Genomic DNA, 57,671 nt, shown 5'->3' on the forward strand with positions numbered 1-57,671 from the left:
ATCAAGAGGAGTTTCAAAAATTCTAGCAGTTGATGCTGACCCCGGTTGTGTGGAATTTATTGTAAAAACCTCGGAAGCCCTAGGATTTTCAATAGCGGTAACAAAAAGTGATGTATTTCAGTTTCTTGAAAACACAGAGCAGTCCTTCCACCTCATATTTACCGATCCGCCCTACGATATGGCTTTAGAGGATTTTGAAAAAATAGCTACTCATGTTTTTAACCACAAACTCCTTTTAGAAGACGGATTGTTAGTAATAGAACACTCCAAACACATGAACCTTGCTCATCTACCGCATTTTACACAAAGTAGAAAATACAGTAACAGTGTTTTTAGCTTCTTTGCACACGCCTAAAACTCATTTAGATTCTAAGGGTTATATTTGCAATAGAGTATTCCCTTTTTTAAAAACCTTAAGCTAGTTGCATGAGTTTACCTAAAATATTAATCCCATTGACCGCTTAAATTTTCGTTAATCCAATTAAATTTATTCTGAATTATTTCTTCTTTATTACCAGATAAATAATCTAAGAATGCCGTTGCGACCGGTGAAAGAATTTTGGATTTTAACCAAATTAAATTCCACGTAGTTACAATAGGAAGTCCTTGAATAGGAATAATTCTAAGCTCTTTACTTTTCAAAGCGTTTTTAATGCCAATCAGTGGCATAATAGAACACCCCAAACCAGATATCACTGCTTGCTTTACTGCTTCGTTAGACGTTAGTTCCATTTTCTTATTTACGCTAAAATTATTCTCCTCTATAAATAGTTCCATGGCGTTCCTTGTGGCCGAACCAGGTTCTCGATAAATTAAAGGAAGCTTCTCAAACAAATATCTTTTTGAAACTCTATTGGGTATTTCAAGATCATAACTGCTTACGTAAAATAACTTATTAGGCATTAACTCAACCCCATTTACCTGTAACTTATGTGGAAGTACGGAAACCAAGGCAAAATCTACTTCATTTTGCTCCAAACTACTTACAACTCTGGTTTTGTTGGTAACATCCATATTAAGTTCTATACCATCATGTTGCCTCATAAAATCGGACAAAAAATAGGGCATGACATATTTTCCCGTAGAAACTACTGAAATTTTGAGTCGACCAGAAAGTTTACCTTGATAAGCTATAGTTTGAAAATTAATTTCATGAACCTGATTTATTATTTTCTCGGCAGAAAGTGCTATTTCTTTACCAAAATCTGTAACATAAAGCCTTCTTCCTACTACTTCGGTGAGTGGGATCGGAAACTGATCTTGAAAATTTTTTAACTGAATAGACACTGCCGGTTGGGTTAGATGCAACTCCTCTGAGGCCTTAGTAATACTTTGAAAATCACATATTTTAAGAAATATTTGAAGCTGATGTAAAGTGTAATTCATAAATTTTAATAATGATTATCATTATAAATATAAATAAAAATTAATAATTATTATATATAATCTTTGCATAGTAAAATTTAAAAAAATCGATTAATTATGGAAACGCAAGATGTGATTAAAAAAAACAAAAAAACGATTCAACTGGTGGATGGCACCTTTACTCCTAGTGAGGCCAATGATGTAATTATGGCTTTAATTGATGAAAAAATAAACTTCCATAAAATACAGCGATTGCAAATTTGGGAGGGTAACCATCAAAGCGAAACAAATGGCTTAGACAACAGAATCCAAGAATTGGAGAAAGAAAAACGAACAGCTCGCAGCATTTTTAATGAGGCTAGAGGCCAAGGAGCTAAAATTTTGATAAATGGCACTTTAGAGATAAACTTTTTAGACTAAATAGACTCCTTTAAAATTATGAAAGTGCTTAAAAATTCTAAATCATTCATAGTACACTCATCCTAAATTTAATAAAAAATGCAAAATATAAAAGACATTTTCCCTTCTCTACTCGGTATTGCCTTGATGATCGTGCTAATTGGGCTATTCTATTTTAATAATTCTATATTCTTAGAACAAATTATAGTCAGTTGTTGCATTATTTCCATGCTAGTTACGATTAACTTATTAGGAAAAGTAAATAAACAACGATCTGTATACACCGATAATCAAGAACAATTCAAAAATTAAAACAATGACCACATCGCCAGAAAAACTTGTTAAAAGAATGTTTAGCGATTCAATAGCAACATATGTATCCGGGTTGATCTCGGTTTTACTTTGGCTAGTATTTCTCAGCAACCTCTGTATAATTATTACGTATTTCCCTCAAAATCTAGATTGGCAGTGGAATAATTTTATCAGAATTAATGGATTTACCCTTCTTTTAAGTACAACTATTTCATTTCTTGGTGCCATTATATGTACATACGCCAAATCCTACTTTAAAGATCCGGAACAAAAATCCCGATTTATGATACATTGCCTTGGATTTATTATGGCAGTTCTTTTTTTCATAATTTCCAACCATGTAATTCTATTAGTAATAGGCTGGTTTCTTATGGGACTCCTAATTTCGAAGTTAATTGGTATGGATACGAATTGGGGAGAGGCGAGAGAGTCAAAAAGGGTTGCAGTCCAATATTTTGTAGCTGGAAGCTTCCTATTAACTATTGGTTTACTACTATTGGCCTATTTTAACAATAGTCTGTTTATTAGTGATTTGATGTTGAATATTGATGAAATACCCCAATTTATAAAAGTTACCTCATCACTTTGCATTATTACCGCTGCCCTTGTTCAATCTGCCATCTTTCCGTTTCACAAATGGTTACTTTCTTCAATGACAGCACCTACACCTGCATCCGCTTTAATGCACGCAGGGTTTGTAAATGGTTCCGGAATATTACTTACTATAGTAGCGCCCCTAATTATAGCCTCGAATACTTTAGACATTCTTTTACTTCTGGGTGGTCTTTCGGCAATCTTAGCCCAATTTATAAAACTTATTCAAGTCAACGTTAAACAAAGGTTGGCCTGTTCTACCATTGCACAAATGGGCTTTATGATTATGCAATGTGGTTTAGGGTTTTTCAATGCAGCCATTACGCATTTAATCTTACATAGCTTTTACAAAGCCTCCCTCTTTCTGTCTAATGGAAATGAAATAGAACAACTTAACCCAAAAACCCCGCCACAAATTCATATTAAATGGTATCAAGGAATAATCGTTATTATTTTTAGCCTATTGGGTGCCTATAGCTTCGCTCAACTGACCTACAAAGGCCTGAAATGGGATAGCGGAATTCTTTTAACGCTAATCGCTTCAATAACTGTCGGACAAATCACTTACAACATTGTAAAACAAAGCACATTTAATGTTTGGCAAAAAATAATATTTCCCCCAGTGCTCTTTATGTCAGGAATAGTCATTTATGCGCTCTTTTATAATTTGACGACTCTGACTTTAAAAGGCTTTAATGTTATCGAAGTATCTAAATCAATTTCCACTTTACAAATTGGTTTTGGTCTCATCTTTCTTATTGGCTTTTTTCTAATGAAACTTGGCATATACAGAAAATTACCATGGCTCTATGTAAAACTTCTAAATATTTCACTTCCTCATAAAAAATCTATCTTAATGTATAAAAATAAAATACAATGACGCAAACAAAATTTGAGTTACTCATTGAAGAGGCATCAGAATGTATAGGGTATACCTGGCCCTTATATTCTTTTGTAACTTCCAACCCTTTAAGTGGATATGAAACAAGGTCATTTTATAATGCTTCAGAAAACGCTAAAGATTTATTTAATGCTACCGTTTTTCCAAAAGCACCCGTGTACCGAAATGCACTAGAAAAAGGCCATATTAATAGTTATATACTATGTCAAATCCTAAAACAAAAAGGATATACGAACACCCCCGAATACTATTTAGACCTTATGGAAGCGGAAACTTCCAAACAAGTGAAGAACCCCGATCATGATTTGGATCGTTATTTGGTGAAATGGCTTAGCGCTTTTATGGATGAAGGCTTGGCGGAATGGCAAATGCCTTATAAATCGAAAGGGTTTTACCAAGCTTGGAGAAAACTTGCTCCGTTTGATCAAAGTCTGGGTGCTACAAAGCACACAAAAATCCCTAAAACAAGTGAAGAAGTGCTTGAAGGATTATTAAAAAATATTTCAGATGAGGAAATTATTGAAGTTTTTAAACTTCATCTGTCGGCGCTATCAGGTTGGACGGGTTACATAAAATACAGAAGTAAAAACCTCCCTCAATGGCATAAAAAGGCACCCATTGAATTACAAGATTACCTTGCCGTTCGATTATGGACGAGCAAGAAAATGGGGCTAAATTTTAGAATAAAGCAAGTTGTCGCAAATGACAAATCTCAAGTGACAGAACTTCAATATCTTTGGTTATGCGCATGGGAAAAAAGTTGGCAGAAAGAACTCTTAACAAGCCTTAAAAATTCATCTATCAATGTTCATAAAAAGCAGGCTGATAGGTCCCCGGAAGTCCAAATGGTTTTCTGCATAGATACACGGTCTGAGTTGATTAGGAGGCACGTGGAATCCAAGGGGCCTTACGAGACTTTTGGCTATGCCGGCTTTTTTGGGATTCCAATGGACTATCAAAATCTAAAGACCGGTATTTCGCAAAAATCGTGTCCCCCAATACTAGATTCTTGCTATGCGGTTAATGAAATAGTCAAAAAAGACTATGAGGTTAGAAAGAAGATGTTAGACCGCAAAACTGAGATACATAGCTTTTGGAATTATTTCTTAAAGCGAATGAAAAATATGTTACCCTCTACTTTTGGTTTTGTAGAAGGAGCGGGGTTCTTTTACGCAATCGGCATCCTAATACGAACCCTACTTTACAAAACTTTATATCGCAGGAATAAAAAACAACAAATATCTTTGGAGGAAATTTGTGAACCTTCTATACACATACACAATTCTGAAATTTCTATACCACTTTCAGAAAAGGCGGTCATAGTCAAATCCGCTTTTAAACTTATGGGTTGGAAAAATTTTGCGCCCTTAGTGGTGTTCGTAGGCCACGGTAGCCAATCTGTCAACAATCCTTTTGGTTCTAGCCTAGACTGCGGAGCATGTGCAGCTAGACCCGGAAGGCATAATGCTAGAATGTTGGCAAAATTGGCTAATGAAACAGAAGTAAGACAACTTCTTTCAAAAGAATTTAACATTCCTATTCCAGAAAGTACTTTTTTTGTGGCTGCCGAGCATAATACTACAACAGATGAAATTTTACTGTTTGATTCTTGTACCCCTCTATCTCATAAAACCCAACTGAAAGCACTTCAAGCAATTTTATATAAAGTGCAACTAACGGCCACTCAAGAAAGATTGGGTGTAAAAAACAAAAGTGTGGCACTTGCCGAAAAAAAAGCAAGTAACTGGGGAGAAACTCGACCAGAATGGGGGTTGGCCAAAAATGCAAGCTTTATTATTGCCCCTCGGAAATTAACTCGAAAAATTAATCTAAATAGTCGATCCTTCTTACATTCTTATAATTGGAAAATGGATAATGATGGTAGCGCATTAGAAGCCATAATGCAAGGCCCTATGGTGGTGACCCAATGGATAAACAACCACTATTATTTTTCGACAGTGGATAATGAAAAATTTGGTGGAGGAACTAAAACCACACATAACATAACGGGGAAATTTGGTGTAGTACAAGGTAATGGTGGAGATCTTAAAATGGGGCTTCCTTCTGAATCCTTATACAACAAGTCCGATACTCCTTATCACTTACCCTTACGTTTAACGGTAATCATCCAAGCTCCTACGATACGGGTAAATAAAATTTTAGATAAAAACAATACCTTACATTCTCTTATTGCAAATGAATGGCTACACCTAATCATCATGGATCCTGAGAACAAAACGGAAAGTATTTGGAATCCTTCTCAAAAAGTTATAAAAAAAGACAGAAGTAAAACTTCCTTAGAAGTTCTAACGAACTAGATATTAGAAAATCTAATACAAATAAAAAAAGTTTAGTCGTTAAAAGAATAAAAAATGGAATTATCACTACAAAAAACAATCCCACGGAAATTATAAGCATAATTTTTAATACATTCAGTTATGCTTTTAAGCATTCTTAAAAAAAGCAAGTGTAATCAACTACAATTTCATGGCTAACAAAAAAATCTTAATAACCCGAAAATTTCCGGAAATAGGAGCTAGATTATTACGGGAAGCAGGACTTAGCGTTACAGAATGGGATGAAGAACACCCTATGCCCCATCACTTGTTGGAGTTAAAAGCAAAGGAACACAACGCTATTTTTAGCACCTTATCCGACAACTTGAATGCCCAGTTTCTAAAAAATTGCGCTCATTTAGATATCATCTCCCAGTTTGCTGTAGGCTATGACAATATTGATATCCCTGAAGCCACCAAACTAGGAATCGCCATTGGCTATACACCCGGAGCCATGAGCAATGCTACAGCAGACACGGCTTTCGGACTCATGATTGCAACTTCGAGAAAAATGTTTTTCATGCACAAGTCCATAATGAAAGGCGATTGGGGCTATTTTAAGCCCAATGCACATTTAGGATTAGAACTTAAAGGAAAAACCTTGGGCATTTATGGCCTTGGGCGCATTGGAATGGAAATGGCCAAACGTTGCAAAGGCGCTTATGATATGGATCTTATATACCACAATCGTACCCGGAACGTAGAAGCGGAAAAACAATTAAATGCCCGATATGTGTCTTTTGAAACCTTATTAGCGCAAAGCGATGTTCTTTCTGTACATACTGCCCTAACCGAGGCAACTCGAGGCGTTTTTGATAAAAGAGCCTTTAGCCTAATGAAACCGAATGCCCTATTTATTAATACTGCCAGAGGTGGTATTCATAATGAACCCGATTTAATTGAAGCCTTGCAACAAGGAACCATTTGGGGTGCAGGTTTAGATGTGACAAACCCGGAACCGATGCGTTCAACCAATCCTCTATTACAAATAGAGAATGCCTGTGTTTTGCCGCATATTGGTTCTGCCACCATAGAAGCCCGAAATGAAATGGCTAGAATGGCCGCAGCCAATATTATTGCATTTTATAGCAACCAGAAAGTGCCGCATATTGTGAATCCCGAAGTCTTGAAAAACTAAAAAGCAGGTCTGTAAGCCGGATTCTGTCGAGCCTTATCATTTATCTGGGATAGTTGTTACCACCTACCTCTAACCGCCTACCCTTCAGCTCGGACGTGCAGCCCTTTTCCGAAATCTCCAATTAAAATTGGGTTTGGAACACTGATTTACATGGCGTTGCACCGTATAGAGTTTACCTGATTTCACTACAGCATTACCTGTACATTCTTTCTGTTGCACTTGTCCTATCTGCCAGATTCTGAGACATGCTCGGTACCTGTAAGACGACGGGTATTACCCGCTATACTGCACTTTGGTGTCCGGACTTTCCTCCACAGCCTACATAAAATTTCGGTTGCAGCGATAAGGCGACCTGCTTCTTGCAAAAGTACGCCAATTGTTGATAAAAATTTCTTTAAAATAGGTTAAATGAACTTCTTAATGGGATGCTATTTTTATATTTGTAGGCAACACAGCGACAGTTTTACTTGTCCGTACTAAATAGAGCCTTGTGGAACCCTTTGTAGTATCTGCCTTAAAATACAGACCTCAAACATTTACCGATGTAGTGGGGCAACAGGCTATAACAAATACGCTGCTCAATGCCATTGAACACAACCATTTGGCTCAGGCACTCCTTTTTTGTGGGCCTCGAGGCGTGGGAAAAACAACCTGTGCTCGTATTTTGGCAAAAAAAATAAATCAGGATGGGCAAGAACATCCGGAAGAAGATTTTGCGTTCAACATCTTCGAATTGGATGCGGCTTCTAACAATTCCGTAGACGATATACGAAGTCTTACAGATCAGGTGCGGATACCGCCCCAAGTTGGCAAGTATAAGGTGTACATTATAGACGAGGTGCATATGCTTTCGGCCGCGGCGTTTAATGCCTTTTTAAAAACGTTGGAAGAACCGCCCAAGCATGCCATTTTTATCTTGGCAACGACAGAGAAACACAAGATTATACCTACCATTCTCTCCCGATGTCAAATATTCGACTTTAAACGTATTACAGTAAAAGATGCTGCCGAGTATTTAAAGTATATTGCAGAAAACCAAGGTATTGAAGCGGAAGAAGCAGCACTTCATATCATTGCCCAAAAAGCAGACGGTGCCATGAGGGATGCGCTTTCTATCTTTGATCGTGTGGTGAGTTACTCCGGAACAAAACTTACCCGAAAAGCAGTAACCGAAAACCTCAATGTACTGGATTATGACACCTATTTTGAGACCACCAACCTTATCCTAGCCAATGATATTCCCGCCCTGTTTCTACTGTTAAACGAGACCTTGGCAAAAGGTTTTGACGGTCACCATTTTATAACAGGACTTGCAAGCCATTTTAGAGATTTAATGGTGTGCCAATACAAGGACACCATTAGCTTACTAGAGGTAGGCAGTGAAACTCAAAACACTTATTTAGAGCAGGCCGCTAAAACATCGGCCGAATTTTTATTAAAGGCTCTCGACATTGCTAACGACTGCGATTTAAAGTATAAAACCAGTAAAAATCAACGGTTACTTGTAGAGTTAACCTTAATGAAATTAGCCTCTCTCACCTTTGAGGGAGAAAAAAAAAACCCTAAACCTATAGGGCGTTATCAGGGCAATACCGAGTTTATTATTCCTGCCTCTCATTACAAAATACCGTCGGCGACAAAATCTTCGGTTTCTCAAAAAGCGAGTACAGGGGGTAACGGGGTACCAAAAAACGATACCTACCTTTCAAAAGAAAATCGTATTCCGGAAAATGTGACGGTTCCTCTTATATCCCATGCGGAAAAGCCAATCCCGAGTGCGTCGCCAAAAGTAACGAATAGCGAAGCACTACCTCACAAAGAAAAAAATACCCCGGTACAACATCCCAATATGCCCGTAGCACACCAACGTATATCAGGTTTATCATTGTCGAGTTTAAAGGCTAAAAAAGAACATCATCTCAGTAAAATAGAGGTCATCGTTGAGGAGGACAATCTTCCAAATTCCCCTTTTTCAGAAGTGGATATGCAGCATTATTGGGCGGAGTTTGTAGAAAAATTAGAAACTGACGGAAGAAAAATATTAGCCTCGAACCTGCACGCAGATGTTCCGAAATTGCTTGACAAAACCACGATCTGGATCGAATTGCCCAACAGCACTATGAAGAAAGAAGTGGAACGGGAGCACCACGATCTCATGGTATTTTTAAAAGAAAAACTGCATAATCATTTCCTAAAATTAAAGATTAGCGTAAACGAGGAAACGATGCAAAAATATGCGTTTACACCTGAAGAAAAATATCAGAAATTGCGCGAAATGAATCCAAATATCGATGTATTAAAAAAAGAATTTGATCTTGATCTTTAACTCTAAAAACAAATGCTAGGCCTTAAACTACCTACCGATCCGCGATGGATAAACATTGTGGAAAAAAATGTAAATGAGATTCTGACAGATCATGCCTATTGTGAGCAAAAGGCCGCTAGCACCGCTATTTCACTTATTGTAAGTTTTCCGGAGTATCCGGATTTGGTAGAAGAAATGATTGCGTTGGCACGGGAAGAAATGGGTCATTTTAAAATGGTACACGACCGTATTTTGGCCCGCGGCAAACGCTTAGGACGAGATCGCAAAGACGAATATGTAGTGTCTCTTCTAAAGTTTTTCCCAAAAGGTGGTAGCAGAACCACACAGCTCGTGCATCGCCTATTGTACGCAGCACTTATTGAGGCACGAAGTTGTGAGCGATTTCGTTTGCTTTCTGAAGAATTACAAGATAGGGAGTTGGCTGATTTTTACCATAAATTGATGATAAGCGAAGCCAGTCATTATACGCTTTTTCTAAAGTTTGCAAGACAATACGGAGATCGGGACGATGTAGATGCCAAATGGCAAGCGCTTTTAACCTTTGAAGCCAACATTATGAAAGACTTAGGTAAAAAAGAAAGTATTCATGGGTAGCTATTCTAGGTCGATACTAAAAAAGATAGCACAACGACCTATTTTCCGGTAAAATACAATGCCTTAATTATGCCATCTGAAAGTCCAATTTTAGGTACGTGTATTTTTTTAGCCCCGCTCCATTTTGCAGCTAAAACATAGATTTTAGTGGCCGGAATAATCACGTCTGCTCTATCCGGATTAAGACCGAGCTCGGATACCCGCTGATTATACGTTAATCCTTCTAAAAATTGCAATTGTCCCTTAAGCCATGCGTGGGTTAATGGCTCCCCCAATTTTCTACCAGACATTTTATGCAGTTTATTAATGTTTCCTCCCGAACCAATAATCGAAATTTCGGGTAAATTTTGGGTGTATTCCTTTATCCAATGTTCCAGATTAATCCAGTTGCGCTGCTCTACCCCTTCATTTAGTAATCTTACGGTGCCAATTTTTGCCGATTTACTGGCAATCAACCTACCTCTAGAAAAAATAGTAAACTCCGTGCTACCGCCGCCCACATCAATATACAAATACGAATGCTCCTTTTGCAACAATTCCCTCAAGTCGAACGAAGCAATAATTTCGGCTTCCATTCTCCCATCAATGATTTCTACCTCGATCGCTGCTTCGTTTTTAATGCGGGCTATGATTTCCAGACCGTTATTGGCTTCCCTAAGCGCCGAAGTTGCACAGGCTCTAAACTTCTCTACTCCATGTACCTCAATTAACAACTTAAAGGCTTTCATGGTATCTATAATGCGCTTGGTATTGCGTTCCGAAATTTCCCCGATAGTGAACGAATCTTCTCCCAAACGCACCGGAACCCTTACGAGGCTACTTTTTCTGAACCGTACCGGCTTGTTTTTCTCTTCTATCACATTATGTGTTAACAGCCGTATGGCATTAGAGCCGATGTCTATGGCTGCAAACTTCCTTATTTTCAATGGTCTAAACTTTAGTTTCGTTCTTTGTTCCGTAAAAAATTGTCCACAAATTAGTGCCCTACGCTTCTAGCTTGGCCTTGTAATACTCATAAATTTGAAACTGAGATCGCACTTTCGGATTATGATCCTGTCGGTACGCATTATCCTGCTTGTCGGAAAATACCCTAGCCTTTACGTTATCTTTCCAAGTAAGCTCAAAAACATCGATCAATTCTTGCTTTATGTCTTCATCGTATATAGGACAGCCTACCTCTACGCGGTAATCCAAATTTCGGGTCATCCAATCTGCGGAGGAAATATACACTTTTGGCGCACCATCATTACAGAAAATAAAAACCCTAGGGTGTTCCAAGAATTTGTCTACAATACTAATAGCCTCAATGTTTTCACTCATTCCTTTCACACCCGGTACCAAACAACAGATACCCCTTATAATAAGTTGTATTTTCACCCCGGCATTGCTAGCTTCATATAACTTATCGACCATTTTATATGAAGTAAAGCTGTTCATTTTAATTTTGATATAAGCCTGCTTTCCGGCTTTGGCATTTTTAATTTCTTGATTGATTAATTTTTTAAACACGCTTTTGGTGTAATGCGGGGATACAACAAGGTGTTTGTATTTATTGATTTTATATGTAGTTTCAAAAAAATCGAACACTTTTCCCAGTTCCCTTAAAATATTTTCATTGGCAGTAAATAAGGTATAATCGGTATAAATTCTGGCGGTAGACTCATTAAAATTCCCCGTACTTATAAACCCATACCGTTTTAGCCCACCCAATTCTTCACGCTCTATAAGGCAAATTTTGCTATGGACTTTTAGCCCTCTAACACCAAAAATGAGTTTCACGCCCTCCGCTTGTAACTGTTCTGCGTATTGTATATTGGCCTGCTCATCAAAACGAGCCTGTAGTTCTATCTGCACCGTAACATGTTTTCCGTTTTTTACCGCATTGATTAGGGAGGCTGCGATTTGGGAGTTGTCTGCCAATCGGTAGACGGTTATTTTTATAGTGCGCACTTTGGGGTCTAGTGCCGCCTCTCTCAAAAATTTTATGACATAATAAAACGTTTGATACGGGGTGTATTGCATATAGTCCTTTTTGGCTACACATTCAAAAATACTTCCGTCCATGCTTAATCCCTTTACCGGAAGCGGATCTATTTTAGCATATAATAGATCTTGCCGCCCCAAACTTGGAAATCCCATATAGTCTCTTCGATTATGGTAGCGCCCTCCAGGAATTACACTATCGGTATCTGTAATATCCATTTTCTCTTTTAAGAAACGTAGGGTATCTTTGCCAATGGCCTTGTCATACACAAAACGTACCGGGTCACTTATTTGTCTGTGCTCTACGCTGGTCGATATTTTTTCGATAAAACTCTTACTGAGATCATTGTCCATATCCAACTCCGCATCACGAGTAATTTTTATCATATGAGCCGAAATGGATTGATACTCGAACATATTGAAAATACTATCCAAATTAAATCGGATTAAATCATCGAGCAACATAATATAATTTTTGTTATGCTCTACAGGCAATACCACAAAGCGATCTATACCCTTGGGAATTTCAATTAAGGCGTACCGTATTTCCCTTTTCCGACTCATGCTGTTCGGATCTTTTTTCAGCATCATTCGAATGGCTAAATAGGCGGCAGTATCATTTAGCATGGGAAAATCTGCCAAATCATTTAAAATGATAGTCATGAGCACAGGGCTAACTTTCTGCCTAAAATATGTTTTTATAAATTCTTCCTGATTCGTTTTAACTTCACGCTCATTGATCATGAAGATATTTTTCTTTTCGAGCTCCTTCTCGATCGTCCCCAGGATGGTTAAACTGTCGGCCTGCTGCTTAATAACCACCTTTGTGATCTGATCTAGCAATTCTTTGGCTATCTCGCCACCCAATACACTTTTTCCTTGTTTTCCGGCCTCTACGATGCGTTTTACCGTGGCATAGCGCACCTTAAAAAACTCGTCTAAATTGTTAGAAAATATACCTAAAAAACGGAGTCGTTCTATTAAAGGCACATTTTTATCTGCACTTTCTTGCATGACCCTTTCATTGAACTGCAGCCAGCTGATTTCCCTGTTGATATATTGATATTTTGTTTTGTGCATCATCTTAATTGTTTTGGAAATAAAGTGGTTGTAGTGCTGCCCTGACCTATGGATTTCCAATGGTCAACTTCGAAATTAATTTGTACTAGGCCGGCAGTAGACACATTTTCTATGGGGGTATTTCCCCATAAATTGGCCAATTCGGTAAAGGCATGGTTGTGACCAAAAAGCATTACCGTATTTTTAGTATTGTCCAAATTTTTAACAAAATGACGTACACGCTCTCCCGAAAAATCGTATAACGCTTCTGCAACAGAAAAGGAAGTATATGAAAAGTTAAGTACGCGCATAAAGATCATGCTTGTCATTAGGGCTCTTGCTGCCGGACTGGAATAGACCGCATCCGTTTTAGTGCTTTGTAGGTGAAATCTTTGAGCCACAAGATAGGCATCCTTTATTCCGCTTTCTGCCAGTGGACGATCTACATCATCTACCAGATAATCCCAAGTAGATTTGGCATGTCGTACGAGTATAATCGTTTTCATGTATTTATATTTATTATTATTAAATCGATCTCCTGAAACGCCCTATGACAATCATACACCGGTGTGTCACTATTTTACATGGGCATTTCATCTATACAATTTGTTATAAAGCATTGATAATTGGTGTAGCCAACTTTTAAAAACGATGGTAAGTCTGGCAAACGATTAGGGTGCAAGTCGTTCTATCTTCCAATCTAAATTTTCTTGCAAGGTATACCTAATACGATCATGAAGCCGATTGGGTCGGCCTTGCCAAAATTCCATTGACTGCGGGCGTACCAAATAGCCGCCCCAATGTGCAGGACGTTCTAAGGGTTTGTTTTGATGTGCCATTTCCAATTCTTTCAATTTTGTTTCCAGTACTTCTCTCGATGCTATCACTTGGCTTTGGGGAGAAACAATGGCTCCTAATTTACTACCTTCTGGTCTGGACTCAAAATACCCATCGGATAAATTTTCTGCAATCTTTTCAGCAGTTCCTTTTATGATAATTTGTCTTTCTATTATGGGCCAAAAAAAAGAGAGACAGACTTTCGGATTTTTAGCGATGGCCCTCCCCTTTTCACTTTCGTAATTCGTGTAAAAAATAAAACCCTCAAAAGTGTATTTTTTTAATAATACCACCCGTGTCTTAGGAAATCCATCTAACCCTAAGGTGGACACCGACATGGCGTTGGGCTCGTCCACACCGTCGGCGGCTTCTACTTCATAAAACCATTGTTGAAAAAGCATCATAGGGTTATCCGAAATAGATTCCTCCACCAACGCACTTTTACTATAGGTTTTCCTGTAATTTCCTAAATCTTTTTGCATGTTTATACTGTGATTGATGTACCTTTTAACAAAGTTGCACAAAAGAATGCAAACCCAAAAGGTTCCTATACGTTTTTATGAAAGCGTAGCACCTGCCCTTATGGCATCAGCGGGTAGTTATTTCGACAAAAAAAGCCACACATTTGGTCTTAAATTGCTAATTTATACTACATTGAGACTTCAACGAGCTTAAAAAGTTAACCCCTTTATCAGAATTGAAAAACCTTACCGTCATCGGCCAAAACCACGGAAGGAAAAATTGCTGCTGCTTCCTCTTTAAAGGGCTCTATGCTGCCGTATCGGGTAGAATAATGTCCCAGAATAAGCTGCCCCACATCGGCTGCCTTAGCAATAAGAGCTGCCTCCTTGGCTGTGGCGTGCTTTGTTTTAACGGCCAGCTTTGACTCCGATGTTAAGAACGTAGATTCGTGGTATAGCACATCGGCATTTTTTATTAGAGGAACCAGCGCCATGTCAAACGCTGTATCACTGCAATAGGCGTACTTTTTGGGTGGTACCGGATCCAAACTAACTTCCGAATTAGCCAACAACGTACCATTAGGCAGAATAAGATGTTCGCCTCGCTTAATTTGTTGAAAATAACTCCGGTCTAAGCGATATTTTTTTACTGCATTTATATTTAATTTACGTTCTCCCAATTTTTCACTAAACAAAAAACCATTGGTGTAAATCCGATGTTGCAGGGGTAAGGTATGCACTGTAATTTTCTTGTTTTCATAAATAAGCTCGGAAGCGTTAGATTCTAGTTCGTGAAAAATTAGTGGATAGTTGGTCCAGGAGTCCCCAAGTTTCAGAAATAAAGTAATGGCATCTTTAATGCCTTTTGGTCCATATATATGTACTTCCTTTTCGCGTCCCAGTAGTCGAAACGTGGAAATAAGGCCGGGCAGACCAAAAAAATGATCGCCATGCAAATGCGAAATAAAAATATGATCTATTCTAGAAAATTTAACTTTGTTTTTTCGCAACTGTACTTGTGTGCCTTCACCACAATCTATTAAAAACAGCTGGTTGCCCATCTCTAACACTTGCGCAGTAGGATTGGTTAAGGTTCTTGGTGTCGCGGCATAACAGCCTAATATAGATAACTTCACAAATTTCTATAGTTCCAAATCTCTTTCTATTTCTTCCATCTCTATAATATCTTTTGCCTCCTGAAGGGTTGGCACCACCGTAATGCTATCGGGAACTTCGTTAAAACTTACGTTATTTGCAACCAAAACAAAAGATTTCTTTGCCCGTTTATGGGTTTCCGAAAGCTGAAAGAACTCCAAAAGATCGCTACTCGCTAATTTTGAAAAAGAGAAAAGATTTACGATAATATGATCGTTTTTAATGGTTGGATAGGCTTTATTAAAATTTTCTATAAATTTACATAAAGCGACATTTTCTTGAGAAACAATGGTGGTTGCACCGTCTTTGTCTAGAATCATACCTTCTTTATTTTATTTGAGACGCTAATAAATATATAATGGCCATACGAATGGCTACTCCATTTTCTACCTGATGTAGAATGATGGACTGTTTTGAGTCGGCCACATCGCTGGTAATTTCTACTCCTCTATTAATAGGTCCCGGATGCATAATCACAATTTCCCTGTCTAGACTATCTAGCAACGCTCTATTTACGCCGTACTGCTGAGTGTATTCGCGTGTAGTGGGAAAGTAACTAATGTCCAGGCGTTCATTTTGTATTCGAAGCATATTAGCCACATCGCACCAGTTCAGTGCGTTGCGAAGGTTCGTTTCTACCTGCACCCCTAAGGACGCTATGTGTTTTGGAATTAAGGTTTTTGGCCCGCAAACTTTAACATTGGCTCCTAAACGAGTCAACGCAAAAATATTAGAGAGTGCCACTCGAGAATGCAAAATATCGCCCACAATGACCACATTTTTTCCGGCCACATCGCCCAATCTTTCCCGAATTGAAAAGCAATCTAATAGCGCCTGTGTAGGGTGTTCATGTGCCCCATCACCGGCATTAATAATTGCTGCATTTACATTTTTCGCTAAAAATATACCGGCTCCCGGGTTAGGGTGCCGCATCACGACCATATCCACCTTCATAGAAAGGATATTATTAACGGTGTCAATAAGGGTTTCCCCTTTCGTTACGGAAGATTGCGAAGCCGAAAAGTTGACCACATCTGCCGACAACCTTTTTTCTGCCAATTCAAAAGACAGGCGGGTGCGCGTGCTGTTTTCAAAAAATATATTAGCAATGGTTATATCCCGAAGTGAGGGTACTTTCTTTATAGATCGGTTAATGACTTCTTTAAAATGATCAGCAGTTTCAAAAATGAGTTCTATATCTGCTGCTGAAAGATATTTTATGCCTAGCAAGTGTTTTACACTAAGTTCACTCATGGGTTATTTATTTACCAGATAAACCACATCCTTACCATCGTTTTCTTTCCACATTACCTTTACCTTCTCTTCGTTTATGGCATCTACCTGTCGCCCTCTATAATTGGGTTGTATGGGCAAATGCCGGCTAAACCGCCGATCTATTAAGGTTAACAATTCTATTTCCGATGGTCTACCAAAGGACTGTATGGCCGTGAGTGCTGCCCGTATACTTCTACCGGTATACAATACATCATCTATAAAAACCACTTTTTTATCTTCCACTAAAAAATCGATATGCGTTTTATTGGCTTCAAGGGTCTTATCACCTCGTCTAAAATCATCCCTATAAAACGTAATATCTAAGAATCCTAAGGGTACATTAGCCACCCCATATTCTGTTTTTAAAAGTTTTGCAAGACGCTCTGCTACAAAAATTCCTCTAGGCTGAATACCGATAAGCACTGTATTCTTGAAATCTAAATGATTTTCTAATAACTGACATGCCAGACGATTAAGTATGATATGAATTTCTTTGGAGGAAAGCAGCACTTTTTGACCCATAGTATGAGACCTACTCTTTTGATGTACAAAAATAGGGAATTCTCACCAATAAAAGGAACTCTTACGAAATATATGGACTATGGGTGATGGCCTTTTGTGATCCCCATTCTATTTTGTATTACTCTTGGCTGGCTTCGTCTTATTTGTAGCATCCCTTTTTTTGGTATGAAGCTAGCTTTGAAAGGTAATACCAAAAAAAAACCCGAACGTTTTGTTCGGGTTTTTACTTTACTACAAAAACGTACGCCTTTATTTCTTTTTAGAACTGGCTTCCATTTTGTCTTTTAAAGCCTGCAATTGCTCATTGGCGTCGCCCAATGTAGTTTTGGCTTCGTCGGCAGAGGCGGCGGCCTTTTTCGTAGCCGCTTTTACAATGCGTTCTTCTTCTTCTTTAAAGATTGCCGTATGACTGGCTACTACGCGTTTAAATTCTTTGTTGAATTCAATAATTTTAAATTCGGCAGTTTCTCCCTTACCTAATTTTTTACCATCTTCTTTTTCCAAATGGCGGGTAGGTACGAAAGCAACAATATCTTCATTAAAGTTTACGGTAGCTCCTTTATCTACAATTTCCGCAATTTCTGCAGTGTGTGTTGTACCCACGGCAAAATCAGCTTCATATTTATCCCAAGGATTTTCTGTGGTTTGTTTGTGTCCTAGACTTAATTTACGGCCATCTACATCCAATTCTAACACCTCTACTTCTAAGGTATCTCCTACGGCTACAAATTCTGAAGGGTGCTTAATTTTCTTCGTCCAAGAAAGGTCGGAAATATAAATTAAACCATCAATTCCTTCTTCTAGCTCCAAGAAAACACCAAAATTAGTAAAGTTCCGTACAATTCCCTTGTGCTTAGAACCTACCGGATATTTCCCTGTGATATCGGTCCAAGGATCGGGTGTGAGTTGTTTAATACCCAACGACATTTTTCGATCTTCCCGGTCTAATGTTAACACCACAGCCTCTACTTCATCTCCTACTTTTACAAAATCTTGAGCAGAACGTAAATGTGTAGACCATGACATTTCTGATACGTGAATTAAGCCTTCTACCCCTTCTACCACTTCTATAAACGCACCGTAATCGGCTATAACAACGACTTTACCTTTTACTTTGTCGCCTATTTTAATGTCTTCACTTAGTGCATCCCATGGATGTTTCTCTAGTTGTTTTAAACCTAACTGAATTCTAGATTTGTTATCGTCAAAATCAAGAATAACCACATTTAGCTTCTGATCTAATTCTACTACTTCATTGGGGTGATTAATCCTGCTCCAAGAAAGGTCTGTAATATGAATTAAGCCATCTACGCCACCAAGGTCAATAAAGACACCGTAGGATGTGATATTTTTTACCACACCTTCTAGTACTTGTCCCTTTTCGAGCTGCCCAATGATCTCTTTCTTTTGTTCTTCGATATCGGCTTCAATTAAGGCCTTATGCGAAACCACTACGTTTTTAAATTCGTGATTTATTTTAACGACTTTAAATTCCATGGTTTTACCCACGTACTGATCGTAATCGCGTATAGGCTTCACATCTATTTGAGAACCGGGCAAGAAGGCTTCTATACCGAACACATCTACAATCATACCTCCTTTGGTTCTGCACTTTACAAAACCATTAACAATTTCTTCTTTTTCGCAAGCGGCATTTACACGATCCCATGCCATGATGGTACGCGCTTTTCTGTGCGATAATACTAATTGTCCGTTTTTATCCTCACGGATATCAATGAGCACCTCTACTTTGTCGCCCACTTTTAAATTGGGATTGTAGCGAAACTCGTTCAACGAGATAACGCCTTCAGACTTTGCATTGATATCTATGATTGCTTCGCGATCAGTAAGATATACCACAGTGCCTTCTACCACCTCTTCATTTACGGTATCTACAAAATTCTTGGATACTAAGGTTTCAAATTCCTTTAATTTGGTTTCGTCCACACGCTCAATGCCTTGCTCGTATTTATCCCAGTCAAAAGCTTCTAAAAACTCTTGAGGATTTCTTTCTTGAACTTCTACCTTTGGTGCTGTTGCTGCTTCTACAGTTTCTACTGTCTCGGCGCTTGTTTTGTCTTCAGCCATTTGCTGATCTAAGATTTGTATTCTGTAGTTTCACAAGAGTTAAACAATAACTACAGAAGTTGTTTTTTATATTTTTCTTTCCCTTTTCCTCTTGATTTTGCTAAAAAGGAGTGCAAAAATACAATTAAAAAATGGCATTACAAATCTAATTTAAAGCAGCTTAGCAAATTTTATATTATTTTGTGCTGTTCCCGATAAAATTTATGAATAATATGTATCTTACCGGCACAAATATTAACCGTTTAAAAAGTGAAATTATGAGTGTAAAAGCAAAATACCAAGGTGTTTTAAGCCTTGGCGAGCAACTGGGTATTAAAGACGGCAACGTTACCGAAGAGGGCGGAGTGTTAAAAGTGAAAGGGCAAGCCGGTACCCCATATGAGAAGAATTTGATTTGGGACAAAATCAAAGAAATCGGTGGCGAAAACCCAGCAGACATACAGGCAAACATAACGGTTGCCGACACCTCTGTTTTTCACAGACACACCGTAAAAAGTGGGGAATCGCTTAGTAAAATAGCGAAACAATACTACGGCGATCCTATGAAATACAAAAAGATTTTTGAGGCTAACACTGGTATCTTAAAAAATCCGGATGTGATACATCCCGATCAAGTGTTGGTAATCCCCAACTAATTAAGCTACTGAAACAGGGCCAAGGCGTTTCCGTGTGGTATTAAAAATAAGATAGCTATTACGGAACGTCTCGAAATGTTTATAGATAGCCTTTTGTACAAAAGAAAAGAGGGAGCTTTAAGCTCCCTTTTTTTGTTTTTCTATCACTCTTAGCGCATAGCCATACATCCGCTCAAACTGCTCTTCAAGTCCCATATCACTATTGTCGAACTCGATAGCTTCCGGTGCCTTTTTTAAAGGCGAAAATTCCCTATGCGAATCAATATAATCCCTATTCTGTACATTTTTAAGCACCTCTTTGTAGGATACCTTCTCTCCTTTATCTAACAATTCTTTGTACCTACGCGTGGCACGGGTCTCAACGGATGCCGTCATAAATATCTTCAGTTCGGCATCAGGAAAAACTACGGTTCCGATATCCCTGCCATCCATGACAATGCCCTTTTGTTTACCCATTTTTTTTTGCATGTCGACCAACTTGTAGCGCACTTGTGCTATCGTCGCAATTTTACTAACATATCTAGATACGGCCAATGTTCTAATATCCCGTTCTACATTTTCGCCATTAAGGTACATTTCAGAAAAACCCAGAGATTCGTTCCATTGAAACTTTAAATCGATCTTAGGCAATAATCGCACTAACGCCTCAATATTGTCTCTTTCATTCCCCACAAAATTATTCCGCAAGGCGAAAAGTGTTACCGCCCTGTACATAGCGCCTGTATCTACATAGATATAGCCCAAGGCTTTGGCCAACTGTTTGGCTATTGTACTTTTACCGGTAGACGAATACCCGTCTATGGCGATGGTGATTTTTCCCATGTGCTAAAAATAGAGAGAAATAAACAGTTTCGATACTTTTTGAAGGACAGAAAATAAAAAATTTCTTGAAACTGACTATCCCCGAGGCAAGCCATAGGGGTATTTCGCCAGTTTCATTTTGGCCTTTGAGCCAAAAACCGAAATTTTGTATTTCACCTCACCCGGAACTGCAAAAAGACAGTTCCGACCTCTCCATAGGAGAGGTAAATAGGAAACCCCGACCTAAGGGTCGGGGAATCTTTAGATTAAAGACATTCTATGGTAGCTACAGTGTTTTAGCATTCTTTACATTCTCTTTCGTTAAAGCTATAGCCACCACTTCTTTCATTTCAGTAACATAATGAAAGGTAAGCCCTTTAAGATAATCGGGTTTAATTTCCTGAATATCTCTCCTGTTTTCTTCACAAAGAATAATCTCTTTTATCTTTGCTCTTTTGGCTGCTAATATTTTCTCCTTGATACCACCTACAGGCAAAACTTTACCTCTTAAGGTAATCTCGCCAGTCATGGCCAAACTCTTTTTTACTTTCTTTTGCGTAAATAAAGAAACCAAAGAAACTAACATGGTTATACCCGCACTTGGGCCGTCTTTTGGGGTGGCTCCTTCCGGAACATGAATGTGCACATTATACTTATCAAAAACAGTGGGATCTATGCCATACTCTTGGGCATTGGATTTTATGTATTCCATAGCAATGGTGGCCGATTCTTTCATCACCTTTCCTAAATTACCCGTTATATTTAAGGTGCCTTTGCCTAAGGATAAAATAGACTCAATAAATAAAATATCGCCACCGACGCTCGTCCAGGCAAGTCCGGTAACCACACCTGCCACATCGTTATTTTCATATTTGTCGCGCTCCATGCGTGCAGGACCCAATATTTTCTCCACATCTTCCAAAGAAACCTTGCTATTATATGCTTCTTCAATAGCGATGGACTTGGCCGCATACCGTACTACTTTTGCAATTTGCTTTTCTAAAGTCCTAACTCCCGATTCTCGGGTATAGCCCTCAACAATTTTTTCCAGTTGCGGTTTTCCAATTTTCAAATGTGCATCCGTTAAGCCATGTTCCTTCAATTGTTTTGGCAGTAAATGTTTTTTGGCTATCTCTACCTTTTCTTCAATAGTATAGCCGGTAACGTTAATGATCTCCATACGATCTAACAATGCAGGTTGTATTGACGAAAGACTATTGGCCGTAGCAATAAACATTACTTTAGAAAGGTCATAGCCTACTTCCAGAAAATTATCGTGAAACTCGTAGTTCTGTTCCGGATCTAATACTTCTAGCATAGCCGAAGAGGGATCACCCTGATAACTGTTGGAAAGTTTATCGATTTCGTCTAAAATAAAAACAGGATTCGACTTACCCGCCTTTTTAAGACTCTGAATAATACGCCCCGGCATAGCACCTATATAGGTTTTGCGATGTCCTCGTATCTCTGCTTCATCTCGAAGTCCGCCTAAAGAAATACGCACGTATTGTCTTCCTAATGCCTCGGCTACCGATTTTCCCAAAGACGTTTTACCTACACCCGGAGGCCCGTACAGACAAAGAATGGGCGATTTCATATCATTCCTTAGTTTTAGCACCGCTAAATATTCAATAATTCTTCGCTTTACATCTTCCAATCCGTAATGATCTCTATCTAAAATACGGGCAGCTCTTTTTAAATCGAACTTATCTTTTGAGAACTCATTCCATGGCAATTCTAAAAATAAATCCAAATAGTTTCGCTGAATGGAGTACTCAGCCACCTGAGGATTCATGCGTTGCATTTTGGCCAACTCCCTATTAAAATGTTCGGCTATCTCTTTGCTCCATTTTTTCTTTTTGGCCTTCACTACCATTTCATCTACTTCTTCTTCATAGGAAACCCCGCCCAATTCTTCTTGGATGGTTTTCATTTGCTGATGCAAGAAGTACTCTCTTTGTTGCTGATCCATATCGCTTCGCACCTTGGACTGAATCACGTTTTTGAGTTCCAGTTTTTGTAGCTCCACATTCATGTACTTTAGGGTAGCCAAAGCCCGCTCTTGAAGATTGTTAATCTCCAAAAGCTCTTGCTTATCTTTTACCTCTAAATTTAAGTTGGAAGAAACAAAATTGATAAGGAACGAATTACTTTGTATATTTTTAATAGCAAAGGAAGCTTCACTAGGAATATTAGGATTATCTCTAATGATTTTTAAGGCAAGTTCTTTAATTGACTCTATAATTGCCAAGAATTCTTTGCTATTTACGTCGGGGCGCTCTTCGTCCGCCTCTCGTACGGTAGCCGTCATATAGGGTTTTTCGGTAAGCACCTCGGCGATTTCAAAACGCTTTTTTCCTTGAATAATCACTGTAGTATTCCCGTCGGGCATTTGTAACACCCTTAAAATTCGGGCTACCGTCCCTAGGGTATTAATGTCTTTTATTTCCGGGTTTTCGGTTTCTTCATTTTTTTGCGAAACCACGCCAATTACTTTAGTGCCATTGTTGGCATCCTTAATCAATTTAATAGATCTATCCCTGCCGGCTGTAATCGGGATAACTACCCCGGGGAATAGTACCGTATTGCGCAAAGGTAAAATTGCCAATGTTTCCGGCAAGCCCTCATTATTCATCTCTTCCTCGTCCTCAGGGCTCAACAAGGGTATTAACTCCGAATCTTCATCGATTACCTGCAAAGACATATTGTCAAAATTTGAAATTTTAGAATCTCCCATAGCTATATAATCGGTCATTCTGTCACTTAATGTACAGCTGACTTTATTTAGTTCATATTTCCCTGCCTCTTAATCGCCTTTATCTAAGGCTATTCATTAAAAGCAAGCTTTTTTTTACATACCTTAAACGCAATTCCTGTGCCAACACAAAAAAAAATAAAAAAACTGTAACAATCTTGACATTGTTTCATCATTACATCAAACCAATCCCTTTTTGAGCCACAAAAAAGAACATATTGATATTGTATTGCAAAATTGCCGTGAGGGAAAGCAAAGTGCACAAATGGAAGTGTACCATCGCTATTACAAAGCCATGTACAATACTGCCATACGCATCGTAAAAAACAGTGCCGATGCCGAAGACGTTATGCAGGAATCCTTTTTAAAAGCATTTACAAAATTGAACAGTTACAGAGGTGAAGTTGCATTTGGCGCATGGCTAAAGCGCATTGTAATAAACCAAAGTATCTATCACTATCGACAACTTCAAAGAAATAACGAAGTAGACCTAGATGATGTGCTTTATAGGGTCGAAGATAATGAAGGAATTGTTACAGATCAGGAGGGTACCGAACTAAAGGCTCAAAAAGTATTGGAAACCCTAAAATCTTTAAAAGACAATTACAGAATTTCTTTGACCTTACATTTAATTGAAGGATATGATTACGAAGAAATATGCGAGGTGATGAACCTGAGCTATGCCAATTGCAGAACTTTGATTTCGCGAGCTAAGGAAAGTTTGAGACGCAAACTCATACCTATGTAATACGATAAGTGTGTATAGGGCATCTATAAAAAAAGACGGTACAAACCGATATTAACAAAGCTATAGCATTATATTACAGTATTTTGCCATAAATGAAACGAGACATGCTTAAAAGTATAACACACAGGAGAATGAGTATTGGCGCGTTATACTCCAGTGCTGAGCGCAGTAGAAACATGACCGATTTAAAAATATAAATGGAACACATGAAAAAAGACAAATTAGACGATGTATTTGACACGTTACAAAGTCAATTTGATGTTGAGGAGCCCATTGCCGGACACGCACAGCGATTCCTAATAAAACTGGAGAAGGATGCGAGAATACGTTCCATAGAAAAACGTAAAAATACGTGGTGGAAACCCCTATCTATTGCCGCTTCATTGGCCGTATTGCTATCCGGGAGTTATTTCTATTTTTTGGGTAATTCCGTAAAAGATCAGGTAGCTAAAATTTCGCCCGAGGCTTCTAAGACCGAGTTTTATTTCGCCAATCTTATTAACGATCAGGTAAAGCAACTGAAAAGCGAAAGCACGCCCGAAACCCAAAAAATTATTGAAGATACCTTAGTAATGCTTCAAAAATTAGAGAACGATTATAATTCGCTGGAGCAAGATTTGGTTCATGGCGGTAACAGTAAACTTATTCTGAGTGCCATGATTATCAATTTTCAAACGAGAATAGATTTAGTAAAAGATGTCTTAAAAAAGATAGAAACCATAAAAACATACAAAAATAATGCTGATGAAGACTATATTATTTAATAAAATTCTACTCCTCCTCTTTACCATACCGATGACGATTTGGAGTAATGACAGCACCTTAAAAGGCAAGTTTACGAAAGAAAAAACCGTTAAAAAAGAATTTTCTGTCAATGCCGATGCGCTCCTTAAAGTAAGCAATAGCTATGGCAATCTGCATATTACTTCTTGGAATGAAAATAGGGTTGTGATTGAGGTACACATTAAAACCAACGGCAATAATGAAGATCGGGTGCAGCAAAAATTAGATGAAATAAACATCGACTTCGAAAATAGTGGTAGCATGGTATCTGCAAAAACTAACTTCTCCAAAAGCAAGAGCTGGGGGTGGAACTGGAACAACAGCACTGTCAATATGCAGATTAACTACACCATAAAAATACCTGTAAAAAATAGTGTTAACCTCAGCAATGATTACGGCAGTATTTTATTGGATCGCATTGATGGGCATGCTAAAATAAGCTGTGATTACGGTCGTTTGGAAATTGGGGAACTCAGAGGAAGAAGCAATAGTTTGAGCTTTGATTACACTTCTAAATCCAGCATTGGCTATATTCATAGTGGTGAAATTAATGCAGATTATTCTGATTTTACTATTGAAAAGGCGGGAGATTTGTTGCTTAGGGCAGATTATACCAATTCTACTGTGGTACACATGGAAAATCTGGAGTATGCCTGTGATTATGGCAATATCGATATTGGTGCAGTTACTGATGTAAAAGGCAACGGAGATTACATCAATGTTAAATTGGGAACTGTACGTGGAAACGTAGCTATTTCATCGGATTATGGATCTATCCGGTTAAACGAATTAACCCCGGAGGCCGGAAACGTGCGCCTAACCACCAACTACACCAATGTTAAAATTGGATACAGTCCGTTCTATTATTTCGATTTTGAAATTAGAACCCGCTATGCCGGCGTTAGTGGAAAAGATAGTTTTGAAATGAGCGTTCATCAAGAAAAATCCAATGACCATTATTACAAAGGGTACTACGGACAACCAAACTCGGAAAAATCGATAGCTATCACAAGCAATTATGGTGGCATTTCGTTCACCAAAAATTAAATAAAAAATTTCTTGAAACTGACTATCCCCGAGGCAAGCCATAGGGGTATACTTCTACTGCGCTCAGTACGGGTCTCGCCAGTTTCATTTTAGCCTTTGAGCCAAAAACCGAAATTTTGTATTTTACCTCACCCGGAACTGCAAAAAGGCAGTTCCGATCGCTCCAAAGGAGCGATAAATAGGAAAACCCCGACCCTTGGGTCGGGGAATCTTTAAATTGAATCGATACAAACAATGTTACCTTATGAATAATATACTTAAAAACAAAAACATGAAAAATAGCTTTTTATTGGGATTTACGCTCCTTGTCATTACTATGGCTAATGGACAATGGGGCAAAAAAATTAAAGGAAATGGAAATGTGGTTTCCATAGAACGGAACACATTAGACTACGATGAGGTTTCAGTTGCCGGGTGGTTTAATGTGGAATTGGTTGAAGGTAAAGAAGGGAAAATAACCCTGAAAGGAGAGGAAAATCTACTGGAATATATTGAAACCGAGGTAAAAAACGGAAAATTAACCATTAAGGTCGAGAAGGGTGCTACCCTACAGCCATCTGGTTGGAAAAATACGGTTTTTGTTACCGTACCTGTAGAACGTATCGATGCGGTGAGTCTTTCGGGATCCGGTGATATAGTCGCAAACAAAATGTTAAAAGCGAATACTTTTAGAACGAATGTTTCAGGCTCCGGCAATGTCTCTTTGCGCGTGGAAGCGCAAACTCTTAGCACCACCGTATCGGGTTCTGGCGATGTACAACTCAGCGGACGCACAGAAGAATTAAGCGTTAGTGTATCAGGTTCCGGAGATTTAAAAGCTTTCGATTTAGATGCCGATCATGTAAACGTATCTATTTCAGGATCTGCAGATGTGAGGATAACGTCTAACAAATCGCTTAAAGCCCATGTTTCTGGCTCGGGGAATATTACGTACAGAGGTAATCCGGAGAGGTTGGAAAGTAAATCGTCTGGCTCAGGCAAAATCTCGAAGGGATAGCAAGACATCGAACCTTCAATAAAAAATTTCTTGAAACTGACTATCCCCAAGGCAAGCCATTGGGGTATACTTCTACTGCGCTCAGTACGGGTTTCGCCAGTTTCATATTAGCCTTTGAGCCAAAAACCGAAATGTTGTATTTTACCTCACCCGGAACTGCAAAAAGGCAGTTCCGATCGCTCCAAAGGAGCGATAAATAGGAAACCCCGACCCTTGGGTCGGGGAATCTTTAGATTGAAAAACGTGACCAGCAAGTGCTTTTTTTTTAAATCGCTTCAAAGAGAACTACGCAGTTCTCTTTTTTTTATGCACTCTAGTTAATAAAAAAGCTCCTATCAAAAAAAACAAACCCAAAAACAAGGTTGCATTGCGCATACTTCCGGTAACTTGAGCAATAAACCCATACATAAAAGTCCCAATGACGATCCCTATTTTCTCGGAAACATCGTAAAAACTAAAAAAGGAAGTGGTATCCATGGTATTGGGTATAAATTTAGAATAGGTAGAACGAGATAAGGCTTGAATACCTCCCATGACCAAGCCCACACAACCCGCAGCGATATAAAAACCGGTTGGGGTTATCACAAAATAGGCATAAATACAGATCAGTATCCATAGGCAGTTCACTACTACGAGCGTCTTTATATTCCCAAAAATACCAGACGCCTTTGCAGTCAGTGTTGCCCCAAGAATGGCCACCAACTGAATGACCAAAATACTGATTATTAGTCCCATCGTACGCTCGGTATCTGAACCCCAATGTATTTCTTCCTCCCCAAAATAAGTTGCAATAAGCATTACGGTCTGTACAGCCATACTATACACAAAAAAAGCACCGAGATACCTTTTCAACGTAGGTTCGTTACCCAACTGTTGCCAAACTTTTTGGAGTTCCTTAAAGCCATTTAGGATAACACGTTCCTTAGTGCCCGCTCTCCTATTTCCCTTAGGTAGGTTATAGAAGGTGTACTGACTAAAAATCATCCACCAAATCCCCACAGTAATAAAGGAATATTTCATGGCTTTTAGTTCGGTAATGCCACTTTCATCGGAGGTAATACCGAAACTATGTGGATACAAAACCATCGCCAAATTAAGGAGCAGCAAAATAACACTGCCGACATAACCCATAGAAAAACCCTTCGCACTAATACGATCTTGTTGTTCCGGATACGCTATATCTGGCAAATATGAATTATTGATGGCAAAGCTTACCCAAAATCCAACCAATCCAAAAAAGTAACACAGCAGTCCAAAATAAATATTTTCCAAAGAAAACCAATACAAACCAATGCAAGAAAACCCGCCTAGGTAGCAGAAAAATTTCATGAACATTTTTTTGTTGCCCAAATAATCGGCCACTCCGGACAGTAAAGGTGTTATAATGGCAATACACACAAAAGCAAGAGAAGTAGTATAACTGATTAAAGGTGCTCTGGCAATTTCTCTGCCAAAAACATGTATTTTTTCAATTTCCGCCGCTCTAAAAAGCGCACCGTAAAAAATGGGGAAAATGGCCGAGGATATTACTAGGCTGTACACGGAATTGGCCCAATCGTAAAAAGCCCAGGCATTCAACAATTTTTTACTGCCTTTGATGGGGGGAAACTGTGCCATTCCTAAAAAATTAAAGCTGCCCCGAAACAGAAACAGCTTTTATATAAAATAGTGTATATTTTACCATTATTTAAAAGAGGTAACCCCAAATTTGGCTGCTTCTTGCTTTGCGGCCGGCGCCCAAGCCGTAAGATTTGCAATTCGCGTATCATTAGATGGGTGTGTACTCATAAATTCCGGGGGAGCTTCTCCTCCGCTATTCGCCTTCATCCTTTTCCACAATTCAGCGGCTTCATCGGGATTATAACCGGCTATAGCCATAATTTGCAACCCAATTCTATCAGCTTCAGTTTCATGACCTCGACTAAAAGGCAGCATCACTCCTACTTGCGAACCTACACCATAGGCCTGATTAAAAATAGATAAAGTCGCCGGATCTTTTATAGCTACATTCCCTGCCACGGCGCCTAACTGTTGCAACGTGCCCGCAGACATGCGCTGGGCACCATGGTCGGCAAGCGCATGCGCTACCTCGTGACCCATAACCACCGCAACGCCTGTTTCGCCCTTACAAATAGGAAGAATGCCGGTGTAGAATACAATTTTACCCCCTGGCATAGCCCAGGCATTTACGTTTTTATCATCTACCAAATTATATTCCCATTTATAATCCTTTAGATACCCGGGATACCCGTTGGAATTTAACCATCGTTCTGCCGCTGAGGCAATCCGCTGCCCTACGCGAGTGATCATTTCGGCCTCGGGTGTGCCTTTTATAACTTTGTTTTCACCCAGAAACTGATCATATTGCGCAAAAGATGAGGGAAAAATTTGACTATTGGACATGAAATTAAGTGTGCTTTTTCCGGTAAACGGATTGGTCTTACATCCTTCAACGCCGAATAAAACGATCAAAACTACAAGAATTCTTTTCATGATGACTACTTTTTTAGTGCCGGAAAATTACAAAATTTTACTTTCCTGTAATATGCAATTCGGTAAAATCCTTATTTACTTCAATAATATTGCTGCCGTTCAATTTCACTTCAGAAAAACTGACCTTTTCATTGTCCACCTCAATATATTTAATCTTAAAAGGTAGACCGTGCAAGCGGAGTTTAAATTTTTTGTAGGAGGTGATGAAGGAACCGTCTTTAAATTGTTGTAGAATGAGTTCGTTTTCTTTTCCTCTTAACTTAAAATTCCGTAAGCTGTAAAGCCCTTTTTTATAATCATAACCGTCTTGACTGTCTTCATAGACCGAAGAGTTTTCGATACCTATTTTAAAATACACATCTAAAATGAGTTCTGTAATTTCCTTTTCTCCTACATATTGTTGTATGGGGTATTTCGGAATAATAGCTCCTTCTTTAATAAATAACGGAATCTTATCAATATCGGCTACCACCCATTTTTCCATACCCCCCTGAATGACTTCCCCATTCCAAAAATTATACCATTTGCCTCTTGGAATATACATACGCCTGCCTTTGGCATTGGGTTCTTGTACCGGACATACTAGAATTTGTTCTCCAAAAATAAATTCGTCTGTTCTAAAGTGGGTTTGGGTATCTTCCTGATCATAATGAACCAACGATTGTATCATAGGTACGCCTTCTTTGGCATATTTATAATACATGGTATACAAATAAGGTAAAAACTGATACCTAAGTTCTATGAATTTACGAACAATATCGGTTACTTCATCATCAAAAGACCAAGGTTCTTGGTCGCCATGGTCGCCACTAGAATGTACTCTACAAAAAGGGTGAAACACCCCCAGCTGTATCCATCGGGCAAAAAGCTCTCCATTGGGCTGTTCGGCAAAACCTCCAATATCCGAACCCACAAACGACATGCCACTCATGCACATACGCTGCACTTGTACATTGGCAATCCATAAATGTTCCCATGTGGCCACATTGTCTCCAGTCCAGGTAGACGTGTAGCGTTGTGCGCCTGAATAGGCAGAACGCGTAATAACAAATGGTCGTTTAGGATACGAAAATTTCTTGACGCCCTCATAGGTGGCTCTTGCCATTTGTGTACCGTAAACATTATGTGCTTTTCTATGGCTGCATGGATGGCCGTCATAATCATGGCGTACATCTAAAGGAAAAGTTTTTGTAGGTACTTCCATTACTGCAGGTTCGTTCATATCATTCCAAACCCCTTTGATGCCAATTTCACCGATCAGATCCTTGTAAAGGCCTGCCCACCATTCCCGAACTTCAGGATTCGTGAAATCTGGAAAATTACATTCTCCCGGCCATACTTTACCACGCATATAAGGCCCATCACCTCTTTTACAGAAATAATCATTGTCCTTGGCTTGTTGGTAGACCCAATAATCACTATCAATTTTAATTCCCGGATCTATAATTGCCACGGTTTTGAAGCCGCTATCTGTAAGCTCCTTTACCATTTTCTTGGGATTTGGAAAATAGTTGTGGTTCCAGGTAAAGCATCTAAAGCCTTCCATATAATCAATATCTAAATAAATACCGTCACAGGGTATCTTCAATTTCCGAAAAGTATTGGCTATTTCTTTTACCCGACTTTCGGGATAATAACTCCATTTGGACTGATGAAATCCAAGGACCCACAAAGGCGGTAACTCCGGTTTCCCGGTTAAATCGGTATATGCCTTTACGACTTGCGGCATTTTTGGCCCATAGAAAAAATAATAGTTCATTTCGCCACCATCTGCCCAAAAACTGGTTACATTACGCCGTTCATGCGAAAAATCGAAATGCGTCCTAAAAGTATTGTCAAAGAAAATACCGTAGGCCATATTATTGTGAAGTCCCACATAAAATGGAATAGCTTTGTATAAAGGTTCCTGATCTTTTCCAAAAGCATATTGATCGGTTGCCCAATTGTTGACCCGTTTTCCTTTAAGGTTAGAATGTGTGGCCTTATCGCCCATAGCGTAGAAACTTTCCGAAGATTGGGTTATTTTGCTCATTTTTACGGTATTACCACCGTACTCATAATTTTCTTCCCAATGAAAACCCAGCTCATCTTCGTTAATAATATGTCCGTCTAAATCGGATATCTGTATGCGCAGCGTCTTTTTGTCGACCAGTACTTTTAGCTTTTCAGTAACGACCCAAAATTCTGTACTTGCTTCAATCACTTCCAAATGATTGTAGCCGTTACTTGCATCGTCGCTAATCGCATAAGAAAAATCGGGTTCAAATAAATTCTCGGTAGCGTAGCGAAACCGCAAGGCGGTATCTTGAAGTATGGTAAGCTCTAAAATCACACCGTTTTCGGTGGTAAAATAAATTCGATCTGTATCCCTACGATAATCAATAATCGTATTAGGGTATAGATTTCCTTTATATTCAAGTTCGGTATTGGTAATCATATTTCTCTTGTTATTGAAATGGACTTACAAAAAAAGAACATTAAAGGGTAATAATAAAACATTATCACAATCATATTTCAACTATAACGTTGTAGGGTTCTGATATTAGTTAAAAACCATTATAAAATAGCTCAATTGACGATTATTTTAAATTTTCAACGCGCATTCTCAAAAAAGTGGAACGCTTTTTGAAAAGCGCTTAAAGATAGAATTAAATTCTTTTAGATATATTTACTAATCTTAATATTAAATTCATGAAAAACGTAGCGTTATTTGCATTCCCTTTTTTAGCTTTATTTTTAATAGCCTGTGATGGATCTGACGGACCTCCGGGGCCTCCCGGTCGCGATGGACTAGACGGTGAAGACGGAATTAATATTTTGGGGGAGGTATTAGAAATTGAAGGGGATTTTTCGGCAGCCAACAATTATTCATTGTTTTTTGAATTTCCCCAAACCATAGAAGTTTTTGAATCGGATTTGGTGTTGGTGTTTATTTTGTTTGAACAAACCCAAGATGGTAACGGACAACCGGTAGATGTATGGCGCTTACTGCCCCAAACTCGGATATTAGATCAAGGTCTTTTGCAATACAATTTTGACCATACCTTTTTGGATGTCAACATTTTTATGGAATCGGACTTTGATTTAAGCACTTTACCCCCCGGCGATACCCAGAACCAAATCTTTAGGATTGCTGTGGTGCCTGCCGATTTTTCACAAAGCGCCAAGGTTGACTTCTCTAATCTCGATGCCCTAATGGGTACTTTAAATATAAAAGAGCAAGACATTAAAAAGTTTTAATCGCAATTAAACGAAACGCACATGAGATGCTCAAAAAAAAGGACTTCTTCATCGCTGTGAACAGAAGTCCTTTTTTTAACAAAAGGGTGCAAATTGGCCCTACAGATGGGATGTAATTAAATTTGATTTCAATGTTAAAAAATATCAGCTTATATCTTTTAATAGTGTGCTTTGGTTGCAAAGGCGTTTCTCAGGAAAAAGAAGACTTGACGAGCCAAAAAACGGCTGAAAAGAAACAATTCGCCATTACCAAAACCGAGGACGAATGGAAAAACCAGCTTACCGATATTCAATTTTATATCCTTAGAAAAGCAGGCACCGAAACACCATTTAGCAGCCCATTATTAAATATAAAAGAAAAAGGAACTTATGCTTGCGCTGCGTGCGGCACAGCACTATTTAAAAGTGAGTACAAATTTGATTCCGGTACCGGATGGCCTAGTTTTGATAGGGAAATTCCCGGAAATGTGGCCTATGATCTGGATTATGACCTTGGTTACAAACGCATAGTAGAGCACTGTGCCACCTGCGGGGGACATTTAGGGCATGTTTTTGACGATGGCCCCCGCAATACGACCGGAAAAAGGCATTGTATAAATGGTGCCGCACTACAATTTGTGCCTACCCCATAGGAACAATTTTATTCCAAAACAGATTTTTTTTTGAACCACCTTCTTTTAAAATGTAAATACTATTACCTCCTTTACGTTTGGTTTTGTATTTTTGCCCCGCACGATATAAGATCAAATAAAAATAACTATGAGCACTTTCGATATTATTGTTTTGGGTAGTGGGCCTGGTGGATATGTTACTGCCATTAGAGCCTCTCAGTTGGGTTTTAAAACAGCGATTATAGAAAAGGAAAGTTTAGGCGGTGTTTGCCTTAACTGGGGATGTATTCCTACCAAAGCACTATTAAAATCAGCTCAAGTATTTGAATACTTACAACATGCAGGCGACTATGGGCTAAAAGCAGATGGTGTAGACAAGGATTTTACTGCCGTGGTACAACGCAGTAGAAATGTGGCCGATGGTATGAGTAAGGGCGTGCAGTTTTTAATGAAGAAAAACAAGATCGAAGTTATTAAGGGGCATGGCACTTTAAAGTCCGGCAAAAAAGTAGCTGTAAAAGCAGAAGACGGTACAGAAACGGAATACAGCGCGCAGCACATCATTATTGCTACCGGTGCCCGAAGCCGAGAATTGCCCAATCTTCCTCAGGACGGAAAAAAAATAATTGGATACCGACAGGCGATGACTTTGGAGAAACAACCCAAAAAATTAATTGTCGTTGGTAGTGGTGCCATTGGTATTGAGTTTGCCTACTTCTACAATGCCATGGGCAGCGAGGTTACGGTGGTAGAATACTTGCCCAATATTGTTCCTGTGGAAGACGAAGATGTTTCCAAGCAATTGGAGCGCAGTTTTAAAAAGAGTGGAATTACCATTATGACTTCTGCCGAAGTAACTTCGGTAGATACATCGGGCGATGGTGTAAAAGCTACGGTTAAAACCGCCAAAGGGGAACAAATAGTAGAAGCGGACATTCTTCTTTCTGCGGTTGGCATCAAAACAAATATAGAAAATATTGGCCTGGAAGCAGTAGGTATTGCCACGGATAGGGATAAGATTGTAGTGAATGATTATTACCAAACCAATATCCCCGGGTACTATGCCATTGGCGATGTAACACCGGGGCAAGCTTTGGCGCATGTGGCTTCTGCCGAAGGTATTTTGTGTGTAGAAAAAATAGCCGGAATGCATGTAGAGGCCTTAGATTACGGCAACATCCCGGGTTGTACTTATTGTACACCAGAAATTGCTTCTGTGGGGCTTACGGAGAAACAAGCGCGTGAAAAAGGACTCGATATTAAAGTGGGTAAATTTCCATTCTCGGCAAGTGGTAAAGCAAAAGCCAGTGGCGCTTCAGATGGTTTTGTAAAAGTGATTTTTGATGCCAAATACGGAGAATGGCTCGGTTGCCACATGATTGGTGCCGGTGTTACCGACATGATCGCGGAGGCCGTTGTTGCGCGAAAATTAGAAGCTACGGGGCACGAAATACTAAAAGCAGTGCATCCGCACCCTACCATGAGTGAAGCGGTTATGGAAGCCGTAGCCGATGCCTACGGAGAGGTCATCCATTTATAAATTCTTCCGAAAAAACCAAAAAGCAATGTTACAAGCGTTTAGAATTACAGCCATTCTGGAGGGTATTTCGTATTTGCTCCTTTTTGGAGTTGGAATGCCCTTAAAATACGGGTTTCAGATAAAAGAACCCAACATCTATATCGGATATGCTCATGGCTTTTTGTTTGTAGCCTATGTGGCTTTGGCCGTTCTTGTTTGTATTGAAAAAAGATGGGGGATTAAACGATTTTTAATTTTATTTGGAGCTGCACTCCTTCCGTTTGCTACATTTTACATCGATAAAAAGTATTTAAAACCAATAACTCCCATTCTAAAATAGTAGGGGCTTACTTTGTTTCCTGATTCAATCGGTAAATAGCCCCATCGAAACTACATATATAAAGCTCGTTTTGGTTGTCTGTACCAAAGGAGGAGATATTTAATCCGCTATTCAAAAGTAATTCATTGTTACCTACCGAAGTGCCATTCACGGCAAGTGCCCAAATGCGACCCGATACAAAATCGGCATAAATGTAATGACTGCGCAATTGGGGCAACAGACTTCCCCGATACACATAGCCTCCGGTAATGGATACATCTCCGGCATTATGAGTGTATTCAAACACGGGCGGCACTAAGGATTCTGTATCGCATTCATTGCCCGAAAAACAAGCGGTACCTTCCAAAAAATTCCAACCATAATTTGCCCCTTTTTGAATAATATCTATTTCCTCAAGTTCGCCTTGACCAACATCGCCTGCCCACAATGCAGCGGTTTCTACGTCGAAGCTCATGCGCCAAGGATTGCGCAAGCCATACGCAAAAATTTCCCTTCGGAAGACCGTACTTTCTGCATAAGGATTATCGGGCGGAATAGCGTAATTGAGACCGTCGTCCATGCCATTGACATCTATCCGAAGTATTGATCCGAGAAGATTCTCTCGGTTTTGGGCATTTCCTTGCGGATCGCCGCCAGAACCACCATCGCCCACAGCAATATACAGAAATCCATCCGGTCCAAATGCCAATTGCCCTCCATTGTGGTTTGTAAACGGTTGCGGTATTTGAAGTAGTATGACTTCACTGTTTGCATCGGCATTATTAGCATCAGTCTCCATAACACTAAAACGGGATACTACGGTGGTATTTCTGGAGGTATTGTAATACACATAAAAGTAGCCATTAGTTGCAAAATCGGGATGAAAAACCATACCCAACAATCCCATTTCGTTCTCGCTATCATCTACCCTGTTACCTATATCAAGAAAAACGGTGCTTTGTGGTACCGTAGTTTCATTTGGAAACACCAAGATACGCCCTCTTTGCTCTACCACAAAAATACGATTAGTTCCATCATCAGGGCTTTGCACATCCAAAGGGCGGCTAAATCGAAGTTCCGGAAATGCATTGGTGAGGCGTACCGTAAACGTATCGGGTAGATTGTTCGCTCCATTATCCGAATCATTACGACTGCAGGAACCCAAAAGAAGAAACAGTATAAGCCATTGATATCTCATTTCACCAATTTTAGATTATCGTCTAGGGTTTAGAATGCAACGGAGGAAACGAGAAACTATTGTACATTTTTAATTTAAAAAAGCCCACCCATGGCTCACATACAACTATAAAAAACTCTGTATGGCCAGATCATAACTCTGAAGTCCAAAACCCAACACAACCCCTTTGGCTCCGCTGGAAATATAAGAAACATGTCTAAAATCTTCTCTCTTGAACGTATTGGAGATATGCACTTCTACAACCGGCGTACTTATGGCTTTTACGGCATCACCAATGCCCACCGAGGTATGTGTATACGCCGCCGCATTAAGAATAATACCGTCATATGAAAAACCAACGGCTTGTATCTTGTCTATAAGTGCTCCTTCGATGTTCGACTGAAAATATTCTAATTGCACTGTTTTAAACTTAAATTGCAGCTGTGTAAAATAATCCTGAAATGTGGTACTTCCATAGACCTCAGGCTCCCTTTTTCCCAATAGATTCAGGTTGGGACCATTAATAATTATTAATTTCATGTGTTTCTATTTATTCTTTTATCGGTCATGCTTCGACTGCCCTCAGCACAGGAATGTAACTCGCCAATACGCTCTCTTGTGTGTTGCACTTTATAGCATGGCTCGTTTCATGTATTTGTGTTTATTGTTTTTCAGCCCACCTACGGTGCATTCAAGGAAACATCGCCCTCGATTATTAAAAAATAATTAGGGCTATTTTATCAACACAAATATTTACAAATCATTGATTATTAATTATTCACATCGATTACTACAGCTCCCTTTTTTAATACCTACCCGCTTACCCCATTCAGGTAGGTTCTGAGCTCGGAATTTGAGTTTTTCAACTACAATTTCAATGATACCCGAGATGATTTCGTAAAAGTATCTAAAAAAATTGTCAGAAAAAAGAATTACACCGCCGTGGAAGTTGTATCCTGAACGGGTATTGCCGTACACAATGCAAATGTTAGACTCTCTTTTTATTAAAACACAATTGGTCTATCTTTGAGGTATGAATTGGCGACAAGCATTGCAAGACTACCTGCATTATCTGCAAATAGAACGGGGACTTTCTCATAACTCTATTACGAACTATAGCTTGGATTTGCACAAACTCATCGCTTTTTTGGAATCCAATAAAAATGCACCTAGTCCCGTTGCCATAGACAAAGGAATGGTACAACAATTTATTTATGAAATTTCAAAAACCCTAAACCCCAGAACACAAGCCCGTATTATATCGGCATTGAAGGGGTTTTTTAATTATTTGGTCTTTGAGGATTACCGCAAAGACAATCCTATGGATTTGGTGGAGTCTCCAAAAATTGGACGAAAATTACCAGATACCTTATCCGAGGATGAAATAAACCAACTTATTTCGGCCATCGATTTGTCCAGTCCCGAAGGAGAACGCAACCGTGCCATCTTAGAAACGCTATACGGCTGCGGCTTGCGTGTTTCAGAACTTACCGGGCTTGCACTATCTGATTTATTTTTTGAAGAAGGTTTTATTAAAGTAAAAGGCAAAGGCGATAAACAACGGTTTGTTCCTATTAGTGCTATCAATAAAAAGTATATAATCTGCTATGTTCAGACGATACGAGCGAAACAAAAAGCGCAGAAAAATTTTGAAGATATCCTCTTTTTAAACCGTCGTGGCAAACAACTAACTCGGGCTATGGTCTTTACAATCATTAAACGGCTTGCCGAAAAAATTGGATTACACAAAACCATTAGTCCGCACACCTTACGCCATTCCTTTGCCACTCATTTATTGCAGAACGGAGCCGACTTAAGATCTATTCAACTGATGTTAGGGCACGAAAGCATTACGACCACAGAAATTTACATGCATTTAGATCGCTCCTATTTAATAGAGGTTTTAAACACCTATCATCCCCGAAAATAGTACTCTATCACACCTTACCTTTTAGTCCCTAAACTGGCTGTAATTTCTCTTGTAGGGTCTAATGATTAAGCGGGCTTCCCTATCAAACCTAATGTAATTGTACACCCAATTAATAAATACCACCATACGATTTCGAAATCCTATGAGAAAAAAAAGATGTACAAACATCCAAACGAACCAAGCAAATACACCCTGAAATCGATACCGTTTTAGATCTACTACCGCCTTATTTCTTCCCACCGTGGCCATACTTCCCTTATCTACGTACGCAAAAGGAATCATCGGTTTGTTTTTTAATAATCGAATAAGGTTGTCGCCCAATTGCGTGCCTTGTTGCATCGCCGGTTGCGCCATCATTGGGTGTCCGCGAGGATACTTTTCACTTTCCATTGCTGCAATATCACCAATTGCAAAAATATGCTCATACCCTAAAACTTGATTAAAAACATTTACCCTTACTCTATTGCCCCCTGCCAATAGTGTTTCGGCGTCCAAACCAGACACTGTGGCACCTTTAACACCCGCAGCCCATACTAATGTAGCCGAATCAAAAGTGAGATCGGTCATGGTCGTAACGGTTTTGCCGTCATAGCCTGTAACCCGAGTGTTTTTCCAAATCTGAACGCCCAAATGTTCTAGAAAATCTTCGGCTTTTTTAGAGGCTTGTAGGCTCATTTCATTCAATATTCGGTCACTAGACTGTATAAGATTTATCTGTACTCGGCGTGTGTCCAAATCGGGATAATCTTTTGGCAAAATACCCTTTTTTATTTCCGCTAAGGCTCCAGCCAACTCCACTCCCGTGGGACCACCTCCTACAATTACAAAATTCATCAAAGCATCTCTTTCATGCATTTGATCCGTTAACAAAGCCTGTTCAAAATTTTCCAAAATAAGGCTTCGGAGGTTCAACGATTGCGGTATGGATTTCATTGCCATACTATTTTTGGCTATTTCGGCATTCCCATAATAATTGGTTACAGATCCCGTGGCCAAAACCAAATAATCAAAACGCAATTCACCAATGGAGGTGATGAGCGTTTTATCGTTCAGCTTAATCTTTTTTACATGAGCTAATCGGAAATAAAAATTGGGATAATCTTTTAAAATTTTACGAATGGGATACGCTATGGAATCGGGTTCTAACCCACCGGTAGAAACTTGATATAATAAAGGTTGAAAGGTGTGGTAGTTGTGTTTATCTAACAGAACCACTTGCACTTCTTGCTTGCTCAATTTTCTTGCCAGAGAAATTCCGGCAAAACCACCACCGATAATCACTACTCTTGGAAAACTGGACTGCGGAACATTCATTTAAAATTTTTAGTTCAAATGTAAACATTCACAGCATTATGGCAGAATATAATGTGGCTTTATCTTATATTTAAACATGAAAAGGAAATTTGGTTTTTTGAGGAATAGAAAAGTATTCGTAGCACGCAACGAATACAGGCCTTAATAAATTGAAATGACCTCTAACAATTAGGAATAGAGTTCCAAATTGATAAAAAAATTCTTGAAACTGACTATCCCCGAGGCAAGCCATAGGGGTATACTTCTACTGCGCTCAGTACGGGTTTCGCCGGTTTCATTTTGGCCTTTGGGCCAAAAACCGAAATTTTGTATTTTACCTCAGCCGAAACGGCAAAAAGGCAGTTTCGACCGCTCCAAAGGAGCGGTAAATAGGAAAACCCGACCCCAAGGGTTTGGGAATCTTTAAATTGAAGTGTGTTAAAACGTAACCAAGATAAAAAAATGTGTGCATTTTACCGTTTTTTTGTGCTGTAGCTTAATGCAATAAAAAACCTATAATACTTAAATTGATTCTTATGAGAACTTTACTGACTACCTTATTGTTAGCCCTATGTTTTGTGCCACTTATGGCTCAAAAAAAAGTAGATGATGTATTGAAAAGACTGGATGAACAAAGTGTGACCTACGGCAATATTGCCCAAAATATTTGGGATTTTGCAGAAATGGGCTATTTGGAAGAAAAAAGTGCAGCACTCCTACAAAGTACCCTGAGTAATGCCGGGTTTTCAATACAGCAAGGTGTTGCAGGTATACCCACCGCTTTTATTGCAGAATATGGCAATGGTGCACCCATAATTGCCATTATGGGGGAATACGATGCGCTTCCCGGTCTTTCCCAAGAAGCGGTAGCAGAAAAACAATCGGCCGGTAAAGCCGCGGGGCATGCCTGCGGCCATCATCTTTTCGGCACAGCGTCAACAGCGGCGGCTATAGCTGTAAAAGATTGGATGGCGGCTAGCAACACTAAAGGCACCATTCGCTTTTATGGCACCCCCGCCGAAGAAGGCGGCTCTGGAAAGGTATATATGGTGCGCGAAGGTCTTTTTGATGATGTAGATGTGGCCTTACATTGGCATCCCGGTTCACAAAATGCAGCCAATGCCGGTGCTGCCCTGGCAAATAAATCGGCTAAATTTCGGTTCTACGGAGTGTCGGCACATGCCGCCGGAGCACCCGAAAGAGGACGATCTGCGCTGGATGGTGTAGAAGCCATGAACCACATGGTAAATATGATGCGCGAACATATTCCGGAGCAGGCTAGAATCCATTATGTGATCACCAACGGTGGAAAAGCACCCAATGTAGTGCCCGACTTTGCTGAAGTGTATTACTATGCAAGACACAATACCAGAGATATTGTCATCGATATTTTTGATCGTATTGTAAACGCTGCGGAAGGAGCGGCTATAGGCACAGGAACCCGTATGGATTATGAAATGATTGGCGGCACTCATGAATTGTTGCCCAACCTTACGTTACAAAAACTTATGCATGACAACCTCACAAAGGTGGGCGGTTTTACCTATACCCCAGAAGAGCTGGCTTTCGCCAATAAAATAAGTGCCAGTTTAGGGGCAGAAAAAACAGATATTGCCACCGTTAAAAATGTACAACCTTATAAAACAGAAGCCAAAGCTTACGGATCTACCGATGTGGGTGATGTGAGCTTTGCGGTGCCCACAGCAGGGCTTTCTACCGCTACTTGGGTGCCAGGCACTGCCGCGCACAGTTGGCAGGCAGTCGCCGCAGGAGGTACCTCCATTGGACGCAAAGGGATGATGGTGGCTGCAAAAACCTTGACCCTTACCGCTATTGATTTGTTTCGTAACAAAGATATGGTAAGTAAGGCCAAGCAAGAGCTTGTAGAACGAAGGGGCGCTAATTTTGTGTATACACCGCTATTGGGTGATAGGGCACCAGCCTTAGACTACAGAAAATAAAATGTGGTAAGGCCTAAAAGGGCTTTACTGCCAGCGTTGCTACTGCTTTGGTCGTAGCCCTGAAAGCGACATGGTAAAAAATGATTATCATCCTTATCGGGCACTAGGTACAGTTTTTTCAAAGACCTTTATTCCGCTAGAACGTGGCCTGTATCCTACCACTTTTCATCGTCGGTTTTTTTATCATGGTGTAACAAAATAATAGAAAATACTACTTATATACACAAATACCAGCCAAAAGATTGACTAAGGAACTGGAACATCATTTTGTTAAAGCGCTAGAGAGCAATCAAAATATTGTTCATAAGGTGTGTACGCTGTATACCAATGATCAAGATTCGCATAAGGATTTGTTTCAAGAGATAACGATTCAGCTTTGGCAGGCGTACCCCAAGTTTCGAGGGGAGTCCAAATTCAGTACATGGATGTACCGTGTGGCCCTGAATACAGCTATAACCTTATATCGAAAAAACAAACGAAACATTGCCACAACCGATTATGATTCGGTACTATATAAAATAAAAGTAGACGAATACGACGAAACTGAGGAGGAACAATTAAAACTGCTATATACTGCGGTAAAACAACTAGGTGATATTGACAAAGCCTTGGTATTTCTCTATTTGGAAGATAAGGGATATCCGGAAATTGCGGAAACACTTGGCTTAACGGAGGTAAACGTACGGGTTAAAATGAACCGAATAAAAAACAAATTAAGAACTATTTTAAATCCTTAGGCTCCCATGATGGATGAATTGGAATTATTAAAAAAGGATTGGCAGCGCAATGAAGAAAATTATCCAAAATTTTCGGAAAGCGATATTTATCCAATGTTGTTGAGAAAATCGTCGTCCATAGTACGTTGGATATTTTATATCAGTATTATTGAGTTTATTCTTCCGCACTTACTCTTTTTGGTGCCGACTGTTCGAAATAGCATGAAAATTTATGAGGAAATGGGCTTGCATCATGTTTTTATGATCCTAACTGCCATACAATATACCGTAGTTATTTTCTTTATGTTTCAGTTTTATAAACGCTATCGAGAAATTTCGGTCCTAGACAATGCTAAAAAACTACTTTCTAATATTCTTAAAACCCGAAGAACCGTAAAGCATTACGTGCTTTTTTGTCTTTCTATGATCGTTATTTCCTATGGGGTTTTTATGGTAAGCATTTATTTAAATGACAATTTTGTGGAAAATTTTGAGCTTGGAGAAAGGACCAAAAACATAGCCCCCGAGAAACTAAAGACCACGCTAATTGCCTTTATAGGAGTTATAGGTGTATTCCTTACCGTAGTAATGGGTGTTGTGTACTTTTTGTTGTATGGGCTGCTGCTAAGAAAACTGAAAAAAAATTATAAGGAACTACAGCAACTTGAAGTTTAGCTTTTTTTAGCACTCCATCTGCGCTCTTGGTTTTCTGCTTCTAGAGCCATTAACTCGGATTGGGGAATTACCTTTAAAAAAGAAGGGTGTTGCTCAATGGCGTATTCCAACTTTTCAATGATAGATTCTGCTGTTTCGTTGTCATAATCTATATCCAAGGGTTCCTTAATGACCATAGACTGTAATATTCCCTTTTTCTTTATACGCAACCCTTTTTTATCAAAAGAACGTCGAAACCCATCGATGACCACGGGTACCACAATAGGTTTGTATTTTTTGATAATGTGTGATGTGCCTTTGCGCAACGGTTTCCAAGGCGTTGTAGTTCCTTGTGGAAAGGTAATGACCCACCCGTCGCGTAACGCCATCCCGATATTAGATATATCGCTCATTTTTACCTGTCGGTTCACCTCCCTGCCTTCAGCACGCCAGGTGCGCTCTACACTTATAGAGCCAGCATACGCCAAGATTTTGGTTAAAAGACTTTTCTTCATGGTTTCCGCAGCCGCCACGTAGTACATATTTAATTTAGGATTCCATATGTATCCTAAATTTTTTATAGAGTTTTCTCGACCCTTTAGACTGGCATTAAAAACATGAAACATGGCTACCACATCGGCAAAATAGGTTTGATGATTGCTCACAAATAACACGTTATTTTGTGGAAGGTTTCTAATAATATCAGATCCTTCAATCTCCAATTTATTAAAACCTTTATAACGTTGATGCGATATTAATGCCAAGATACGAATGAGCCATTTTTTCAACAATAAGCTGTGGCCAAAGGGATTTTTTTTAAATAAGCTCATAGGTGTTGTTGCTTCCTTTCAAAATTACAAAATAGGTAGTTTATAAAACTTGTTTTAAGAGCTCTTTAACTTCACTTAGCATCATTGCTGTAGCTCCCCAGACAATATAACCATTAAAATGAAAAGCCGGCACCGAAATATTGGAGGCGTAAGAAGTGCTTAAATTTTGTTTGATGACTTTACCATCATCCAAAAAATCGATCAAAGACACCTCGACCAAGGCTGCTACTTCCTCCTTTTGAATCCGGAAAGGTACCGTTTTTTTATAGAGTCCCAAATACGGTTGCACACTAAAATTACTTGGAGGAATATAAACTTGACTAAGCGACCGAACCACATGTACCCCACGCTGAGGTACGCCAACCTCTTCTTGAGTTTCTCGTAAGGCCGTAGCCAACAAATCGATATCCCCGGGCTCAACCTTTCCGCCTGGAAAGCTAATTTGATTGCTATGCACGCCATTATACGCTTTTCGCAACATAAGCAATAAATAGGTTTGGCGGTCTTCCTTAGGATAAAAAAGCGCCATGACGCCGGCTTTTTTTGGAGTTACTCCCTTTTGTAATGCCTTTTCCATTTCGGCCATACGGATGGGTGGCACCATTTTATAGTGCGCTGTAGTGCCCGGAAGTGGCAGATTTTTTATTTTTGAACTTAGTGCATAAAAATCATCAAAATTCATGACTTTAAAGGTAGGTACATACGTTGCAATAATACTATTAATTTTGCTACTAGGCTGCAAAAACAATACCAGTGAGCCTCCAAAATCTAACGTTAAAGCTGCTATTCAGCAAGATACCGTAGTATCTGATCCCCCCGGAAGCACAGAAGAAGAACGTGAACCCGAATTTGTGCTTACCGAAGAAAATGCCATTGACTTTTTCTTTAACTATCACAAAACGGTAACGGAAAACAAGGTAAAGCTCACGACAAACCTAGGAAGTTTTACCCTAGAGTTGTTTGACAATGTCCCGTATCACAAATCTAACTTTATTTATCTTACCAAAAAGGGCTATTTCAATAATACCCTTTTTCATAGGGTTGTAAAGGATTTTATCATTCAGGGTGGAAATGCCGATACCAAGGAGGTAGGTAAAAAAAGGGCGCAAATTGGCCACTACTTGTTACCGCCAGATACCCGAAAAGGCCATCGTCATCATCGAGGCACCATTTCCATGCCAAGTAGCGAAATAGACAATCCGCATATGTTGGCTTCTCCTTACGAATTTTTCATTGTAGTTACCCAACCGGGGTCGTATCATCTGGATGGGGAGTACACTCCATTCGGGAAGGTTATTGATGGTATGGATGTCGTAGATCTCATAAACCAACAACCTGTGGACAAAGGCGATTGGCCTTCGCAAAACATTTATATTTTAAATGCCGAAGTGATAGAATAATCCTTATTTTGATAATCTTATCAAAAAAACTAATAACAACAGCTATGGGTTTTAAAAGAAAAGTGTACACTCTTTTAGAGGTTTCCGACAAACCGAACAGTGCAAGTTATAATTTTGATGTTTTTATTATTTCTTTGATCGTCCTCAATGTTTTGGCCATTGTTTTGGAATCTGTGGCCTCACTTGCGCAACAATTTAGCACAGGTTTCCAAATTTTTGAACTGTTTTCTGTCTTCGTATTCACCATTGAATATGTGTTAAGGGTGTGGACCGCAAATCTGAACCCCAAATACAGCACACCGATTGCAGGAAACGTCCGTTATGCATTTACGCCACTTGCAATCATTGATTTGTTGGCCATCCTTCCCTTCTTCCTTCCGCTGCTGGGTGTAGACCTTAGATTGTTGCGCATTCTTAGGATATTCCGCATCTTCAGACTTTTCAAAATCACAAGATATGTTGATGCGCTTGCGGACATACGAATGGTCTTCAAACAAAAGAAAGAGGAGCTTGTCATTTCCCTGATGCTTACCTTATTCCTTTTATTAATAGCTTCTACCCTCATGTTTTATGTAGAAAATGAATCGCAGCCCGATAAATTTTCAAGTATTCCCGAAACCATGTGGTGGGGTATAGCAACCTTAACCACGGTGGGCTACGGTGATATTTATCCGGTAACTCCAATGGGGCAGCTACTGGCAGGGGTCATTGCCATTATAGGAATTGCCTTTTTAGCACTGCCTACAGGGATTCTTGCCTCTGGTTTTTCTGAAGCCTTTCGCAAAGAAAAATCTTCGGATCATTGTCCGGCATGCGGACAAAGTATACCAAGTAAAGAGGCGATTTCTTAACTAATTTTGAGTACCGATCTCGATTCTAGAAAATAATCCAAAGACTTAAAAAAATAGGGCAATGTCATATTGTAATGGGTTGCCAATTGCATGTGCTGATAATTTTAATTAGAAGGCGTTATCAAAAAGTTGGTTTTTGTATTTCCACTTTCCCTTTTATTCGGTACATTTAAAAAATATACCCTGTTTCTCATGAAAAAAAGTACTGCTATTTTCTTTTTTATTATTTCTTTAGTCCTAGTCGCCCCATGTGCGGCTCAAGATTTTCTTTATGGTGACCCACTCCCCGATGCTCCTGAATTGTCGGCTCGTGGGGCATACGAAATTGGGGTGCGTACAATGCATCTTTTAAATAAAGGACAAATAGACATCTTAAATTCTAAAGAGGGCAAAGATCCTTTATACGATAGACCCATTACCGTTGAAATTTGGTACCCTGCCGTGATCCCTGAGGGTGCCACACCTTTAGTAACCTATGAGGAGGTCATGGGTACTCGAGGCGATACCTTACGACCCTTAATTCCTTTTACCTTTAAAGGACGTGCCCTACGCGATGCCGTTCCAATGACCAAAGACGGTTCTCTTCCTTTGATTATAGTGTCGCACGGCTATGTGGGATCGCGTTATTTAATGACCTATTTAACCGAAAATTTAGCCTCTAAGGGATATGTTGTTGTTGCAATAGATCATACCGAATCTACTTTTGCCGATGCCAACGCCTTTACAAGTACCCTTCTGAACCGTGCTTTGGATATCCGCTTTGTGTTGAATGCTATGGAAGATCTTGGAAAACCCTCTAGCAAAGACCCTTTAAAAGGATTTATAGATACCAACAACACGGCTATTATTGGATATTCTATGGGTGGCTTTGGGGTACTCAATGTAGCCGGTGCAGGCTACAGCGATGCGTTTACCAAATTTACGGTAGGCATGACCGGTGGCAGTAACGCCATTGGTATGCACGCCGCAAGTAATTCGACATATCAAAAGAAAACAGACCCTAGAATTAAAGCGGTGGTAGCCTTCGCCCCTTGGGGAATGGAACGTGGTGTTTGGGATGCCGAAGGGTTAAAGGGACTAAAAACCCCTACCCTATTCGTTGCCGGAAGCGAAGATGATATTTCGGGATATGAAAACGGAATTAAGGCGCTATATACGGGGGCTGTAAACGCCGACCGATATTTGCTTACCTACAAAAATGCCAGACATAACACGGCTCCCAATCCTCCTCCGGCAGAATCGCTTCAATCTGGTTTACACTTAGATGAATACTACCGCTATGCCGATCCCACATGGGATCAACGAAAAATAAACAATATAAACCAGCATTTTGTTACCGCTTTTCTAGGTAAATATGTAAAAAAACAGGATTTTGAGGTCTATCTTAGTATCGCCCCGGATTCTAACGAAAAGGACTGGCCCGGTTTTAAGCCCAGATCATCTACGGGTATGGAGTTGTTGCACGAAACACCATTAGAATAGCAAGAAAAACAGAACTGCCGAAAAACATATCTTTAAAACGGCATAAAACAACCTTTATAATTACCTATTCCGATGTCTACACTAAAAAATATTACTGTTTTTTAGGGGGTAGGGCAAATGCGATGGCATCGTGTTCAAAGTGATTTCGGTGCGATCCATCACAGAATGGTTTGTTCTTAGAAAATCCGCAACGGCAAAGCCCTAATTTGTCTCTACCCCCCAAATCGTAAAGGTTTCCGTCTTTATCTTTTATTTCAAAATCGCCCTCTATTATGAGAGAACCGTTATTGTTTACTGTGATCTTTGTAGTAGCCATTTTTTTTTAGTTTAAGAATGCTAATTTACACTTTTTGCTTTAAAGCCCAGCACCTGCCCGATCTAAATTATCGATAATACCAATACCATATGACCCATTCTTCGTCCATAGCACAATCTACTTATCACCGCCCTGTAGGCAGCATATTCCGAATGGCACTAATCTTCCATCGGTCTTGCATGCGCACCGCAATAAAAGTACTCCACATACGACGCTCTGCACCATTGGTTTGTGTAATCACGTACAGGGCATCGATGAGGCTGGTGGTTGCACTTAAAAATCGTATTTTCTCCACTATAAGACTTCGACTACCGGGATTTGTACTGGTACTTTGTTGCATCCCAGAAAGTGCAGCGGATAGACCTATGCGCCATTCCCCACTAGAAACCAATTGATCTATATCTTCCGTAAGAATGGATTTTAGAAGCACCGAATCCTGTTGTTCCCGCGCCAAGGCATAAGTTTCTATGAGTTGATACAAAGCTTGGGTGTCGGCATCATTTTTTGGCATGTCTTGGGCAGTTGCACCGCTAGAAATAATAAAAAAGAAAATAAGAAAATCTTTCATTTACAGAAAATTATAGACGTCTTTGGTGACACCCCTTAGGACTAAAAATAAGCAAATTTTAGGTCTTTTAAACTACGGCCTCTGTTTTTTAGCCAAAGTTCCTTTCAAGATATTCGGCAGTTTTTTTCGTAAAAATCACCAATACCCCATGGTTAAAATTAGTTCCGGTTTTTATAGATATTGGGTAGCGTTATCCCAAATTTAACGGCCAATAGTCGAATACTGATTATAATTGCAATGCCTGCAACATAGGCATAGTTGGCATCAAAGGGAAGGTGTCTTAGCAAAAAATACCCCACACCACCTAGGATGCATGCTATGGCATAAATTTCCTTTCTAAAAAGAACAGGGATTTCATTGCACAATATATCGCGGATTACTCCACCAAAACAGGCAGTAATGGCGCCTAAGGCGATGCACATCGCAGGTAATAATCCTGCCGCCAATCCCTTTTCGATACCCACCATGGTATAAAGTCCAATCCCGATAGTATCAAACAAAAACAAAGAAGTTCTTAAATAGGCTACTTTTTCTCGAAATACTATGGCAAAAATAACAGCACACAGAATTACAATCATGTAAGTTATTTCTGTTAACCACAGCACCGGTGTATTTCCCAATAAAATATCCCGCAAGGTGCCGCCCCCTACGGCTGTTACAAAAGCGATACTATAGATCCCGAAAAGATCTAATCTTTTATCCATGGCCACCAAAACCCCCGATATCGCAAAAGCAATGGTTCCTAAAATATCTACAATAAAATAGAACATCTTACATTTTCTGAGTGTAAAAATTATAGTCTTTAAGGACGGTATCTAAATAAGGTACATCAAACAAATCCGAATTGGTATTGAGCAAACTTTCTACTTTAACTCTTAACATTTTCAATGTTTTGTAGTCATTAGTACTTTTGGCGATATGGTAGGTTTCCTTTATCAATCGGACATCCTTATCGGTAAGTTCGGTTACATTGGAAAACACTGGAATATAATTTTCTTGCACCTCTTCTAAAATGGTATGGGAAATGGTGGTATTTTGTTTGGTGCTTATAACTACTGTTCCGGCAGCCGCATCGCCCAAGCGCTGTCTTTTTTCTGAAAAAAGGATTGATAATAAACCTATAGAACCTATAAAAAGCCAAATATCAACAAGGCGCAACATCCATCTTACCAAATAATTAGACCAATGTACCGGCGAGCCATCTAACCGAACCACCCGCATCTTTAAGAGCATTTTACCTACGGTACGCCCGTTAAAAAAACTATGCATGAGCAAACTGTAACACATTGCCGGTAAAAAAATTAGGGCTTGCAACCCGCGTTGTGTCCAATGATCATCAAAAACAACACCTAGAGCAGTTCCCAGCACATTTACTAGAACCGCATAGAGGTACAACATAAAAGCATCTATAAAAAAGGCTACAATCCGCTCCCCAATACTCACAATTTTATAATCTAAATGTACATTTTGCGTTGTATTAATTTGAAGAACAGACATAGGAATACTATTTTTATTTTTGCCTTAAATTTGTACTATGCGTGAGGCCGCTTTTGTGAAGCAAAATAAGGAAAAATGGATCGCATTTGAAAAAGCCATCCATTTTAATTCCAACATCTCCCCCGATGAATTGGCCAATGGATACATTCAGCTCACCAATGACTTGGCTTACGCCCAAACCTATTACGCAGAAAGTAAAACCCTATTGTACCTTAATTCGCTAACGGCTAAGGTGCATCAAAAAATATATAAGAATAAAAAGGAATCTGGAAATAGGATTGTTGAGTTTTGGCTTAGTGAATTTCCATTGTTTTTTGGATCGCATTTAAAAACCTTGGGGGTAGCCTTTTTAATTTTTGCTGTAGCTACAGGCATAGGCTGCCTTTCTGCCTTACATGACGCCTCTTTTGTTCGGTTAATTTTGGGCGATGCGTACGTAAATGAAACCCTGAATAATATTGAAAACGGAAATCCCACAGCCATTTATAACAGTGGAAGCGAAATAGGTACTTTTTTGGGGATAACCATCAATAATATCCGCGTTGCCTTTTTAGCCTTTGCTTTTGGCGTAATTACCAGTATAGGCACTGCTTATATTCTATTTAGTAATGGTGTAATGCTAGGTGCCTTTAGTACTTTTTTCTATACTAAAGGCGTATTTTTTGAAGCCAATAAGCAAATTTGGCTCCACGGAACCATTGAAATTTCCGTAATTATTGTAGCGGGCTGTGCAGGCCTCATTATGGGCAATAGCATCTTGTTCCCAAAAACCTACACACGCCGATTATCCTTTATGAAAGGCGCAAAAGACGGACTAAAAGTTGTGGTAAGTACCATTCCTTTTTTTATCATTGCGGGGTTTATAGAAGGTTTTATTACCCGATATTCCGAAATGCCAGCTTGGCTTGCCTTTTTAATCATTGGAAGCTCGTTGGTGCTTGTTTTATTTTATTATGTTATATTTCCAACCTTAGTACCAAAAATCAATGAAAAATACGGCTCAGAAGTACATCGAACTTAAAGTGAATCGGGACTTTGGTGATATCATCACCACTTATTTCGAATTTCTAAAGCAGAACCTTAAAAATTTCACCAATGTATTCTTAAATTACAACGGTATTTTTTTGATAGGACTCTTGGTCGTAAGCTACCTCTTGGTATCTGGAGTTCTTGGTCTTATTGGTCATTATGACTTTGGACAAGATTTTAGTACGATGTCCGGTGGAGAAGAGGCGTATTATATTTACTTGGTAGTAGGTGGCATCCTTCTTGTTATTATTTTTATGATTGTAGCACTACTTAATTACAGTTTGGCGGCTGCCTACATGATACAATATGAAACCCTACAAGGAAATCATTTTGATAAACGCCAAGTATGGAATTTCTTTACGCGAAAAATAGGGTCTATATTTCTATTTATTGTATTGTTGATTGGCATCTATATGGCGGTTTCTATAGTCGGAATCATTTTGGCTATAATACCATTGGTAGGTGTTTTTGCCTATTATATCCTTTTATTTTTTGTGTTGGCTTGGTTCGGCGTGTCCTTCTTCTGTTTGCTTAATGAAAATAAAGGGGTCTCCGAAGCTTTTGGTGAAGGCTGGAATTTGGTAACTAAAAATTTTTGGAAATCTGTAGGGGTTAACTTCGTATTGGGACTTCTTAATGGCATTCTCTTTTTTATTGTCTTAATTATCCCGGGAATTCTTTTGGGTGTGTATACCTTTCATGTGGTAGAGAATGATGTAGATGTATCGTCGGGAATGGTACCTACCATAGTTTATACGCTGGGTACCTGTATGGTGCTACTTATTTCTATGTATTCTCAATGTCTTTCTCAATTTGTAAATGGAATTTTATACTACAGCCTACACGAAAAATTGTATAACACCCATGCACGAAGTAAGATAGATCAAATCGGAAACCTAGAATAGTGAAACAAATTGCATTCCTCGCTTTTATTTTTAGTACGGTTACTATTGGATTTTGCCAAGAAATAAAAGACACTGTCGTTTTAAAAGAAGATCGTACCGCAATTCAGGAATTACGAGCTTTTGATACAGATTTTGACAAAAAATACACCGACGGTACTTTTAATTATGAGCGTAACGATGGAGAAGCAAAAAACGCCATAGCACAATTTATTGATTGGGTTTTTAAGGGACTACAACGCGCATTTGGGATTACTATTTCGCCGGTATTAGCAAACGTACTGGAATATGTGGTATACCTACTACTTGGGCTATTGGCCCTGTATCTTTTGGTAAAATTTTTAATTGGCGAGCATTTTAATGCTCTATTTACAAAAAAAGCGACGCCCATAATGGATGTAATCCTTTCCGAAACGCACATCGAAAATTTAGATTTAGATACCCTAATTGCGGATGCTGTAACCCAACAGAATTATCGATTGGCCATACGGTATCAGTACTTAAAAACACTAAAGCTATTGTCTCAAAAAGAGCTTATTGCATGGCATTTTGAAAAAACAAATACAGATTACGAAAACGAAATTACCCAAACGGCTTTAAAACCTTTATTCAAGGAAGTCTCTTACCTCTACGATTACATTTGGTATGGAGAACAAGAAATTGACGAAACCAAGTACCAAACGGCACAATTGCGTTTTGTTGCACTTAAAAACAATTTACCTCATTAAACGTGGATAGACGATCAAAAATCATTATAGGGATTTTTACGTTGGTGCTGTTTGGTATTATGATTACCGAGGTGGTACGACCCAAACCTATTAATTGGAAACCGTCGTACACCGCCACCGATAAGATTCCCTTTGGCTGCTTTGTGCTTTTTAACGAACTGTCTTCCCTATTCCCCAATACCACGGTTACCCGTGTAGACGAATCGGTCTACATTACATTGCAAAAAATGGAGTCCAAGCAACGCAGCACATATTTGTGTATTAATGATAAAATTTCTTTTGATGATCAAGAGACCAAACAACTGCTACACTATGTTGCTGAAGGCAACGACGTGTTTATTGCCGCTACGGATTTTGGATCGTACTTATCCGACACTCTAGGCCTAGCGGTCCAATCGCAGTATCGTCTTGCTACCGATTCGGTAACGCTATCATTAACGAATCCCTCTTTTAAATCGATAAAACACACCTACTCCAAAGGACAAGATAAAACCCATTTTACGAAACTAGACACCCTAAAATCGACTATTTTGGGGCATATTACCTTCGCAAAAGACCAAAACGATTTGCTATCTGGAAGGCCAAAAGAAATGGCAAGGGAAGTAAACTTTATAAGAACGACATTTGGAAAGGGTAATTTCTATTTAAATACCATGCCACAAGCCTATTCCAATTATTATTTGCTAAATGGAAATAAAGACTATGTGGCACATTCCTTTTCCTATCTACAACATCGCTCTTTATATTGGGACAATTATAAAAAATCCGGCAGAATCGTAATTACTTCGCCCATGCGTTTTGTACTTAGTCAGACTTCCTTAAAGTGGGCCTATTACCTCACTATTGTCACCCTTTTAGTGTTTGTTATTTTTAAAAGTAAACGGGAGCAGCGTATTATTCCAGTACGCTTACCCCTAGAAAATTCTTCTGTAGCCTTTGCCAAAACAGTGGGTAACTTGTATTATCAGCATAAAGACTACTCAGATCTTATCCAAAAAAAAACGAACTATTTTCTAGAATTTATTAGAAGTACCTATACTATTGACACCCATAGCATCTCAGAAAAAACGGTTCAGGATTTGGCTGCAAAATCGGGGAAGTCTACCGCAGAAACCAAAAATCTTATCGACTTTATAGTGCATTTAAAATTTAAGAAAAATCATTCGGTAGAAGACCTCATAGCCCTCAACAAAAAAATAACTTCATTTAAACAATACAATGAACACACAGGAAAATACACCGCTAGAATTTAGTAATAGAATTGATTTAAATCAGCTCCAACATGCTGTAGCTCAGATAAAAAAAGAACTGGGAAAGGTCATTATAGGACAGACCGAAATGATAGAATTGCTCATTATTTCTATTCTCGCCAACGGACATTCCCTGATAGAAGGGGTTCCCGGTGTGGCCAAAACGGTAACTGCCAAACTATTGGCAAAGACTATGGATGTTGCGTTTAGTCGTATTCAATTTACGCCCGATCTAATGCCAAGTGATATTTTGGGCACTTCTATATTCAATGTAAAAACGTCTGATTTCGAATTTAAAAAAGGCCCTATCTTTTCGAACATTATTCTTATTGATGAAATAAATCGTGCTCCGGCGAAAACCCAGGCAGCCTTGTTTGAAGCTATGGCAGAACGGCAGATCACTATAGATAGTGTAGAATATCCTATGCAACCTCCTTTTTTAGTTTTTGCTACGCAAAACCCCATAGAACAAGAAGGAACGTATCGTCTGCCCGAAGCCCAATTAGACCGATTCCTCTTCAAAATTAAAGTCAACTACCCTACCCTAGAAGAAGAAGTCTCGATTTTGGAACGCAAGCATCAACAGAAGCATCAGGAAGATGAAACCCTTATTACTTCTGTGCTCTCTGCCTCACAAATTGCCGCTTATCAAAATACTATTAAAGAAATCATTATAGAACAACATCTTATGAAATACATTGCGGCTGTGGTACACCATACGCGGACCAATGCCAATCTGTATTTAGGAGCCTCCCCAAGAGCTTCTATTGCCATAATGGATGCAGCAAAGGCTTTGGCGGCCATTAACGGACGTGATTTTGTAACGCCCGATGATATTAAAAAAGTGGCAGGCGCCATTTTATCGCACCGTATTATCCTTACGCCCGAACGAGAAATGGAAGGATATACGACGGAAAAGGTAGTGCTTCAAATCCTAGAAACCATTGAAATCCCCAGGTAATATAACGCTACACTAGTCTGTAAACCGAGATAGAATGAATCGCTATTTTAAACCTATTTTTCTGGAACAACGGTTTTTTACGTTCTTAATAAGCCTTATCACCGGCTTTATTTTAGCTTACTTCTTTCCCAATATTCTTGGAGTTATACAGCTCTTATTTTTCCTTTTTTTAATTCTTTTAGGGGTAGATATTCTTATGATTTTTATGTCAAAAGGTCGTGTTGATGCGCAACGTACAGTGCCCGACAAACTATCTAATGGCGATGTAAATACGATACACCTAAAGGTGGTAAACTCGTATTTATTTACGGTAGGTTTAAAAATAATAGACGAACTACCCCATCAATTTCAAAAACGCGATTTTGATATCCGAACCCAACTTTTAAAAGGAGCACAACAACAATTCACTTATACGCTAAGACCTACAGCTCGGGGCGTGTATTCTTTTGGGAGTCTTCATATTTATGTACGCTCTCCATTGTGTTTAGTATCTCGCAGATACACCTTCGATACGGGTGCAGAAGTGCCGGTATATCCTTCGTTTTTACAGTTGCGAAAATATGATTTAATGGCTTTTACGAATCGTTTGCATGAATACGGCTTAAAAAAAATTCGGCGTATAGGCCATACCATGGAATTTGAACAAATAAAAGAGTACGTACAGGGAGATGATATCCGAAACATCAATTGGAAAGCAACAGCTAAAAAAAACCTGCTGATGGTAAACCAGTTTCAGGATGAAAAATCGCAACCAATTTATTCCGTAATTGACAAAGGAAGAGTAATGAAAATGCCTTTTGAGGGGCTTAGCCTACTAGATTACGCTATTAATGCTACCTTGGTAGTATCTAATATCGCACTAAAAAAACAAGATAAAGCGGGGATGTTTACTTTTAGCAATGGCATAGAAAATTGGGTTGTGGCAGAACGTCGAAGCTCCCAAATGAACTTAATTTTAGAAACGCTGTACAACCTAAGCACCAATTTTACAGAATCAGATTTTAGCACCCTCTACATCGCAATAAAACGCAGCCTAAACCATAGAAGTTTATTACTACTCTACACCAATTTTGAGACAATGGACGCATTGCATCGCCAACTCCCCTATCTTCAGCGTTTAGCCAAACACCATTTACTGGTAGTTATCTTTTTTGAAAATACGGAACTTACCCTATTTACGGAACAAAAAGCAACAACGGCGCAGCAAATATTTGAACAGACCATTGCGGAAAAATTCGTCTACGAAAAGAAACTCATTGTAAACGAACTACGCAAACACGGCATACAGACCATACTCACTAAACCTGAAGATTTAACCATAAATACCATAAATAAATACTTGGAGATAAAAGCCAGGGGTTTGTTGTAGCATTACATCACCCACTCATTTTAATACATTTTATTCTTTAAAAAACTCATGGTTTACACTTTTTTTGATTTTCTTTATACTCAATAATAGCCGAACCAAACTTACTTATTAAAACAAGGTATCGGTGTTATCCAAAGGAAGCATATTGAAAAATATAGGGATCAACTTAAAGAAACTGGACCGAGTCGTATTTTGGATTTCACTTGTGGGTCTCCTTGCTATAATCACAAATATCGGATTTTCGCAAACGCTAATCTCGCAACCCTTTTTAGACGGATTTTACTTTCTTATTCTAGGTTTGGGTATCATTACCACCGTGGTGCGATATCTAAAAAACAACTTATTACGAAAACGCAAGGTTTTTATTTTTGATTTACTCTCTATTTGTTTCACGCTTTGGCTCTGCTATTTGTACCTATTTGTTGGGGTACCATTTACTACCGACCTCATTCTGGAAAATCCTATATGGCTAAAAATTGCAGTGCTATTTACCTTTATTCGTGAGTTTTCCGAACTCAGAATAAATTTTAAGCGAACCATCCTAAATCCGGCGCAATTATTCATTTTAAGTTTTTTGATCCTTATTTTTGCGGGCTCTTTACTATTACTATTACCCAATGCCACCTATAGCGGCATATCGTATCTAGATGCCTTGTTTACGGCTACCAGTGCCGTTTGTGTTACGGGGTTGATAGTTGTAGATACCGCCACACATTTTACTTTTTTCGGGCAGACCATCATCATGATTCTTATTCAGCTTGGCGGTTTGGGCATTTTAACTTTTGCTAGTTATTTCAGTTTCTTTTTTAGGGGAGGCACCTCCTATGAAAATCAAATTACATTAAGCGACATGACCAGTTCTCGGAAATTGAGCGATGTATTTTCTACTTTAAAATACATTATTCTTATCACCTTTGGTATTGAATTGTTTTCCGCTATTTTAATATACAGCAGTATTGATGCCAAGGCTTTTGGCTCTCAAACAGAACAACTGTTCTTTTCCGTTTTTCATGCTATTTCTGCTTTTTGTAACGCCGGGTTTTCAACCTTAACCAACAGTATGTACGAGACCGGTTATCGGTTTAATTATTATTTACAATTAATAATTATCGCAACTTTTGTACTTGGCGGGCTAGGCTTTCCTATTGTGGTAAATTTACTGAGATACTTAAAGTATAAAATTTCTATGCTGTTTTCTTTTTCGCTCGATAAGCGAATTATCTACAAACCATGGGTGCTCAATCTTAATAGTAGAATCACCTTAGTCACCACATTAACCATTTCCAGTGTGGCGTTCGTTGCTTTCTACATTTTGGAATATCATCACACTTTGGCAGAACACAGTAGTTTTGGAAAAATAGTTACGTCACTTTTTGGTGCTACCACTCCTAGAACCGCAGGGTTTAACAGCATCGATACGGCAGCCATGACTTTCCCGACACTCATGATGGTTTTTCTGCTTAT

54 protein-coding genes and 1 other RNA gene (2 of these 55 cut by a window edge) are annotated in these 57,671 nt (G+C 39.1%); 30 read left to right on the forward strand and 25 right to left on the reverse strand.

Annotated features, from left to right (window positions below):
* Window positions 1-355, forward strand: the 3' portion of a protein-coding gene (locus U1E44_RS02325) for an RsmD family RNA methyltransferase (RefSeq protein ID WP_322929352.1). 185 nt of this gene lie to the left of the window's left edge; only the last 355 of its 540 coding nucleotides appear in the window; its start codon lies beyond the left edge, outside the window; it ends in the stop codon at window positions 353-355.
* Window positions 356-444: 89 nt separating this feature from the next.
* On the opposite strand, the gene U1E44_RS02330 is transcribed toward U1E44_RS02325, so the two are convergent.
* Window positions 445-1,386 (reverse strand): LysR family transcriptional regulator, encoded by a 942-nt coding sequence (locus U1E44_RS02330; protein ID WP_322929353.1) that lies wholly within the window; start codon window positions 1,384-1,386, stop codon window positions 445-447.
* Window positions 1,387-1,482: 96 nt separating this feature from the next.
* On the opposite strand from U1E44_RS02330, the gene U1E44_RS02335 reads away from it, so the two are divergent.
* From U1E44_RS02335 to U1E44_RS02350, 4 genes are all read left to right on the forward strand, one after another.
* On the forward strand, window positions 1,483-1,785 hold the full coding sequence (locus U1E44_RS02335; protein WP_322929354.1) for a hypothetical protein: 303 nt from the start codon (window positions 1,483-1,485) through the stop codon (window positions 1,783-1,785).
* Between the two features lie 295 nt (window positions 1,786-2,080).
* Window positions 2,081-3,550, forward strand: a complete 1,470-nt coding sequence (locus U1E44_RS02340; protein ID WP_322929356.1) for a proton-conducting transporter transmembrane domain-containing protein — start codon at window positions 2,081-2,083, stop codon at window positions 3,548-3,550.
* Window positions 3,547-5,889 carry a DUF2309 domain-containing protein gene (locus U1E44_RS02345; RefSeq protein ID WP_322929357.1) on the forward strand — a complete coding sequence of 781 codons (2,343 nt, stop codon included), beginning with the start codon at window positions 3,547-3,549 and terminating at the stop codon, window positions 5,887-5,889. The genes U1E44_RS02340 and U1E44_RS02345 overlap by 4 nt, the downstream gene beginning before the upstream one ends.
* 169 nt (window positions 5,890-6,058) lie before the next feature.
* Entirely contained in the window at window positions 6,059-7,045 is a 987-nt protein-coding gene (locus U1E44_RS02350; RefSeq protein ID WP_322929359.1) for a 2-hydroxyacid dehydrogenase, read from the forward strand.
* On the opposite strand, the gene rnpB is transcribed toward U1E44_RS02350, so the two are convergent.
* Window positions 7,042-7,404, reverse strand: an RNA gene (gene rnpB / locus U1E44_RS02355) — RNase P RNA component class A. The genes U1E44_RS02350 and rnpB overlap by 4 nt on opposite strands.
* 131 nt (window positions 7,405-7,535) lie before the next feature.
* On the opposite strand from rnpB, the gene U1E44_RS02360 reads away from it, so the two are divergent.
* Together U1E44_RS02360 and U1E44_RS02365 are read left to right on the forward strand one after the other, a co-directional pair.
* A complete protein-coding gene (locus U1E44_RS02360) occupies window positions 7,536-9,371 on the forward strand; it encodes a DNA polymerase III subunit gamma/tau (RefSeq protein ID WP_322929361.1) in 1,836 nt (611 codons plus the stop codon).
* Between the two features lie 12 nt (window positions 9,372-9,383).
* Entirely contained in the window at window positions 9,384-9,965 is a 582-nt protein-coding gene (locus U1E44_RS02365; RefSeq protein WP_322929363.1) for a MiaE family protein, read from the forward strand.
* A 38-nt stretch (window positions 9,966-10,003) separates the two neighbouring features.
* Here U1E44_RS02365 and U1E44_RS02370 read toward each other — a convergent pair whose 3' ends face one another.
* From U1E44_RS02370 to rpsA, 9 genes are all read right to left on the reverse strand, one after another.
* Window positions 10,004-10,891: a Ppx/GppA phosphatase family protein gene (locus tag U1E44_RS02370; protein WP_322929364.1), complete on the reverse strand. Its 888-nt coding sequence runs from the start codon at window positions 10,889-10,891 to the stop codon at window positions 10,004-10,006.
* Between the two features lie 58 nt (window positions 10,892-10,949).
* Entirely contained in the window at window positions 10,950-13,028 is a 2,079-nt protein-coding gene (gene ppk1, locus U1E44_RS02375; protein ID WP_323673835.1) for a polyphosphate kinase 1, read from the reverse strand.
* Window positions 13,028-13,513 (reverse strand): SixA phosphatase family protein, encoded by a 486-nt coding sequence (locus U1E44_RS02380; RefSeq protein ID WP_322929367.1) that lies wholly within the window; start codon window positions 13,511-13,513, stop codon window positions 13,028-13,030. Before U1E44_RS02380 ends, ppk1 begins: the two co-directional genes overlap by 1 nt.
* A gap of 165 nt (window positions 13,514-13,678) precedes the next feature.
* Complete coding sequence (pdxH, locus tag U1E44_RS02385) at window positions 13,679-14,326, reverse strand: pyridoxamine 5'-phosphate oxidase (protein WP_322929369.1); 648 nt, start codon at window positions 14,324-14,326, stop codon at window positions 13,679-13,681.
* A 209-nt stretch (window positions 14,327-14,535) separates the two neighbouring features.
* Window positions 14,536-15,441, reverse strand: coding sequence for a ribonuclease Z (locus U1E44_RS02390; RefSeq protein WP_322929370.1), 906 nt, complete (start codon window positions 15,439-15,441; stop codon window positions 14,536-14,538).
* A gap of 6 nt (window positions 15,442-15,447) precedes the next feature.
* Window positions 15,448-15,780 carry a hypothetical protein gene (locus U1E44_RS02395; RefSeq protein WP_322929371.1) on the reverse strand — a complete coding sequence of 111 codons (333 nt, stop codon included), beginning with the start codon at window positions 15,778-15,780 and terminating at the stop codon, window positions 15,448-15,450.
* Window positions 15,781-15,787: 7 nt separating this feature from the next.
* Window positions 15,788-16,714, reverse strand: a complete 927-nt coding sequence (locus U1E44_RS02400; RefSeq protein WP_322929372.1) for an aspartate carbamoyltransferase catalytic subunit — start codon at window positions 16,712-16,714, stop codon at window positions 15,788-15,790.
* A 3-nt stretch (window positions 16,715-16,717) separates the two neighbouring features.
* Window positions 16,718-17,257 carry a bifunctional pyr operon transcriptional regulator/uracil phosphoribosyltransferase PyrR gene (gene pyrR, locus U1E44_RS02405; RefSeq protein ID WP_322929373.1) on the reverse strand — a complete coding sequence of 180 codons (540 nt, stop codon included), beginning with the start codon at window positions 17,255-17,257 and terminating at the stop codon, window positions 16,718-16,720.
* A gap of 249 nt (window positions 17,258-17,506) precedes the next feature.
* Complete coding sequence (gene rpsA, locus U1E44_RS02410; RefSeq protein WP_322929375.1) at window positions 17,507-19,345, reverse strand: 30S ribosomal protein S1; 1,839 nt, start codon at window positions 19,343-19,345, stop codon at window positions 17,507-17,509.
* Window positions 19,346-19,602: 257 nt separating this feature from the next.
* Here rpsA and U1E44_RS02415 point away from each other — a divergent pair, with 257 nt between their 5' ends.
* On the forward strand, window positions 19,603-19,980 hold the full coding sequence (locus U1E44_RS02415; RefSeq protein WP_322929377.1) for a LysM peptidoglycan-binding domain-containing protein: 378 nt from the start codon (window positions 19,603-19,605) through the stop codon (window positions 19,978-19,980).
* Window positions 19,981-20,097: 117 nt separating this feature from the next.
* Here the strand turns inward: U1E44_RS02415 and cmk are convergent, their stop codons facing one another.
* Complete coding sequence (gene cmk / locus U1E44_RS02420; protein ID WP_322929378.1) at window positions 20,098-20,802, reverse strand: (d)CMP kinase; 705 nt, start codon at window positions 20,800-20,802, stop codon at window positions 20,098-20,100.
* A gap of 265 nt (window positions 20,803-21,067) precedes the next feature.
* A complete protein-coding gene (lon, locus tag U1E44_RS02425) occupies window positions 21,068-23,518 on the reverse strand; it encodes an endopeptidase La (RefSeq protein WP_323673836.1) in 2,451 nt (816 codons plus the stop codon).
* Window positions 23,519-23,732: 214 nt separating this feature from the next.
* Between lon and U1E44_RS02430 the strand changes: the two genes are divergently transcribed.
* From U1E44_RS02430 to U1E44_RS02445, 4 genes are all read left to right on the forward strand, one after another.
* Window positions 23,733-24,284: an RNA polymerase sigma factor gene (locus U1E44_RS02430; protein ID WP_322929381.1), complete on the forward strand. Its 552-nt coding sequence runs from the start codon at window positions 23,733-23,735 to the stop codon at window positions 24,282-24,284.
* A gap of 206 nt (window positions 24,285-24,490) precedes the next feature.
* Entirely contained in the window at window positions 24,491-25,048 is a 558-nt protein-coding gene (locus U1E44_RS02435) for a hypothetical protein (protein ID WP_322929382.1), read from the forward strand.
* Window positions 25,029-26,114, forward strand: a complete 1,086-nt coding sequence (locus U1E44_RS02440) for a DUF4097 family beta strand repeat-containing protein (RefSeq protein WP_322929383.1) — start codon at window positions 25,029-25,031, stop codon at window positions 26,112-26,114. The genes U1E44_RS02435 and U1E44_RS02440 overlap by 20 nt, the downstream gene beginning before the upstream one ends.
* Before the next feature lie 271 nt (window positions 26,115-26,385).
* Window positions 26,386-27,111: a head GIN domain-containing protein gene (locus tag U1E44_RS02445; RefSeq protein WP_322929384.1), complete on the forward strand. Its 726-nt coding sequence runs from the start codon at window positions 26,386-26,388 to the stop codon at window positions 27,109-27,111.
* A 285-nt stretch (window positions 27,112-27,396) separates the two neighbouring features.
* Here U1E44_RS02445 and U1E44_RS02450 read toward each other — a convergent pair whose 3' ends face one another.
* The 3 genes from U1E44_RS02450 to U1E44_RS02460 all read right to left on the reverse strand — a co-directional run bounded on the left by U1E44_RS02450 (window position 27,397) and on the right by U1E44_RS02460 (window position 32,041).
* On the reverse strand, window positions 27,397-28,728 hold the full coding sequence (locus U1E44_RS02450) for an MFS transporter (protein WP_322929385.1): 1,332 nt from the start codon (window positions 28,726-28,728) through the stop codon (window positions 27,397-27,399).
* 66 nt (window positions 28,729-28,794) lie between these two features.
* A complete protein-coding gene (locus U1E44_RS02455; protein WP_322929387.1) occupies window positions 28,795-29,604 on the reverse strand; it encodes a M48 family metallopeptidase in 810 nt (269 codons plus the stop codon).
* Between the two features lie 37 nt (window positions 29,605-29,641).
* The gene (locus U1E44_RS02460; RefSeq protein ID WP_322929388.1) at window positions 29,642-32,041 is read right to left on the reverse strand and encodes a glycoside hydrolase family 31 protein; all 2,400 of its coding nucleotides are present in this window, start codon (window positions 32,039-32,041) and stop codon (window positions 29,642-29,644) included.
* 254 nt (window positions 32,042-32,295) lie between these two features.
* Here U1E44_RS02460 and U1E44_RS02465 point away from each other — a divergent pair, with 254 nt between their 5' ends.
* The 4 genes from U1E44_RS02465 (at window position 32,296) to U1E44_RS02480 (ending at window position 35,314) form a co-directional block, all read left to right on the forward strand.
* Window positions 32,296-32,844 carry a hypothetical protein gene (locus U1E44_RS02465; RefSeq protein ID WP_322929389.1) on the forward strand — a complete coding sequence of 183 codons (549 nt, stop codon included), beginning with the start codon at window positions 32,296-32,298 and terminating at the stop codon, window positions 32,842-32,844.
* A gap of 131 nt (window positions 32,845-32,975) precedes the next feature.
* Window positions 32,976-33,476, forward strand: a complete 501-nt coding sequence (gene msrB / locus U1E44_RS02470) for a peptide-methionine (R)-S-oxide reductase MsrB (RefSeq protein WP_322929390.1) — start codon at window positions 32,976-32,978, stop codon at window positions 33,474-33,476.
* Between the two features lie 127 nt (window positions 33,477-33,603).
* Complete coding sequence (gene lpdA, locus U1E44_RS02475; protein WP_322929391.1) at window positions 33,604-34,995, forward strand: dihydrolipoyl dehydrogenase; 1,392 nt, start codon at window positions 33,604-33,606, stop codon at window positions 34,993-34,995.
* 25 nt (window positions 34,996-35,020) lie between these two features.
* A complete protein-coding gene (locus tag U1E44_RS02480) occupies window positions 35,021-35,314 on the forward strand; it encodes a DUF3817 domain-containing protein (protein WP_322929393.1) in 294 nt (97 codons plus the stop codon).
* Between the two features lie 7 nt (window positions 35,315-35,321).
* Here the strand turns inward: U1E44_RS02480 and U1E44_RS02485 are convergent, their stop codons facing one another.
* On the reverse strand, window positions 35,322-36,491 hold the full coding sequence (locus U1E44_RS02485; protein WP_322929395.1) for a PQQ-dependent sugar dehydrogenase: 1,170 nt from the start codon (window positions 36,489-36,491) through the stop codon (window positions 35,322-35,324).
* A 105-nt stretch (window positions 36,492-36,596) separates the two neighbouring features.
* Window positions 36,597-37,010 carry a type II 3-dehydroquinate dehydratase gene (aroQ, locus tag U1E44_RS02490; protein WP_322929396.1) on the reverse strand — a complete coding sequence of 138 codons (414 nt, stop codon included), beginning with the start codon at window positions 37,008-37,010 and terminating at the stop codon, window positions 36,597-36,599.
* Between the two features lie 493 nt (window positions 37,011-37,503).
* Here aroQ and xerD point away from each other — a divergent pair, with 493 nt between their 5' ends.
* Window positions 37,504-38,400: a site-specific tyrosine recombinase XerD gene (gene xerD, locus U1E44_RS02495; RefSeq protein ID WP_322929397.1), complete on the forward strand. Its 897-nt coding sequence runs from the start codon at window positions 37,504-37,506 to the stop codon at window positions 38,398-38,400.
* 21 nt (window positions 38,401-38,421) lie between these two features.
* Here xerD and U1E44_RS02500 read toward each other — a convergent pair whose 3' ends face one another.
* Window positions 38,422-39,714 carry an NAD(P)/FAD-dependent oxidoreductase gene (locus U1E44_RS02500; protein ID WP_322929398.1) on the reverse strand — a complete coding sequence of 431 codons (1,293 nt, stop codon included), beginning with the start codon at window positions 39,712-39,714 and terminating at the stop codon, window positions 38,422-38,424.
* A gap of 515 nt (window positions 39,715-40,229) precedes the next feature.
* On the opposite strand from U1E44_RS02500, the gene U1E44_RS02505 reads away from it, so the two are divergent.
* The 3 genes from U1E44_RS02505 to U1E44_RS02515 all read left to right on the forward strand — a co-directional run bounded on the left by U1E44_RS02505 (window position 40,230) and on the right by U1E44_RS02515 (window position 43,045).
* Window positions 40,230-41,654 carry an amidohydrolase gene (locus U1E44_RS02505; protein WP_322929399.1) on the forward strand — a complete coding sequence of 475 codons (1,425 nt, stop codon included), beginning with the start codon at window positions 40,230-40,232 and terminating at the stop codon, window positions 41,652-41,654.
* A gap of 242 nt (window positions 41,655-41,896) precedes the next feature.
* Entirely contained in the window at window positions 41,897-42,391 is a 495-nt protein-coding gene (locus tag U1E44_RS02510) for an RNA polymerase sigma factor (protein WP_322929401.1), read from the forward strand.
* A gap of 6 nt (window positions 42,392-42,397) precedes the next feature.
* Entirely contained in the window at window positions 42,398-43,045 is a 648-nt protein-coding gene (locus tag U1E44_RS02515) for a hypothetical protein (protein WP_322929402.1), read from the forward strand.
* On the opposite strand, the gene U1E44_RS02520 is transcribed toward U1E44_RS02515, so the two are convergent.
* The gene (locus U1E44_RS02520) at window positions 43,042-43,854 is read right to left on the reverse strand and encodes a lysophospholipid acyltransferase family protein (protein WP_322929403.1); all 813 of its coding nucleotides are present in this window, start codon (window positions 43,852-43,854) and stop codon (window positions 43,042-43,044) included. The two genes, U1E44_RS02515 and U1E44_RS02520, sit on opposite strands and share 4 nt — an antisense overlap.
* A 40-nt stretch (window positions 43,855-43,894) precedes the next feature.
* Window positions 43,895-44,536: an NUDIX hydrolase gene (locus tag U1E44_RS02525; protein ID WP_322929405.1), complete on the reverse strand. Its 642-nt coding sequence runs from the start codon at window positions 44,534-44,536 to the stop codon at window positions 43,895-43,897.
* Between U1E44_RS02525 and U1E44_RS02530 the strand changes: the two genes are divergently transcribed.
* From U1E44_RS02530 to U1E44_RS02540, 3 genes are all read left to right on the forward strand, one after another.
* A complete protein-coding gene (locus tag U1E44_RS02530; RefSeq protein WP_322929407.1) occupies window positions 44,535-45,254 on the forward strand; it encodes a peptidylprolyl isomerase in 720 nt (239 codons plus the stop codon). The two genes, U1E44_RS02525 and U1E44_RS02530, sit on opposite strands and share 2 nt — an antisense overlap.
* Before the next feature lie 44 nt (window positions 45,255-45,298).
* Complete coding sequence (locus tag U1E44_RS02535) at window positions 45,299-46,105, forward strand: ion transporter (protein ID WP_322929408.1); 807 nt, start codon at window positions 45,299-45,301, stop codon at window positions 46,103-46,105.
* 192 nt (window positions 46,106-46,297) lie between these two features.
* Window positions 46,298-47,587, forward strand: a complete 1,290-nt coding sequence (locus U1E44_RS02540; RefSeq protein WP_322929409.1) for an alpha/beta hydrolase family protein — start codon at window positions 46,298-46,300, stop codon at window positions 47,585-47,587.
* 91 nt (window positions 47,588-47,678) lie between these two features.
* Here U1E44_RS02540 and U1E44_RS02545 read toward each other — a convergent pair whose 3' ends face one another.
* From U1E44_RS02545 to U1E44_RS02560, 4 genes are all read right to left on the reverse strand, one after another.
* A complete protein-coding gene (locus U1E44_RS02545) occupies window positions 47,679-47,903 on the reverse strand; it encodes a CDGSH iron-sulfur domain-containing protein (RefSeq protein ID WP_322929410.1) in 225 nt (74 codons plus the stop codon).
* Between the two features lie 124 nt (window positions 47,904-48,027).
* The gene (locus U1E44_RS02550) at window positions 48,028-48,471 is read right to left on the reverse strand and encodes a Cif family virulence factor (protein WP_322929411.1); all 444 of its coding nucleotides are present in this window, start codon (window positions 48,469-48,471) and stop codon (window positions 48,028-48,030) included.
* 158 nt (window positions 48,472-48,629) lie between these two features.
* Complete coding sequence (locus tag U1E44_RS02555) at window positions 48,630-49,241, reverse strand: trimeric intracellular cation channel family protein (RefSeq protein WP_322929412.1); 612 nt, start codon at window positions 49,239-49,241, stop codon at window positions 48,630-48,632.
* Window position 49,242: 1 nt separating this feature from the next.
* Window positions 49,243-49,968, reverse strand: a complete 726-nt coding sequence (locus U1E44_RS02560) for an RDD family protein (protein WP_322929413.1) — start codon at window positions 49,966-49,968, stop codon at window positions 49,243-49,245.
* Window positions 49,969-50,005: 37 nt separating this feature from the next.
* Between U1E44_RS02560 and U1E44_RS02565 the strand changes: the two genes are divergently transcribed.
* From U1E44_RS02565 to U1E44_RS02595, 7 genes are all read left to right on the forward strand, one after another.
* Window positions 50,006-50,989, forward strand: a complete 984-nt coding sequence (locus U1E44_RS02565) for a stage II sporulation protein M (RefSeq protein WP_322929415.1) — start codon at window positions 50,006-50,008, stop codon at window positions 50,987-50,989.
* Window positions 50,955-51,902 carry a hypothetical protein gene (locus U1E44_RS02570; protein ID WP_322929417.1) on the forward strand — a complete coding sequence of 316 codons (948 nt, stop codon included), beginning with the start codon at window positions 50,955-50,957 and terminating at the stop codon, window positions 51,900-51,902. Before U1E44_RS02565 ends, U1E44_RS02570 begins: the two co-directional genes overlap by 35 nt.
* Window positions 51,902-52,627: a hypothetical protein gene (locus tag U1E44_RS02575; protein ID WP_322929418.1), complete on the forward strand. Its 726-nt coding sequence runs from the start codon at window positions 51,902-51,904 to the stop codon at window positions 52,625-52,627. The genes U1E44_RS02570 and U1E44_RS02575 overlap by 1 nt, the downstream gene beginning before the upstream one ends.
* Window positions 52,628-52,629: 2 nt before the next feature.
* Entirely contained in the window at window positions 52,630-53,880 is a 1,251-nt protein-coding gene (locus U1E44_RS02580; RefSeq protein WP_322929419.1) for a DUF4350 domain-containing protein, read from the forward strand.
* The gene (locus U1E44_RS02585; protein ID WP_322929420.1) at window positions 53,846-54,838 is read left to right on the forward strand and encodes an AAA family ATPase; all 993 of its coding nucleotides are present in this window, start codon (window positions 53,846-53,848) and stop codon (window positions 54,836-54,838) included. The genes U1E44_RS02580 and U1E44_RS02585 overlap by 35 nt, the downstream gene beginning before the upstream one ends.
* 34 nt (window positions 54,839-54,872) lie before the next feature.
* A complete protein-coding gene (locus U1E44_RS02590; RefSeq protein WP_322929422.1) occupies window positions 54,873-56,207 on the forward strand; it encodes a DUF58 domain-containing protein in 1,335 nt (444 codons plus the stop codon).
* Between the two features lie 154 nt (window positions 56,208-56,361).
* On the forward strand, window positions 56,362-57,671 hold the 5' portion of the coding sequence (locus U1E44_RS02595) for a TrkH family potassium uptake protein (RefSeq protein WP_323673837.1). Its footprint extends 442 nt past the window's final position; 1,310 of the gene's 1,752 nt are visible here — the first part of the coding sequence; it begins with the start codon at window positions 56,362-56,364; the stop codon falls past the right edge of the window.

The sequence above is a fragment of the Aurantibrevibacter litoralis genome, assembly GCF_034651555.1.
GTDB lineage: Bacteria > Bacteroidota > Bacteroidia > Flavobacteriales > Flavobacteriaceae > Aurantibrevibacter > Aurantibrevibacter litoralis.

Bases quoted from the DNA above. Each gene is read 5' to 3' on its own strand.
- U1E44_RS02330 (WP_322929353.1), bottom strand. From the start codon at position 1,386: ATGAATTACACTTTACATCAGCTTCAAATATTTCTTAAAATATGTGAT.
- pdxH (WP_322929369.1), bottom strand. From the start codon at position 14,326: ATGCAAAAAGATTTAGGAAATTACAGGAAAACCTATAGTAAAAGTGCG.
- U1E44_RS02400 (WP_322929372.1), bottom strand. From the start codon at position 16,714: ATGAGTGAACTTAGTGTAAAACACTTGCTAGGCATAAAATATCTTTCA.
- U1E44_RS02590 (WP_322929422.1), top strand. From the start codon at position 54,873: ATGAATCGCTATTTTAAACCTATTTTTCTGGAACAACGGTTTTTTACG.
- U1E44_RS02340 (WP_322929356.1), top strand. From the start codon at position 2,081: ATGACCACATCGCCAGAAAAACTTGTTAAAAGAATGTTTAGCGATTCA.
- U1E44_RS02480 (WP_322929393.1), top strand. From the start codon at position 35,021: ATGTTACAAGCGTTTAGAATTACAGCCATTCTGGAGGGTATTTCGTAT.
- U1E44_RS02455 (WP_322929387.1), bottom strand. From the start codon at position 29,604: ATGAAAAGAATTCTTGTAGTTTTGATCGTTTTATTCGGCGTTGAAGGA.
- U1E44_RS02350 (WP_322929359.1), top strand. From the start codon at position 6,059: ATGGCTAACAAAAAAATCTTAATAACCCGAAAATTTCCGGAAATAGGA.
- U1E44_RS02550 (WP_322929411.1), bottom strand. From the start codon at position 48,471: ATGAAAGATTTTCTTATTTTCTTTTTTATTATTTCTAGCGGTGCAACT.
- U1E44_RS02395 (WP_322929371.1), bottom strand. From the start codon at position 15,780: ATGATTCTAGACAAAGACGGTGCAACCACCATTGTTTCTCAAGAAAAT.
- pyrR (WP_322929373.1), bottom strand. From the start codon at position 17,257: ATGGGTCAAAAAGTGCTGCTTTCCTCCAAAGAAATTCATATCATACTT.
- U1E44_RS02335 (WP_322929354.1), top strand. From the start codon at position 1,483: ATGGAAACGCAAGATGTGATTAAAAAAAACAAAAAAACGATTCAACTG.
- U1E44_RS02485 (WP_322929395.1), bottom strand. From the start codon at position 36,491: ATGAGATATCAATGGCTTATACTGTTTCTTCTTTTGGGTTCCTGCAGT.
- lpdA (WP_322929391.1), top strand. From the start codon at position 33,604: ATGAGCACTTTCGATATTATTGTTTTGGGTAGTGGGCCTGGTGGATAT.
- U1E44_RS02500 (WP_322929398.1), bottom strand. From the start codon at position 39,714: ATGAATGTTCCGCAGTCCAGTTTTCCAAGAGTAGTGATTATCGGTGGT.
- U1E44_RS02515 (WP_322929402.1), top strand. From the start codon at position 42,398: ATGATGGATGAATTGGAATTATTAAAAAAGGATTGGCAGCGCAATGAA.
- rpsA (WP_322929375.1), bottom strand. From the start codon at position 19,345: ATGGCTGAAGACAAAACAAGCGCCGAGACAGTAGAAACTGTAGAAGCA.
- U1E44_RS02505 (WP_322929399.1), top strand. From the start codon at position 40,230: ATGAGAACTTTACTGACTACCTTATTGTTAGCCCTATGTTTTGTGCCA.
- U1E44_RS02535 (WP_322929408.1), top strand. From the start codon at position 45,299: ATGGGTTTTAAAAGAAAAGTGTACACTCTTTTAGAGGTTTCCGACAAA.
- U1E44_RS02365 (WP_322929363.1), top strand. From the start codon at position 9,384: ATGCTAGGCCTTAAACTACCTACCGATCCGCGATGGATAAACATTGTG.
- U1E44_RS02440 (WP_322929383.1), top strand. From the start codon at position 25,029: ATGAAGACTATATTATTTAATAAAATTCTACTCCTCCTCTTTACCATA.
- U1E44_RS02465 (WP_322929389.1), top strand. From the start codon at position 32,296: ATGAAAAACGTAGCGTTATTTGCATTCCCTTTTTTAGCTTTATTTTTA.
- U1E44_RS02585 (WP_322929420.1), top strand. From the start codon at position 53,846: ATGAACACACAGGAAAATACACCGCTAGAATTTAGTAATAGAATTGAT.
- U1E44_RS02555 (WP_322929412.1), bottom strand. From the start codon at position 49,241: ATGTTCTATTTTATTGTAGATATTTTAGGAACCATTGCTTTTGCGATA.
- U1E44_RS02435 (WP_322929382.1), top strand. From the start codon at position 24,491: ATGAAAAAAGACAAATTAGACGATGTATTTGACACGTTACAAAGTCAA.
- xerD (WP_322929397.1), top strand. From the start codon at position 37,504: ATGAATTGGCGACAAGCATTGCAAGACTACCTGCATTATCTGCAAATA.
- U1E44_RS02345 (WP_322929357.1), top strand. From the start codon at position 3,547: ATGACGCAAACAAAATTTGAGTTACTCATTGAAGAGGCATCAGAATGT.
- ppk1 (WP_323673835.1), bottom strand. From the start codon at position 13,028: ATGCACAAAACAAAATATCAATATATCAACAGGGAAATCAGCTGGCTG.
- U1E44_RS02415 (WP_322929377.1), top strand. From the start codon at position 19,603: ATGAGTGTAAAAGCAAAATACCAAGGTGTTTTAAGCCTTGGCGAGCAA.
- U1E44_RS02525 (WP_322929405.1), bottom strand. From the start codon at position 44,536: ATGAATTTTGATGATTTTTATGCACTAAGTTCAAAAATAAAAAATCTG.
- U1E44_RS02545 (WP_322929410.1), bottom strand. From the start codon at position 47,903: ATGGCTACTACAAAGATCACAGTAAACAATAACGGTTCTCTCATAATA.
- U1E44_RS02570 (WP_322929417.1), top strand. From the start codon at position 50,955: ATGAAAAATACGGCTCAGAAGTACATCGAACTTAAAGTGAATCGGGAC.
- U1E44_RS02460 (WP_322929388.1), bottom strand. From the start codon at position 32,041: ATGATTACCAATACCGAACTTGAATATAAAGGAAATCTATACCCTAAT.
- U1E44_RS02445 (WP_322929384.1), top strand. From the start codon at position 26,386: ATGAAAAATAGCTTTTTATTGGGATTTACGCTCCTTGTCATTACTATG.
- U1E44_RS02520 (WP_322929403.1), bottom strand. From the start codon at position 43,854: ATGAGCTTATTTAAAAAAAATCCCTTTGGCCACAGCTTATTGTTGAAA.
- cmk (WP_322929378.1), bottom strand. From the start codon at position 20,802: ATGGGAAAAATCACCATCGCCATAGACGGGTATTCGTCTACCGGTAAA.
- U1E44_RS02540 (WP_322929409.1), top strand. From the start codon at position 46,298: ATGAAAAAAAGTACTGCTATTTTCTTTTTTATTATTTCTTTAGTCCTA.
- U1E44_RS02560 (WP_322929413.1), bottom strand. From the start codon at position 49,968: ATGTCTGTTCTTCAAATTAATACAACGCAAAATGTACATTTAGATTAT.
- U1E44_RS02380 (WP_322929367.1), bottom strand. From the start codon at position 13,513: ATGAAAACGATTATACTCGTACGACATGCCAAATCTACTTGGGATTAT.
- lon (WP_323673836.1), bottom strand. From the start codon at position 23,518: ATGGGAGATTCTAAAATTTCAAATTTTGACAATATGTCTTTGCAGGTA.
- U1E44_RS02565 (WP_322929415.1), top strand. From the start codon at position 50,006: ATGCGTGAGGCCGCTTTTGTGAAGCAAAATAAGGAAAAATGGATCGCA.
- msrB (WP_322929390.1), top strand. From the start codon at position 32,976: ATGTTAAAAAATATCAGCTTATATCTTTTAATAGTGTGCTTTGGTTGC.
- aroQ (WP_322929396.1), bottom strand. From the start codon at position 37,010: ATGAAATTAATAATTATTAATGGTCCCAACCTGAATCTATTGGGAAAA.
- U1E44_RS02450 (WP_322929385.1), bottom strand. From the start codon at position 28,728: ATGGCACAGTTTCCCCCCATCAAAGGCAGTAAAAAATTGTTGAATGCC.
- U1E44_RS02530 (WP_322929407.1), top strand. From the start codon at position 44,535: ATGACTTTAAAGGTAGGTACATACGTTGCAATAATACTATTAATTTTG.